Here is a 55,759-nt window from a genome sequence, read left to right on the forward strand (position 1 = left end):
AACTCTCAAGTAGATGTGTTCCAAGAAAAGCGTGGTGGACCACGCGTTCGGCGTCGTGGAGTCCCAGGCCCAGAGCGCGACCGGCCGTGAAGACGACGTGGACCGCCAGGATGCAGGCGTCCTGGAGGACGTACCCGTCGACCTGTTCGCGGATGCCGGCGGGCAGCAGCTCCCACCACTCGGACGTGTTCATGCCGCTGAAGGTACGGGCACGCGCGACGGCCCCCGGCGACCGAGGTCACCGGGGGCCGATCAGGCACGAACGCGGTCTACGGCACGCGCGGCCTACTTGAACTTGTTGCTGGTGGCCAAGTAGACCCCCTTGGCGTTCTTGCCGAGGCGCGGGCCGGTGATGAAGGTGGAACGGTCGCTGAGCGAGTTGTTCGACACCAGGTACGTACGGCCCTTGTAGCTCATGAACCAGGGGCCGCCGGAGGCGCCGCCGTTCATGGTGCAGCCGACCATGTACTGGGCCGGGTACTTGCTCGGGTAGCTGTAGCCGAGGACGAAGCGCTTGGTCGCGCCCTGGCAGTGGTACATCTTCGAGCCGTCGTACTGGGCCTCGGCCGGGTAGCCGCGGACCTTCATGTTCTTGACCTTGTTGGCGGCGGGGGCGTTGAACCACACCGGTAGAGCCGAACCGGTGCGCTCCTCGAGGGACTTGGCGCCCTTCTCCGGCTTCACGTGCAGGACGGCGTAGTCGTACGCGGCGGCCACGGTGCCCTGGCTGGCGGCGCCGCCCTTGATCCAGGTGCCGGAGGTGGTGGCCCAGTCGGCCCAGGCGATGCCGTACGGGGAGACGTTGCCGGCGCGGTAGTTCTTCGACGCCTGGCTGATGTTCAGCTTGCCGCCGTTGTTGAAGGACGGGACGAAGGCGATGTTGCGGTACCAGCCGCCGCCCTTGCCCGCGTGCACGCAGTGCCCGGCGGTCCACACGAGGTTGGACTTGCCCGGGTGCGCCGGGTCCTTCACGACCGCCGCCGAGCAGACGCTCGACCCCTGGGGCGTGGTGAAGAAGAGCTTGCCGACCGAGGCGGCGTACTTGTGGTAGGTCGCCTTGACCTTGGTGGCCTTCTGCTTCTTGACCTTGCCGTCGGGCAGCCAGACCTGGGTGGTCCTACTGGAACCCGAGGAGGTGTTGCCCGCCTCGGCGATCGTCGGCAGCTCCGCCATGTTCTCCTTGGCCTCGGCTATGCGCTCCGGCGTCCAGAAGTCCTCGATGTACGGGTTGGCGAAGTCCTCCGCCTTGGAGGCCCAGTCGCTGCTGAAGTCCTGCCAGCCACCGTCCTTCCACTTCTGCAGCGCGTCGCCGGTGAGGTCGGTGGGGACGCCCTCGGGGAGCTTGAAGCCGCCGATGGTCGTGTCACCGCCGCTCTCGTTCTCGCCGGTGTCGATGCTGTCGCCCGCGCCCGCCTGGGCGGTCGTCGACGCCGAGGCCTTCGCCCCGCTCTCGTCGGTCTTGGAGCAACCAGTGGTCGTGACCAGCACGGCGGCGATCACGGCGGCCGCGGCCGTGAGGCCGCGGCGACGTATGGATGGCATGGATGGCATGGAGCGCGTCTCCCCGTGACTGAAACTTGTCATGCCCCGGCTTGGCCGGGGCGGAGACAACTATGCACGCGGGCAGGCGCGCGAATGATCGCCGGGCCGGTCCTTACGGCGACTTCACACACAACAACTACGTGGCGGAGATCGATCCGTGATGTGACACGACACGACGCCACGCCTCATGTCCCTGCGCGCCTCACGTCCCTGCGCGCCTCACGTCCCTGCGCGCCTCACGTCCCTGCGCGCCTCACGTCCCCTGCGCGCCTCACGTCCCCTGCGCGCCTCACGTCCCTGCGCGCCTCACGGGTCCTCGCAACTCACAGCCCATCCACATTGATTGATTCTTCATCACTCCGACACCTCCCGACACTTGTGCACCACCCGCGAGTAAGGCGAACCTGACCTGCGCATGCCATCCCCGCTTCGGCACATCGGCATGCCCCCACCCGGCTCCCGGCCGTCACCCCCGCGCCGCGGTCCATCAGGAGGTCGCAGTGAAGACAAGCTCACGTTCACGCACTTCGCGTCGTCTGCGCAGATCCGCAGTCACCCTCGGCGCCACCGTCGCGCTGGTCGTCGGCATCGCCGGCAGCGCGTACGCGGCTCCGCCCGCCGCGCTCCCCGCCAACGCGGAGACCCTGGAGACGACCTGGCAGCCGGCGTACGACTACGACACGGACGGCTGTTACTCCACCCCGGCCATCGGCCCCACCGGCACGGTCAACGGCGGCCTCAACCCGACCGGTTCGCTCAGCGGCGACTGCCACGACCAGTCGGACCTCGACAACACCAACGGCTACTCGCGCTACAAGTGCAACAACGGCTGGTGCGCGATCATGTACGACCTCTACTTCGAGAAGGACCAGGCGCTCGCCAACAGCAGCATCGGCGGCCACCGGCACGACTGGGAGCACGTCGTCGTCTGGGTCCAGAACGGCACCGCCCAGTACGTCTCGACCTCCAACCACGGCGACTTCACCGTGCACGCCGCGTCCTCGGTCCTCTGGACCGGCACGCACCCGAAGATCGTCTACCACAAGGACGGCGTCAGCACCCACTGCTTCCGCGTCGCGGGCTCGGGCGACGAGCCGCCGGAGAACGCCGAGCACACCTGGCAGTACCCGCCGCTCGTCGGCTGGAACGGCTACCCGTCCGGCATCCGCGACATCCTGGTCTCGTACAACTTCGGCAGCGCCAACTTCGGCCTGAAGGACGGCAGTTTCGCCTCCAACCTGGCACTGGCCAAGCCGTCGGGGATCTCCTTCGACCCGAACGCCTGAGGGTCGCGACGCGATTGAGGCCACCCCGGGGACGGTTCACCGCCCCGGGGTCGGCTCACGGCTGTCGTGGGGTCCGGCCCCCGTTCGTACGGCCGCCCTCCCGGCTCGCGCCCGACCGGCTCGCGCCCGACCGGCTCGCGCCCGACCGGCTCGCGCCCGACCGGCTCGCGCCCTCCGGCCAGACGACGTCCACCGGGAGGCCCGCCCGGCGGGCGTCGGCCACGGCTGTGGCGGTGCCGCCCCGTGCGGTGGAGGGCTGGCCGTCCCACACCGCGATCAGGCGGTCCGCGCGGCCCAGCAGTACGCGGTTCGCGTCCTCGTACGCCCGCCCGCCCGCGCTCGCGTGATCGAGGACGACCACCTCGTCCGCCGCCTCGACCAGCCGGTCGAACGTTTCGGCATGCTCGGCGCTCACCTGGCGCTCCCGGTAGTCCCGCGACGGAATCACCGCGACCAGCCGCCCACCGAGCGCGAGCACCGCCTCGGCGAAGAGCGAGTCCGCGCCGGCGGCGAGGCAGGAGATCCCGGTGATCCCGGTGATCCCGGTGATCCCGGTGATCCCAACTGTCCCGTCTCGTCCGTACGACTCGAGGGCCTCCCGCAGGGCCCGCCGTACGAGGGGGACGCTCGCCTCGGTCAGGTCCACGTGCCCGGTCACAGCGATGGCGATCGCGATCAAGCCGGTCTCACCCGCCCCACCCACTCGGCTCGAAGAGGTTCGCGGATCTTATGCCGCCGCCTCCGCGACTACAACGCCGGCGCGAGGCCTCAGCGCAGCGCGCTGCGGCCGGCGCGGCCGACCCGGGTGTCGATCGCTGTGCGCCATCGCCGTACGGCGTCGGCGTCGACCGGGGTGGTCCAGCCGTCGGGGCGGGCGGCGCCGCCGATGTGGAAGGCGTCGACGCCGGCGGCGCGGAGGGTGGGTACGTGGTCGAGGCGGAGGCCGCCGCCGACCATGAGGCGCTGGGTGTAGCCCGGCTCGCCCCGGCGCGCGGCCTCGGCGAACAGGGCGGACATCCCGTCGTCGACGCCGTCCGCCGAGCCGGCCGTGAGGTAGGTGTCCAGGCCCGGCAGGTCGGCGAGCTGCTTGCGCAGGGCGTCGCGGTCGGCGGCGCGGTCGACGGCCCGGTGGAACGTCCACCGGCAGCCGTCCAGCTCCGCGATCACTCTCTCCAGGGCGCCCAGGTCGGGCGAGCCGCCCTCGTCCAGGAATCCGAGCACGAACTCCTCCGCCCCGGCCGCCCGCATGTCGCACGCCGCCCGTACGAGCGAGTCGGCGTCCCCCACGGCGAAGCCGTCGGCCAGCCGCAGCATGACCCGTGCGGGGATGTCCACGGCGCCGTGCACCTCGACGAACGTCCCCACCGACGGGGTCAGCCCGTCCGCCGCCATGTCGGCGACCAGCTCCAGCCGGTCCGCTCCTCCGGCCTGGGCGGCGACGGCGTCCTCGACACCGAGGGCGATCACCTCCAGGAGCACGCGCGTGGCCATGGGGCCCCTTTTCTCTGGTGTCTGCCGCCGTACGCCAACAGGTCTAAACCAATTTACAACAACCCCGTCCGTCTGACCCATGCCTCACGATTCGCATCCACGCGACCACTCTCCGCACCTACCCTCAAATCGGCGCGGTCCAACAAGCCCGGCTGTACGAGCGCCAGTTGCCCGATGCGGCTGGGGGCGGCGCTCCCGCTCCCGCCGGCCCCTCAGCCGTAGAGGCTGAGCTCGGTCTCCGTCGCCCCCGCCAGCTCGTACTTCGTTCCGGCGAGCGGGCGGGCCGCGTAGAGGCGTACGAGGGTCGTGGCGTCGCCCAGGTATCGGGCGGGTGGGCGTTCGCCCGTGGGGGCGCCGAGGAGCAGGGGCTCGTCGGTGTCGTCGAGGTCGGCGTGGACGGCGACGTGTCGGCGAGTGCGCGTCAGGTGGGCCAGCAGCTCCAGGGCGAGGCCGAGCCGGGCACCGCCGTAGGCGTCACTCTCGCCCCAGGCTTCCCGTACGTCTCCGGCGTGGACCCATTCCCCGAGGGCGAGGCCGTCCAGCGAGCCGCCCGCCTCGGCGATCACCGGTCCGGCCTCGGTCATCCCGCGCTCCAGCTCGTCGATGACCTTCCCGAGGGACCACGCGTCCCGTTCGGCGATGTCCCGGTCGTTCGACTCCGGGCTGAACACCCCCTCCTCGAACCGGCCCTCCACGGCCCGTGACAACGCGGCCCCGCAGTGCGCGAGCACATGCCGCACGGTCCAGCCGGGGCAACAGGTCCTGATCCCGAAGTCCGCCTCCGGCCGCTCCCGCAGCAGCGGCACCAGTTCGTCACGCTCGGCGGCCAACAGCCGGCCGGGCAGCTCGGGGTCCCGTACATCGTGCGTATCGGCAACTGTCATGAGGTCCACGCTAGGAGGAGAGGCCCTTTCCTGTCAGCCACGACACAATGACCCCATGGCCGACGCCCACGACGCCCACGACCTCCACGACCTCCACGACGCCCTGCGCGACCGCTGGCTGCCCGCCCTGCTCTCCGCCCGCGAGGGCGCCCCCGGCCCCGCGCCGGCCCCGTACGCCGAGAACCTGATCGCGCGCTGGTCGGAGCCGCAGCGGAAGTACCACACGCTCGACCACCTGACCGCCGTCCTGGACCGTGTCGACGTGCTGGCGGAGTACGCCGCCGACCCGGACCTCGTACGGCTCGCCGCCTGGTTCCATGACGCCGTGTACCACCCGGAGCGGTCGGAGAACGAGGAGCGGTCGGCGCGGCTGGCCGAGCGGGCGCTGGTCGAGGCCGGGCTGGGGCAGGAGAAGGTGGCGGAGGTCGCCCGCCTGGTCCGGCTGACCGTGACGCATGACCCGGCCGGTGGCGATCCGAACGGGCAGGTGCTGTGCGACGCGGATCTGGCCGTTCTGGCGTCACCGCCCGACGCGTACGCCGCCTATGCCGCCGCCGTGCGTACGGAGTACGGATTCGTGCCGGACGACGCCTTCCGGGCGGGCCGGGCGGCGGTACTGCGGCAGCTGCTGGAGCTGCCGCGGCTGTTCAGGACGCCGTACGGGGAGCGGGAGTGGGAGCGTCGGGCGAGGGAGAACCTCCGGGCGGAGCTGACGGAGCTGGCCGGCCTGGCCGACCCGACCAGCCCGACCAGCCCGACGGACCTGGCGGCGCGGTGAAGCGGCGTGGCCCGGCCGACGCGCGGGAATGCGGTCCTCAGACCGTCGGTTGCCCATGAACATGCCCTCACCCGCCCCCGCCGCCGCCGCCGCCCAGGAGCATGCCCGCTTCCGGATACCTCTCTCCGTCTACGTCCTCGGCCTCGCCGTCTTCGCGCTCGGGACGAGTGAGTTCATGCTCTCGGGGCTGCTGCCGCCCATCGCGGAGGACATGGACGTGTCGATTCCGCGGGCGGGGCTGCTGATCTCGGCGTTCGCCATCGGAATGGTCGTCGGGGCGCCGCTGCTGGCTGTCGCGACGCTGCGGCTGCCGCGCCGGACGACCCTCGTCACGCTGATCACGGTCTTCGGGTTCGGGCAGATCGCGGGGGCGCTCGCGCCGAGCTACGGCGTGCTCTTCGCGTCGCGGATCGTGAGCGCGCTGGCGTGCGCCGGGTTCTGGGCGGTCGGGGCGGCCGTGGCCGTCGCGATGGTGCCGGTGAACGCGCGGGCCAGGGCGCTGGCCATCATGATCGGCGGGCTGTCGATCGCCAATGTGCTGGGCGTGCCGGCGGGGGCGTTCCTCGGCGAGCACTTCGGGTGGCGGTCGGCGTTCTGGGCCGTGGCGGGCGCCTCGGCGGTCGCGCTGGCCGGGGTCGTCGCGCTGGTGCCCGCGATCCCGCTGCCCGAGCGGCGGCCCCGGCTCGGCGACGAGGCGCGGATCTACCGCGAGCCGCAGGTCTGGCTCACCATCACCGTCGTGGCACTGTCGGCCGGCGGGGTGTTCTGCGCGTTCAGTTATCTCGCGCCGCTGCTCACGGACGTGGCCGGGCTGGACGACGGCTGGGTGCCGCCCGTGCTCGCCCTGTTCGGGGTGGGGGCGCTGATCGGCACCGCGGTCGGCGGGCGGATCGCGGACGCGCACCTCTTCGGGGTGCTGCTCAGCGGGCTCGCCGCCTCGACCGTGCTGCTCGTGGCGCTCGCGCTCCTCGCCGAGTACGCCGTCGCCGCCGTGCTCCTCTCCTTCCTCCTCGGGGTGTCCTGCTTCTACACCGCCCCGGCCCTCAACGCCCGTCTGTTCAACGTCGCCGGCGCCGCCCCCACCCTCGCCGGCGCCACCACCACGGCCGCGTTCAACCTCGGCAACAGCGGCGGCCCCTGGATCGGCGGGACGGTCATCGACGCGGGCTTCGGCTTCACCTCCACGGCCTGGGCGGGCGGCGCCATCACCGCCGCCGCCATCGGCACCACCGCCGTATCGCTGCGCCTGCACCGGCGCACACGGGAAAACGGCGGTTCCCGGGTCGTCACCGGTGCCACCGCCGAGACCGGCACGACCGTCGAGAGCGGCCCCACCGTCGAGACCGGCGCCGCCGTCGATACGGCCGCCGACCCCTCCCCGGCCGTAAATCCAGTACGTAGGGACCTCTGACGCCACCTATCCTCGCCGCCATGCGACCAATGGGTGGGGACCAGGTACTGGCAGCCGTCGAGCACAGCGTCGCGGTGCTGCGGACCGTGGCGGACCGGGACTGGGAAGGCGTCAAGGCGGGGCGGCTGGAGTGGAGTTGCCGTAGGACGGCGGAGCACATCGCGTCGGATCTGATCGCGTACGCGGGGCAGTTGGCGGGGCGGCCGACGCGGCGGTACGTGCCGTTCGAGATCGACATGGCGGAGTGCGAGGACAACGCCGACGTGCTGGAGGTGATCGACGCGACGGGGGCGCTGCTCGCGGCCGCCGTCCGTACGACTCCGCCCGAGGTGCGCGCGTTCCATCCGTATCCGTTCCGCGCGGCCGACCGTGAGGGGTTCGCGGCGATGGGCGTCGCGGAGGTGCTGCTGCACACGTACGACATCGCGGAGGGACTGGGGACGACGACGGGGGCGGGGCCGGAGACGGGGCCGGAGGTGGGGACGGAGACGGGGCCGGGGCTCGCGGGGGCCACGGGTGCCGCGTACGCGCCGCCGCCCGTCGGGCTGTGCGAGTCCGTCCTCGCGCGCCTCTTCCCGCACGTCAGGCCCGGTGACGACCCCTGGGCGACGCTGCTGTGGGCCACCGGCCGGGGCGAGCTGCCGGGCCGGGCCCCGGTCACCGAGTGGCGGTGGAGCAACCCGCTGCACATCGACGGCGAGCGCCTCGTCCTCCAGGGCATCCACCCGGCGGCGGCCGCCGACCTCGCCGAGGGCGGCACCGGCGGCTTCGACTGGATCGTGGGCGGCCCGATCGAGGGCACCCGGATCGGGGCCGGGCTGGTCTTCCAGGCGTACGAGGCGGGGGTGCACCGGCCGGAGTGGGGCATGTTCGTCCTGGTCCGCAAGGAGGACGGGCTCGCCGTCGGCGCGCTCGGCTACCACGGCGCCCCGGACGAGGAGGGCCGCGTCGAGATCGGCTACGACCTCGTCGAGGGGGCGCGCGGCCGGGGTTACGCCACCGAGGCGCTGCGCACGCTGGCCGGCTGGGCTCGGCGACGGGCCGAGGAGCAGGGGGACGTACGGTCGCTGTTCGCGGTGGTCGACAAGGTCAACACCCCTTCGCAGGGCGTCGTTTCGCGGGCCGGATTCGACAAGGTGAGCGACGACTGGGGCGACGGGGAGCACGGCGAGCAGTTCGCGTACGAACTCCGTCTGCGCGACTGACGTACGCCGGGTCCGACCCGGCGTACGTCAGTCGCCCGCGCGTACGGTCACGCCGTCGGCCCCCGCCGCTTCGGCCTCCTCAGCCCCGCCTCCGTGAGCCTGCGCAGCAGTTCCTTCGGGCCCACCTCCACGGCCCCCGCCCGCACGACGTCCGCGTAGCGGTGGGACGGGATGTCGTAGTGGTCGCGCTCGAAGGCGCGCTCGGGCACGCCCAACCGGCCGGCGAAGGCGTGCAGTTCCTCGAAGGAGACGTCGCTCACGAGGTGGGACCAGAGCCGCCCGTGCCCCGGCCAGGTGGGCGGGTCGATGTAGACGGTCACGGGGACGGCGTCCCGCCCGTGGCGCCCGCGAGCGCCCCCACCGCCGCGACCCGCACGCCCGCCTTGTGGCACACCCACTGCGGATCGGGCCCGAGCTCCGGCTCGACATCGAGGGCGTGCGGGTCGCCGGCCTCGCAGACCGGACAGAGGGGCCAGCGGCCGTAGCGCTCCAGCAGGGCGTCCTGCACGTCCTGGGCGACGAGCCCCGCGACGTACGCCGCCCCGTCCGGCCACTGCTCGACCCACCAGCGGCGCTGTACGACAGACTCCTCGACCATCGACACGACGTCCGCCTCGGCGACCCTGCCCGCCACCAGATCGGCGAGGACGAGGGCGCGGGCCGCGTGCAGCGCCTGCTCAAGGGGGCTCACGGGGTCACTGCTGGGGCTCATGCCTCCATTGTGCGCACCCTTGACCTCACCACCGAACAGAAAATATCTTTCATGATGTGAGTGATGACGTGAAGGAAATTTTCGCACCGCCGGAGGGACGGCCGGTCGAGAGACGACCGATCGAGGGCCGGAACGCGAAGGACGCAAAGGACGCGAAGGACGCAAAGAACGCGAGGGCCGGGAAGGCCGCGAAACCGGCCCCACTCGCGCCCCCCGCCCCCGCCGCCCTCGCCGCGAAGGTGCGGACGCTGGCCCCGTCGATGACCCGCTCCATGCAGCGGGTCGCGGAGGCTGTCGCGGGCGACCCGGCGGGCTGCGCGGCGCTCACGGTCACCGGCCTCGCCGAGCTCACCGGCACCAGCGAGGCGACGGTGGTCCGTACCGCCCGCATCCTCGGCTACCCCGGCTACCGCGACCTGCGCCTCGCCCTGGCCGGCCTCGCCGCCCACCAGCAGTCGGGCCGCGCGCCCTCGGTGACGGCCGACATCGCGGTCGACGACCCGCTCCCGGACGTCGTCGCCAAGCTCGCCCACGACGAGCAGCAGACCCTCGCGGACACGGCGGCCGGACTGGACATGGCCCAGCTCGGCTCGGCGGTCGGCGCGCTCGCCGGGGCCCGCCGCATAGACGTCTACGGCGTCGGGGCGTCCGGCCTGGTCGCCCAGGACCTCACGCAGAAGCTGCTCCGCATAGGGCTGATAGCCCAGGCGCACAGCGACCCGCACCTCGCAGTCACCAACGCGGTGCAGCTCCGCGCGAAGGACGTGGCGATCGCGATCACCCACTCCGGTTCGACGGGCGACGTCATCGAGCCACTGCGGGTCGCCTTCGATCACGGTGCCACGACCATCGCGATCACCGGGCGCCCGGACGGGCCGGTGTCCCAGTACGCCGATCACGTCCTGACGACGTCCACGGCCCGGGAGAGCGAGCTGCGGCCGGCGGCGATGTCGTCCCGGACGAGTCAGCTGCTGGTGGTGGACTGCCTGTTCGTCGGGGTCGCGCAACGGACGTACGAGTCGGCGGCGCCGGCGCTGTCCGCGTCGTACGAGGCGTTGGCGCACCGGCACCGCAGCGGCGGGCCCTCGCGGTAGACAGGTCTGGGGACGAACCGCCGTGAACCGCCGTAGTCGTCCGCGGGTTCGTCGTGGCTTGTCGCGCGGTTCCCCGCGCCCCTGAAAGCCAAAGCAGGGCGCTGATCGCACCACCGCACGGAAATTGAACGGAAATGAGTCGCCCCATGCCCTCCCTCCCCTCCCTCCCCTCCTCCGCCAACCACCTCGCCGTACGGGCCGAGTTGGAGTCGCTGACCACGGAGGCGTTCCGTCCGGAGCTGGCGGACATCGATCAGTTGCCGACCCTCGACATCGCGAAGCTGATGAACACCGAGGACGCGGCGGTGCCCACGGCGGTCTCCGCGCAGCTGCCCCTCATCGCGGCGGCGATCGACGCGATCGCCGAGCGGATGGCCCGGGGCGGCCGGCTGATCTACGCGGGCGCGGGCACGGCGGGCCGGCTGGGCGTGCTCGACGCGTCGGAGTGCCCGCCGACCTTCAACACGGCCCCTTCCCAGGTCGTGGGCCTGATCGCGGGCGGCCGGGAGGCCATGGTCACGTCGATCGAGGGCGCGGAGGACTCGGCGGGGCTGGCCAGGACCGACCTCGACGCGCTCGCCCTGACGCCCGACGACACGGTGGTCGGCGTCTCCGCGTCCGGCCGCACCCCGTACGCGGTCGGCGCGGTGGAGCACGCGCGCGCGGCCGGCGCCCTGACGGTCGGCCTGTCCTGCAACGCGGCCAGCGCGCTCGCGACCGCGGCGGACCACGGCATCGAGATCGTCGTGGGCCCCGAGCTGGTCACCGGCTCGACCCGTCTCAAGGCCGGCACCGCCCAGAAACTCGTCCTCAACATGCTCTCGACGATCACCATGATCCGCCTCGGCAAGACCTACGGAAACCTCATGGTCGACGTCCGCGCCACCAACGACAAACTCCGCGCCCGCTCCCACCGCATCGTCGCCCTCGCCACGGGCGCGACGGACGAGGAGATCGAAACGGCCCTCACCGAATCCAACGGCCAGGTCAAGAACGCCATCCTGACCCTCCTGAGCGGCACGGACGCCCCCACGGCGACCCGCCTGCTGACGGAGAACGAGGGCCACCTGCGCGCCGCGCTGGCAGCGGCGGGGGCGGCGCCACGGGCATAGGGTCTCGGCATGTCCTTACGTGTTCGAATGCGGGTAGCCCTGCCGGAAGCGATGCGCGCCCGCGACAAGGCCGCGGTGAGCGCCCTGCGCACGACGCTCGCCGCGCTGGACAACGCCGAGGCGGTGCCCGTGGACGAGGCCGACTCGCGTGGCCCGGCCCTCGAACTGTCACCGGTCGGCGCCGGGGCCACCGAGGCGGCCCGACGTGAGCTGAGCGAGGGCGGGGTGGTGGACATCGTGCGCGCCGAGGCCGGCGAACGACTGGAAGCCGCAGCGCGGTTGACCGCGCCCGCGCACGCCGACCGAGCCGCGCGGCTCCGCGCGGAGGCCGCCGTGCTGCTCCGGTTCCTCGACGGTCACGGGACCCCGTAGGAAACGGCGGAGCCGTCTACCGGGCAGGGCTTCGGCGTAGTCGTGTGACGCCCTGGCCGCGCCGGAGCCCGATCAGCATCCTGGCCATCGCCGTTCTGGCCGTCACCCGCGCCCGCACCGCGACTGCCACCATGGCCGTCGGCCTCATCCCGATCAGCGCACGCGAGCCGCTGGCCATCCTGCGGGCAACCGCCCCGCCCCCGCTCCGCCACGACATCGGCCATGTCCCGCACCGGTCCGTCCGGCGACGCCGTCACCAAGCCATCGCGCAAGCCTGTCACCGGCGCTGGAACGACATCACCGCCACCGCGACCACCTGACACCACCATGACGATCAGGAACTACAGCTGCCGGGACAGAGGCGTCATCGCTTGCCGGGAAAACGTTCGTTACGTACCCCAGACCACAGCTTGACGGCCGCGAGCAATTGCCACATGATCAAATCGAGACTGGAATGCCCACGGTCGTTGCCCGTGACCTGAGTTGAACTCGGAAAAGGTCGCGTCAACGAGGAAGGGCGCCAGCACTTTCAAAGGTACTGAAGAGATCGCGTGAAGAAAGGAAGCACATGTTTCGCATGCGTTATAAGGCCGCGGGTGTAGCGCTCGCCGCAGCACTCATCGGCGGCATCGCCCTCGCTACCCCCGCCTCCGCCGCTGAGCTCGGAGAAGTGGGGGTCAGCGCGACAACAGAAGAAGCGAGCGCATCTTGGGGGGCCGGCTGGGACAAGTGCCGGGCCACGTACCCCTCAACAAAGTCGATCAGGCGGGGCCCGAGTAACGTAGGAGCGGACGAGAGCGGCGCAAACGTAAAGTGGCTTACCTATTGGACGTGCTACGACACCACGAATGCCACCTGATTCCGCGAGGCCGCCGACCCACTGTCGAGGTCTCTTGGTCACGTGACGTTGGAAGATCCAGCAGCGCTTCGGCGTAGTCGTGGCCTGAGTGGGTCTTCCCGATGTGTGTCGGCGGTGGCCGGACGCGGGACAGGCACGAGCTGCCGAGATCATGTGGGTGTCGGGTCCAGTGACCCCTACGGAAGCCCGTGCCTGTCGGCGTATCCTCTCCGATGCCGCCCGTCCGGAAGCGATGCGCGCCCGCGACAAGGCCGCGGTGAGCGCCCTGCGCACGACGCTCGCCGCGCTGGACAACGCCGAGGCGGTGCCCGTGGACGAGGCCGACTCGCGTGGCCCGGCCCTCGAACTGTCACCGGTCGGCGCCGGGGCCACCGAGGCGGCCCGACGTGAGCTGAGCGAGGGCGGGGTGGTGGACATCGTGCGCGCCGAGGCCGGCGAACGACTGGAAGCCGCAGCGCGGTTGACCGCGCCCGCGCACGCCGACCGAGCCGCGCGGCTCCGCGCGGAGGCCGCCGTGCTGCTCCGGTTCCTCGACGGTCACGGGACCCCGTAGGAAACGGCGGAGCCGTCTACCGGGCAGGGCTTCGGCGTAGTCGTGTGACGCCCTGGCCGCGCCGGAGCCCGATCAGCATCCTGGCCATCGCCGTTCTGGCCGTCACCCGCGCCCGCACCGCGACTGCCACCATGGCCGTCGGCCTCATCCCGATCAGCGCACGCGAGCCGCTGGCCATCCTGCGGGCAACCGCCCCGCCCCCGCTCCGCCACGACATCGGCCATGTCCCGCACCGGTCCGTCCGGCGACGCCGTCACCAAGCCATCGCGCAAGCCTGTCACCGGCGCTGGAACGACATCACCGCCACCGCGACCACCTGACACCACCATGACGATCAGGAACTACAGCTGCCGGGACAGAGGCGTCATCGCTTGCCGGGAAAACGTTCGTTACGTACCCCAGTCCACAGCTTGACGGCCGCGAGCAATTGCCACATGATCAAATCGAGACTGGAATGCCCACGGTCGTTGCCCGTGACCTGAGTTGAACTCGGAAAAGGTCGCGTCAACGAGGAAGGGCGCCAGCACTTTCAAAGGTACTGAAGAGATCGCGTGAAGAAAGGAAGCACATGTTTCGCATGCGTTATAAGGCCGCGGGTGTAGCGCTCGCCGCAGCACTCATCGGCGGCATCGCCCTCGCTACCCCCGCCTCCGCCGCTGAGCTCGGAGAGGTGAGGGTCAGCGCGACAACAGAAGAAGCGAGCGCATCTTGGGGGGCCGGCTGGGACAAGTGCCGGGCCACGTACCCCTCAACAAAGTCGATCAGGCGGGGCCCGAATTACGGAGTAGGGCAGACCGGCGCAGCCGCACAGTGGAATACCTATTGGACGTGCTACAACACCACGAACGCCACCTGATTCCGCGAGGCCGCCGACCCACTGTCGAGGTCTCTTGGTCACGTGACGTTGGAAGATCCAGCAGCGCTTCGGCGTAGTCGTGGCCTGAGTGGGTCTTCCCGATGTGTGTCGGCGGTGGCCCGGACGCGGGACAGGCACGAGCTGCCGAGATCATGTGGGTGTCGGGTCCAATGACCCCTACGGAAGCCCGTGCCTGTCGGCGTATCCTCTCCGATGCCGCCCGTCCTTGACCAACTCCGTGACCAGCCTGATGCCGCACCGCACCGGCCACGCGATCCCCCTCGGCCCTCTCACCGGTCACCACGGCTCAGCAACTCTCTGCCGTCGCCGGGCACGATCTCACGCCCCCACAACCCCACATCAAGATCGAGAAGTTGTTTCTCGACAGACCCCTGCTCTACCGGGCCCGGATCACCAGCGCCATATCCATCTCGGGCGGCGGCCCGCCCGCCCTTCCCAGACGCGGCAGGCGGCCTCCCACTCCTTGCGGGCCTTCGCCCGGTCCGGGATCAGGGACACGGCCAGCTGGTCGCGCTCACGTTCTTTCTCCGCCTTCCGCTCGGCCGTCTCCGCCTGGAGTTCGCGGAGCCGGACCTTGATGTCCGCTGCCCGCTGCTCGCGGTCCTTTCGGTATTCGGCATCGCGCAGCACCGCGGCGTTGATCTGCTTGACGAAACCCGTGACGTCTCTCTTGTCGGGCCGCGGATACTCGACGCTGTCCCTGCCTTTTGGCCAGGTCACAGTTATGGAACCGCGATCGCTGTTCAAAACGGCCTTGGCCTTGAGCCCTTGCAGGGGAAGTTCCCGGCGGACCCGCTCAGGCAGCGACTGCTTCCCCTCCGGCGGCCTGATCACGAGACGCAGGGCGTGCTCGTACAACACCAGGTCGCCGAGCCTGCAACGCTCGTCGCCCGGGACATCGCGGAGCAGCTTCTTTCGTTCCTCCTCCAGCGCCTCGGCCTCCTTCCGTCCTTCCCGTCCGACGGCCGTGACACCGTTGTTGGCCTGTCTGATCTTTCGACGGCGCTGCCCCTCCACCGCACGCCTGCGCAGCCGCGTCTTGTGCAACTCCCGCCGCGTGTCGGCGTGTTCCGGATCGAAGGCGTAGCGCCAGCGGCCCCACCGGAACGGGTAGAGCAGTACCTGCCTGCCCACCAGGGCGGCCACGACCGCGACCGGCAACAACGACAAGACAACGATCTCCACTGTCCGGCCTTCCCCCACGCGCCACTGGTGTGCCGCCAGCAGTGTCCCGCCGGGAGGCGGTTCACGGAACAGGGCGTCGGGTCACGGTTCGGCCGGAGACCCTCTCCGTACGGGACCCTGAATACCGCCCTGGCAAGCCGGAACACGGTCGATGCGGTATAGGCCGATCGGCCCGTTCGCCCCGGTGTTCTTGAGGGCGTCCACATCCGGCACCGCCGTTGTCAGTGGGGTGTGGCACCGTGGGGGCGGTCGATGTCCCAGTCGATGTCTCTCAGCCGCTGTCTCAGCCTTTGTGCCAGTCGTTGTGTCAGTCGTTGTGTCAGTCGTTGTGTCAGTCGAAGTCTTCGGGGAAGGACCGAGCCCGTGAATCACGCCCAGCTCACCGCACTCGGCCGCGCCCTGCGCGTGCTCGGGGAGCACGGTGACGCGCTGAGTGCCGATATGCCGGACGCCCGCCTGCACGAGGTGAAGGCGGACATCAAGCGGGCCCTGGAGCTGCTGGACGAGACGGTGACGACGGCCGCGCCGACGACACGGTGCGCGGAGCATCCGAACGGGCCGGTCGACAAGGAGGCACCGGACCTCTGTCTGCTCTGTGAGACCCGTCGCCGCGCGGCCCGCCGCACCCGGCTGAACGAGAGCTACGGCCCTCCCCGCCCCACCGGCCCCGCCACCCCCACCCCCTCGCGCTACGGCGTACGGGACGACCGCCCCCAGCCGCAGCAGCGCTGGCTCCCGGAGGCGTGGAACGGCCAGGTCTGGCAGCTCTGCGGCACCCCGCGCCGCGACCGCCGCGAGGCCGAGCTCTTCCTCGCCGCCCAGCGCCGCGGCCCCCGCCCCGCCATCGCCTACCGCCTGGTCTACGAGTTCACCGACTACGAGGTCCTGCGGATCTGGGGCGAGCCGCTCCGGGTCGACATCGAACCGCTGGGGAACCTGTAGGAGAGCCCGAATGCCGGGCCGACTACCTTGGGCGCATGGTGAGTCTCAAGCATCCGCGGCTGTCCGGGCTGGGGCGGAACCCGGCGGCTCCTGAGGACGTACTCGTGCGGCTGGCCGCGCACAAGGCCGGGCGGGACGGGCTCGCGATGCGGCAGGGGCAGCTGCCGGACGCCGTCGTCGAGGCGCTGCTGACCCACGGCGACGGCATCGACGCGACGGTGCGCCTTCGCACGGACCGGCTCTCCCCGGCCATGCGCCGCCGGATAGCCGAGCATCCCGACCCGGCCGTCCGCGACGCGCGCGCCGACTTCGTCCGCCACAGCGTGGACACTGGTGTGCCGGTCGGCGTCGACGCCCTGGAGGAGACCTACGGCCGGTTCCGGACCGCACTCGCCGAAGACCCGGACCCGAAGCTGCGCGCCGCGGTCGCCCGGGACTGGCACGACCGGCCCGCCTCGGTGCAGGCGGCACTGCTCGCCGACCCCGATCCGCTGGTCCGCGGCGCCGCCACCAACCACGAGCGACCGGGTGTCCCGCCAAAGTGGCGGGACCGCTGCCTCGCCGACCCGGCCACGCGGGCCAACGTCGCGAGCTACGTCCCGCTCACGGCCGACCAGTTCGAGCGGCTCGTACAACTCATGCGGGCCGATGACGAGGAGGCCGAGGACCTCCAGTACTGCGTCGCCAGGAACCCGCACCTGACGGCCGACATGGTCGCCCGGCTCCTCGACTTCGACGACCCGGCGGTCCGCGCCGCGGTGGCGCAGAGCCGCCACGTAGACGCCGAGACCCGCGACCGGCTCTACGCCCTCCTCGAAGCCGAGAGCGCCAACGGAAACACCGGCGCCAGGCTGGCCCTGACCTGGAACTTCACCGAACCGAGCTGGCTCCGCGAAGCCCCCCTCGACGAGCGGCTGACCTACCTGGACTGCCCGTACCCCGTCTTCCGGCGCGTACTGGCCACCTGCCGCGACCTCCCCGAGGAGGCATGGCAGCGGCTGGACGACGACCCGGATCTCCTGGTCCGCCGCGCCGCCGCCCGCCGGCCGGACACACCACCGCACGTCCTGGAACGGCTGATACGCGGCCACGGCGACGTCTTCCACGTCCGCCCGCTGCTCGTCGAACACCCCAACTTCCCCCGCCACACCCTGCGCACACTCGTCGACGAACCCGACCCGCACGTCCACTACGTCGCCCTCCAGGACCCCGAGCTACCCGTCCCGGCCCTTCAGCGCCTCGCCGCCGCCACGTCGGAACCCTTCGTACGCCGCGGCGTCGCCCGCCACCCCAACATCACGGACCCGCTCCTCGACCAGCTCCTGTCCGACCCGGACCCCAACGTCGCCGACGACGCCGCCGCGAACGCCGCGCTGCGGCCCGCCCGGATGTACGGCATCCTCAGCGACGCCGCCCTCTGACGCCTCGCGCAGCACGGCGGCGAGGCGCGCGGCGACGAGGAGGTTGCAGCGGCCCAGATCCACGAGGGGGTAGGGCAGTTCGCTGGCCCCGGTCAGCGGGTCGACCCGCAGCGACGGCAGGATGACGCCGACCGCGCGCAGCGCCGAGTCCAGTTGCTCCACGGCGTGCTCCGTCGACAGGCTTGCGTTTTTCACGGGCACGACCTCCACGCTGAGTTGGATGTTCAGCACACAGCGTGGCGGAGAGGCGTCTAGCCTGGCCAGACAGGACGCTTCACACCAGCGGATGTCAAACAGGGAGCAATGGCCATGCCAGGACCGAGGGACCTCGACCCGTCGTCGTCACCACGTGCGCTCCTGGGCGCCGAGTTGCGGCACGCCCGCGAGAAGGCCGGGCTGAGCCAGGACGAGTTGGGCCAGCAGTTGTTCGTCAGCCCCTCGTTCGTGAGCCAGTTGGAGGCGGGGATGAGGCGTATGCAACCGGACCACGCCCGGCTGCTCGACATGGCACTCGGTACCGAGGACTTCTTCTCGCGCAACTGCACGGCAGCGGCCAAGTCCCGCTATCCCGAACACTTCGCGGAGGCGGCGGAGGCCGAGGCGGAGGCCACGGAGATCAGGGAGTACGCGCCGCTTCTGATCCCAGGCCTGCTCCAGACAGCGGAGTACGCACGGGCCGTGTGCCGCGCGTACCAGCCGACGGCGCCGAGCAAGGTGATCGACGACCTCGTGGCAGCCCGTGTGGAACGGGCCGGCATCCTCGACGACCTGACAAACCTCTTGCTGTGGGTGGTGCTTGACGAGGCCGCCCTGCGTCGAACGACAGGCGGCCCGGCCGTGATGGCGGCGGCCCTGCGCCACATCGCCGGGTTGGTCCGCGGGAGCCGGGTGATCGCTCAGGTGCTGCCCTTCAGAGCGGGAGCGCACGCGGCGATGCAGGGCGCCATCAAGCTGATGGAGTTCGTGGAAGCGCCGCCGCTGGTCTACTACGAGGGTGTCGGCACCGGACGTCTGGAGGACGCCCCCGCCACCGTCCGACACCAGCGCCGCACCTACGAGTTCCTCGCCGCCGCCGCGCTCTCGCCTGAGAACTCCCTGGTCATGCTCGAATCAATGGCCCAGGATTACGAAGATGAGGAGCATCCCTGAGTACGACTTGAGCACGGCCGCATGGCAGAAGTCGAGCTATAGCGGCGGCGACGGCGGCAACTGCCTTGAAGTCGCCCGCTGGCGCAAGTCGACGTACAGCGAAGGCAGCGGCGGCAACTGCCTCGAAGTCGCCGAAGGCACCCCCTCCCTCGTCCCCGTCCGCGACTCAAAGAACCCGCTCGGCCCGAAGCTCGTGTTCCGGGCGGAGGCGTGGGCGGCGTTCGTCGAAGACCTGCGGCAAGCGGACAGGATCTGACCTAATTGACTCCTAGCGTGGTCTCGACCGACGGAACAGACATCCACGGAGGCCGAGACCATGAGCGACACCACTTACGACACCGTGACCGGCGAGCGTGCCGACCTGCTGGCGGCACTGGCCAAACAGCGGCACTTCCTGCGGTTCACCACCCGTGATCTCACCGACGAGGAGGCCGGGCGGCGGACCACCGCCAGCGAACTGTGCCTGGGCGGCCTGATCAAGCACGTCACGTCGGTGGAACGGCACTGGGTGGAGTTCATCCTGAACGGCCCCTCCGCGATGCCCGACTTCACCGCCATGACCGAGGCCGACTTCACCCGGCGGACCGACGAGTTCCGGATGCAGCCCGGCGAGACGCTGGCCGGTGCGCTGGCGGAGTACGCCGAGGTGGCCCGCCGGACCGACGAACTGGTCGCCACCCTGCCCGACCTGGACATCACACATCCGCTGCCCAAGGCCCCCTGGACCGAGCCGGGGGCGCGGTGGTCGGCCCGTAGCGTGCTGGTGCATATCGTCGCCGAGACCGCGCAGCACGCCGGCCACGCGGACATCATCCGCGAGTCCCTCGACGGCGCCAAGAGCATGGGCTGACCCACCGCCTCGTCACCCCCGAAGCTCAAGCCCCCAGCTCCGAGCCTTCTTTTCAAGGATTGGGTGGTGGGTCTCAACCCACCCTCCCACCCGGCGAGTTGACTTGACGCGTTCGGCTTGCCACGCACGGTGACGATGCTGATAACGTGCCCGCAGACGAAACAGCCCCCGCCAGGTGTTACCAGCACCTGCGGGGGCTTGACCCACAAGATCGAAAGCAGTCGATCCCATGGCTGATGCCAAGCTTAGTGGCGCTCCCCTGCGCGCGCACGTGCCCTCGCCCACCTCCCCGCCCCCGATGGCCAATCCGGGCTACGGCAAACGCAGCGCCCCGGGCCAACTCCCCCGCGCAGCTCACGACTTCGCCCATCTCCCGCCCCGCGAAGCCGCCATCGCCGCGTTCATCGACCGCCTCCCCGACGGCGCCGACATCAGCGTGAAGACGCTGGCCAAGACGACGCCGTACGGCCAGTGCGCGCTGCGTACGGCGCTGAACCGCCTCCAGCGGGAAGGGCATCTGCGGCGGGGGCGGGAGAGTGTGCCGGGGGAGTCGGGGAGTTCGCAGTGGATCACCCGAACGTGGTTCACCCGTACCGCGCGGGACGACGAGTGGTGGGCGGGGTTCATCCGGGGTGACGTGCCGCAGGGGCCGCCGAAGGCGCCGCCCACCCGCTCCCGCGCCCTCATCCTCCTCGCCGCCCTCGGCCGTACGGCGCCCGCGCTGTCGCTCTCCGAGGCGGACTGCGCGGCGCTGGCACCGCTGCTGACGCCGTGGTTCGAGCGGGGAGCCACCGACGAGTCCGTGCTCCAGGCCCTGACGACCGGCCTGCCCGTCCCCGTCCACAGCCCGGCCGCCCTGATCCGCACCCGCCTGCGCGACAAGCTCCCACCGGAACCCGCCCCCGCACCCCCTCCCCACCGCATGCTGGAGTGCTCGAACTGCCGCGTCGCGGGCCGCCCGGAAGCCCTACCGGGCGGCCTCTGCAGCGCCTGCCGAGGGGAACACGCCCCTGCCCGCCCCAACGCGCCCCTCTCCGCTTCCACGGTCCACACCCGCGCGGCCGAGATCCGTGCGGCGATGTCCCTACAGCAACAAGAAAGGGCACCCGTATGACCGCTCCTACGGTCCGACGACATCATCCCGGGGCACGATGGAGGGGAGGAGGCGACGCCATGACCCCCAGCACCGCTGAACGCCCGCAGATGCCCATCGAGGACTTCGAGGATCTGGTCGGCGCGGCCCCGGAGCACGTGCGGCTCGAAATGGTCGACGGGCGGGTCCGCACCCGGGGCCCGCTCAGCGTCGAGGACTTCGAGGAACTGGAGCGGCGGGCGCCGGAGACCGTCCGCCTTGAGTACATCAACGGAAAACTAGAGGTCAAGGCAGTGCCGGACGGCAACCACCGGGAGATCTTCGTCTGGCTGCAGGAACAGTGCATGACGCACCGCTCCGACCTGCGCGTCTACGGCGAGTCCGGCGTCAAGACCGAGGCGTATCGCAAGGGTCGGGCCCGCACCGATGGAGCCATCGCACGCAAGGGGCATTTCAAAGGCCACGGCGAGTGGTCCGCATCCAACGGCATCCTGTTGGTCGTCGAGATCACTTCGCGCGACCGTGACACCCATCAGCGAGACCGCGTCGACAAGCCACTCGGCTATGCGGCGGTCGACATCCCCATCTACCTGCTCATCGACCGCGACAACAGCACTGTCGTTGTGTACAGCGAACCCGATGAAGGCCGCTACCAGCAGATCGAGTCCTTCCCCTGGGGCTCCCCCGTCGCACTCCCCGACCCCCTCGGCTTCACGCTGGACACCGAGGAACTCAAGGACTACGCCGACTGATCCGACCCACGCCCGGCCCCGGCGTACCCCGTCACCAGACCGATCCACGTGACGAAGACACCGGGGTCCAGATCCGCACCGTGCCCCGCGTCCCAGTAGTACGCCGTGTCGACGTCGTCCCCCAGCTGCGCCAGCCGCGCGTGCAGGTTGCCCGCGACCGTGTGCGACGTGTCCGTGTCCTTCGTGCCGAGGCGGATCCACCAGTGCTTGGAGCGCTTGGCGTTGACCTGGTCGACGAGGTGGTGCATGGGGTTCATGAGGGCGAGCTTCGCGGGGATGTCCTCGTCGAGGCGGGCGCTGTCGCCGTACTGCTTACGCAGGCTCCAGAGGGTGAAGTGGCGGGTCCTCGTCGTCCCCGTACCGAAGAGGTTGTTCTCGGGGCTGGCCATGTCGAGGGTGTCGAAGGAGGGGACGTTCTTGCGCCGCGCGCCGACGTGGGTGAGGAAGCCGGCCCAGGTGAAGGCGGCCCGGCCGCCGGACCAGGTGATGAAGGGGTTGGCCGCCAGGTAGGCCGCGCGGGCCGAGTCCGACAGGCCCGCCAGGTGCTTGGTCGCCGACGGCTCGATGAAGGTCTTCAGCAGATAGTCGTCGAGGTTGCGGGCGGTGAGTCTGCCGTAGCCCTTGGCGCGCAGCCCGAGGGACGCCACGTGCTCGCCGTACGCCGTCCTCAGCTCGCCGGAGAGCGTCTGGTCGGCCTGCGCGCCGGAGGCGACCGCGGTCACCGCCGGTATCGCGGCGGCGGCTGCGGTGAGTCCCTTGACCACTAACCTGCGCTTCACTGCTGTCTCCTGATCGTGTGTCTTGATGGCTCTTCGGACGGGTCACCAGTTAACTGATTGCCTACAAAATTGTCAGCAATTTTGAGGGGAATCTCATTGAGCTAGTTTTGTCGGCCATGGACTTACCGGACGCGCAGGACACGGCCAAGAGACTGCGGGCGATCGGCGACGAGTTGTCGGACCGCTTCTACGAGCGGGCCGACGTCGTACGGACGCTGATCGTGACGCTGCCGGCAGGGCGGCACTCGCTCGTGCTCGGCCCGCCCGGAACCGCGAAGTCCGAGATGGCGCGGGAGCTCACGGGCAGGTTCGAGGGGCCGACGCCATCGAGGAGTACTCGCCCAGGCCGGCGCGCTGCGCGGGCTGCTGGAGCGTTCCCGGGCCGCCCGGGAACAGGCCGGGCAGGCGGGGCGGGCCCAGCGGGACGCCGAGGTCGCGGCGGCGGCGGTGGGTGAGGCGGTGCGAGGGGCCGTGGACGAGGCCGTGGACGAGGCCGACGGGGAGGCCGGAGCGGCGGGGGCCGTAGAGCGGGCTCCCCGCGTCGCCGAGGCCGGCTCGGTCCTGGAGGCCCTCTGCGACAACCTCCGCTCCATCGAAGACCTCACCGACGTCCACGCCGCCGCCGACCTCTTCCGCACCCTCTGACCCGGCCCCCGCTGACTACTCCCCGGGGGCCGAGCCCGCCGAGCGCAGCGGTAGCGCCGCGAACTGGTACCCCTCCCACATTCGCCGCGAAGCCTCGTCCGGATACGGCCTGACCTCCGGCTCCACGTCCAGCACCTGCGTCAGCCGGCCCCCGCCCGCCCCGTCGCCCTGCCCGTCGTACGCCGGCCACCCCGGCTCCCCGGTCCGCGCGAACGCCGTCCACGCCGTCTGGAAGTGGTCGGTCAGCACCTTCGCCTCCGGCGGCACCCCGCTGCCCGCGAACAGCAGATTGCCGAGGTCGGCCTCGTACGTGCCGAAGAGGAGCGGGATGTCCAGGCCGTGGCAGGCGCCGAGGACGCCGCCGTAGCCGGGCGCGGGCCAGGTCAGTTCGTAGAGGTGGGCCCGGCCGCCGCCCGCGACCTGGGCCTCGGCCAGGTGGAGGGTGGGCATGTTGAACAGCCAGTCCGTGTGGACGCGTTCGTACAGCTCGCCGGGCGTGGCGTCAGGGAAGGCCGCGCGGTAGGCCCGCTCGCCGTCCGGGCCGCCCGGCGCGAAGGTGCGCAGCGCCCGCGCCGCCTGCTCCTCGCCGAGCTGGCCGAGCTGACCGCCCAGGGCGAGGAACAGCCGGAACTCGTCGCGGTTGTGGCCGGTCAGCAGCTCCACGTCGCGGGCCGCGCCCGCCGCGAGCGCCTCCCAGGGCGTGCACGGCAGCACCTCGCCGTCGACGACCGGTGAGAAGGGCGTGACGGTGGGCGCCGCCTGGCCCCACCGGTCCTCGTACCGCCGCATCTTCGCGCCCAACGCCTCGCCCGCCGCAGTGAGTTCGCGGGGATCGACGGCGGACAGCGCGGCGGCCGTCGGGGGCAGACCCGCCTCCTTGGCTATCTCGGCCGCGATGTCCCGGGCGAGCGCGTCGGAGAAGAACGTGCCGGGCACGCTCTGCGCGATGGCCCGCCGGAAAAGGCCGCGCGCACTCGGCATGGCCAGCAGCGAGGCGACGCTCCCCGCACCCGCCGACTCCCCGAAGACGGTGACCTGCCCGGGGTCCCCGCCGAACGCCGTGATGTTGTCCCGTACCCACTCCAGCGCGGCGACCTGGTCCAGCAGCCCCCGGTTCGCGGGCGTTCCGTCGATGCTCGCGAAGCCCTCGATGCCGACGCGGTAGTTGAGGGTGACGACGACCAGATCACCGGCGCGTGCGAGGTGCCGCGCGTCGTAGCCGGGGCTGCCGGAGTGGCCGAGCTTGTAGGCACCGCCGTAGATCCACACCATCACCGGCCGGCGGGCCGCCGGGTCCGCCTCGGGCGTCCAGACGTTGACCGTCAGCCAGTCGTCCCCCGTGGGCGCGTCAAGAGTGCCCGTACGGCCCTGAATGCCCGACTCCTGCGGGGGCGGCGGGCCGAATTCGTACGCCTCCCGGGTCCCCTCCCAGGCACGCACGGGCCGCGGCGCCCCGAACCGCGCCTCTCCCACCGGCGGTTCGGCGAACGGGATGCCCCGGAAGACCGTGAGCCCGTCCTCCCCTCGCCCGTGCACGGCACCGGCCGCTGTGCGCACGACAAGACCATCGGCTGTTGTCATCGTCGACTCCTCAGGGATGGGGAACGGGGTCCGCCGGCTCACTCAAACCCGCGAGCTTGCCTAAGTCAACCAACTGAATCAGACGCCGCGGGGTTCCCCGTGAGGCCGCTCCTTCTCCACCAGCTCCCGTATCCGCTCCACGCCCAGCTCGTACACCGTCTCGTGGGCGCGCGGATCGCGGGCGTGGAACGTGTGGAACATGGGACTCGCCGGCTCGCCCAGCTCCACCAGCGAGGCCGACGCCCCACGCACCGCACGCTCCGTGCCGGGCGGGGTCGTGAGGTCGATACGGTTGACGACGCCGGGCGTGACCCATACTGGTACCGACTCCAGCAGCCCGAAGAGCTGGGCGTGGTAGTGGCCGGTGAGGACGACCCGTACGTCACTGCCCCGGATCGCCGCCGCCAGCTCGCCCGGGTCGCTCAGCCCGAAGGCCCGCTGGGTCGCCGAGATGCCGAGGGCGATCGGCGGGTGGTGAAAGGCGAGGACGGTGCCGTGTTCGGCGGGGGTGCCCAACACCTCACGCAACCAGTGCAGTTGAGCCACGCTCAGCCGCCCGTAGACGCGCCCCGGCACCAGGGAGTCCAGCGTCACGAACCGCCAACCGCCGACCGTGCTCACCGCCACCCGCTCCGACGCGGCGGTCTCCAGCACGGCCTCCGGCCGCGAGTGCCCGCTGCCCAGCACCTCGCCGAAGGCCTCGCGCTCGTCATGGTTGCCGGTGGTGTAGAAGACGGGGGCGCCCATCGAGCGCGCGAAGCCCCCGATGAGCTCCCGCACCCTCACGTAGGCCTCCACCGTCCCGTCGTCGGCGAGGTCACCGGTGACGACGACGGCGTCGACGTCCCGCTGGTGCGCGAGCTCGGCGAGCATGAGGCGCAGGCAGTCGGTGGCGTTGACGCCGTTCCGGTTCGGGGCATCGGCACGGTCCAGATGAGTGTCCGAGAGATGCAGTATCCGCATCTCCCGGATACTAGGCCGCGTCGTCCTGGGCCGCCGGGAGTTGAGGGTCAGCTCAGCGAGCCCAGCGCCGTCGGCTCGAACGCCTTCAGCTCGTCGACGCGGCCGCCGAGGACCTTCGCGGCCCACTCCGGGTCCTGGAGCAGCGCGCGGCCGATGGCGACCATGTCGAACTCCTCGGCCTCCAGGCTGTCGAGCAGGTCGTCGATGCCCTTGGTCGACGAACCCTCACCGGCGAACGCGGCGATGAACTCGCCGTCCAGACCGACCGAGCCGACGGTGATGGTGGGCTTGCCGGTGAGCTTCTTCGTCCAGCCCGCGAGGTTGAGGTCGGAGCCCTCGAACTCCGGCTGCCAGTAGCGGCGCGTGGAGGCGTGGAACGCGTCGACACCGGCCGCCACGAGCGGGCTCAGCAGCGCCTGAAGCTCCTCGGGCGTCTCGGCCAGCTTCCCGTCGTAGGCCTCCTGCTTCCACTGCGAGTACCGGAAGATGACCGGGAAGGTGGCGGACACGGAGTCCCGCACCGCCGCGACGATCTCCGCCGCGAACTTCGTACGGGCGACGAGGTCACCGCCGTAGGCGTCCGTACGGCGGTTGGTGCGCTCCCACAGGAACTGGTCGACGAGGTAGCCGTGGGCGCCGTGGATCTCGACGCCGTCCATGCCGATGCGCTCCGCGTCGGCGGCGGCCCTGGCGAAGGCCTCGATCACCTCGTCGATGTCGGTCTGCGTCATGGCCCGGCCGCCCGGCGCCTCCGTGCCGTCGACCCGCAGGCCGGACGGACCGAACACCGGGGCCTCGGGGAACAGCTTGCCCTGCTCGCGGACCGTGCCGATGTGCCACAGCTGCGGCACGATCGTGCCGCCGCCCGCGTGCACCGCCTCGACGACCTTCGCCCACCCCGCGAGCTGCTCCTCCCCGTGGAACCTCGGCACACCGTCCAGGTCCCCGGCCGTCTCATGCCCGACGTACGTCCCCTCGGTCACGATCAGACCCACACCCGCCGCCGCCCGCCGCCCGTAGTACGAGGCCACGTCCGCGCCGGGCACACCACCGGGCGAGAACACGCGCGTCATGGGCGCCATGGCGATCCGGTTGGGGACGGTCAGACCGTTGATCGTGACGGGGCGGGACAGCAGCTCGGCGGCGCGGGAGGTGGCGGTGGTGGTGGTGGCGGCGGTGGTGGTGGTGGTGGTGGCGGTGGTCACGTGGGGGCTCCTCGGAGAGATCGGAGGTCGTTCGGTGTCGTTCGGTGTCGTTCGGAGGTCGTTCGGAGGTCGTTCGGAGATCGCTCGTTCATCGAGTGGGCGATGCGATGCACTACATGCGCACGCATGTAGTGCGGCTCTCCGCTCAACGGCCCCTCGCGTCACGGCATTCCGCCGCGGCCTCCTCGCCGCTGTGACCCCGGACACGCCCGAGGGCGGCACCCCCTGTTTCCAGGGAGTGCCGCCCTCGGTACTGACGGACGGTGATCGACCAGGGTCGATCAGAAGTCCATGTCACCGCCGGGCATACCGCCACCGGCAGGCGCGGCGGACTTCTCCGGCTTGTCGGCGATGACGGCCTCGGTGGTGAGGAAGAGCGCGGCGATGGAGGCGGCGTTCTGCAGGGCGGAGCGCGTGACCTTCGCCGGGTCGATGATGCCTTCGGCGATCATGTCGACGTACTCACCGGTCGCGGCGTTCAGGCCGTGGCCGACGGGCAGGTTGCGCACCTTCTCGACGATGACGCCACCCTCGAGACCACCGTTGACGGCGATCTGCTTGAGCGGGGCCTCCAGGGCGAGCCGCACGGCGTTGGCGCCGGTCGCCTCGTCACCCTCGAGGTCCAGCTTCTCGAAGACGGAGGACGCCTGGATGAGCGCCACGCCACCACCGGCGACGATGCCCTCTTCGACGGCCGCCTTCGCGTTGCGGACGGCGTCCTCGATGCGGTGCTTGCGCTCCTTGAGCTCGACCTCGGTCGCGGCACCGGCCTTGATGACGGCCACGCCGCCCGCGAGCTTCGCCAGGCGCTCCTGGAGCTTCTCGCGGTCGTAGTCCGAGTCGCTGTTCTCGATCTCGGCGCGGATCTGGTTGACCCGACCCGCGACCTGGTCCGAGGAACCGGCACCGTCGACGACGGTGGTCTCGTCCTTGGTGATGACGACCTTGCGGGCACGGCCCAGGAGGTCCAGGGAGGTGTTCTCGAGCTTGAGACCGACCTCCTCGGAGATGACCTCGCCACCGGTGAGGATGGCGATGTCGTTCAGCATCGCCTTGCGGCGGTCGCCGAAGCCCGGGGCCTTGACCGCGACGGATTTGAAGGTCCCGCGGATCTTGTTGACGACCAGGGTCGACAGGGCCTCGCCCTCGACGTCCTCGGCGATGATCAGCAGCGGCTTGCCCGACTGCATGACCTTCTCCAGGAGCGGGAGCAGGTCCTTCACGTTCGCGATCTTGGAGTTCGCGATCAGGATGTACGGGTCGTCGAGGACGGCCTCCATACGCTCCATGTCGGTGGCGAAGTACGCCGAGATGTAGCCCTTGTCGAAGCGCATACCCTCGGTGAGCTCAAGCTCCAGACCGAAGGTCTGGGACTCCTCGACGGTGATGACGCCTTCCTTGCCGACCTTGTCCATCGCCTCGGCGATGAGCTCGCCGATCTGGGTGTCGGCGGCGGAGATGGAGGCCGTCGAAGCGATCTGCTCCTTGGTCTCGACATCCTTCGCCTGCTCCAGCAGGGCACCGGAGACGGCCTCGACGGCCTTCTCGATACCGCGCTTCAGAGCCATCGGGTTGGCGCCGGCGGCGACGTTGCGCAGGCCCTCGCGGACCAGCGCCTGGGCGAGGACAGTCGCGGTCGTCGTGCCGTCACCGGCTACGTCGTCCGTCTTCTTGGCGACTTCCTTGACCAGCTCGGCGCCGATCTTCTCGTACGGGTCCTCGAGCTCGATCTCCTTGGCGATGGAAACACCATCGTTGGTGATCGTGGGGGCGCCCCACTTCTTCTCGAGGACGACGTTGCGGCCCTTGGGGCCGAGCGTCACCTTGACGGCGTCCGCGAGCTGGTTCATGCCGCGCTCGAGGCCGCGCCGTGCCTCCTCGTCGAACGCGATGATCTTGGCCATGTGAAGTGGTCCTCCCGGACAGGGGGTGGATTTCTCCGGACCGTGCTGGCGCCCGCGACGGACGGCTCGCCGACCTCGTGGTTCCTTGCCCCACATGGCCTGCGGGCCTCACCGACCCGATCCTCGTTGTCACTCTCACCTTCAGAGTGCTAACGCCAATGATTAGCACTCGGCATGGTCGAGTGCAAGCGCCTCTCGATGATCCGCAGGTGAACGCGCCCCCGAGCGCCCCGTCGGCCCGCCCCGCCCGAGCCGTCCGCACACACCAGAGGGCTCGCACCCCTGTACGGGATGCGAGCCCTCCGATGAAGAACGAAGAACGTCGCTGCGATAAACCCGGCGCGTTACTTCAGACCGCCAAACGGACCATGTCCGCCTGCGGCCCCTTCTGACCCTGCGAGATCTCGAACTCGACCCGCTGGCCCTCTTCCAGGGTGCGGTAGCCGTCCATCTGAATCGCGCTGTAGTGGACGAATACATCCGCACCACCGTCGACCGCGATGAAGCCGTACCCCTTCTCCGCGTTGAACCACTTGACGGTGCCCTGAGCCATGCCTAACTCCCCTATTACTGGCCCTTGCACAGATCCACACTTCGCGGATCCGGGTCAGACCTCACCCCCCAACGGTTGGGGGTGTGCGCCGGAACGCGTCGACCGCGGCCGAATGTATCTGTCCAACTGCCCTCTGCAACAGGTCAATTGGACGAGAATTCTGGACACGACCGGTCGGGAATGTACGAACAATTCGTCTGAATTCAGGGCAAGTCGGGCCCCGCAAAAGGAATAAAAGACACAAATGCCCTGCGCACTTTGGCTACTTCGTATAGGGCGTGCGGCGCGATCAAATATGCGCCCGGCATGAAATCGCTACGGCGATCGGACCGGCTTCCCCAACTGTACCGTGCTCAACCATAGAGAATTGCCCCCTCCGCTTCTCTCACGGAGGGGGCAATTCGATGAACAGCGCGTAACCGAAGTTACCGACGGTTACTGCCGACCGGTACTGAACCCGGGTCAGCCACCGGCGACGGCCGGGATGATCGAGACGCCCGCGCCGTCCGGCGTCGCCGTCTCCAGCCCCTGCTCGAACCGGACATCGTCGTCATTCACATACACATTGACGAACCGACGGAGCTTTCCCTGATCATCCAGCACACGCGCCGCGATACCGGCGTGGTTCTTCTCCAGATCGGCGATGACCTCGGCGAGAGTCCCGCCTTCGGCCTCCACCTCGGCCTTGCCGCCGGTGTAGGTGCGAAGGATGGTGGGGATACGGACGCTGACGGACATGACGTGAAACCTCCGGGTAAGTGCGGCTTGCCCTAGGGGCGCGGGGCTGTATCGATGTGCGGCTCCGCCGCGTGGGCGCGACCAGCCCCCACCGGCCCCGCGGACGAACAACAGCTATACGAGGCCGGCCTCGCGGAACGACTCCAGGTTGGGACGAATGGTCGCGGTGAGCCCGGTCCCGGCCACCGCGTCCAACGTCTTCAGACCGTCCCCCGTGTTGAGGACGACAGTCGTCAGCGTCGGGTCCAGCAGACCGCCCTCGATCAGCTTCTTGGCGACCCCGACGGTCACCCCGCCCGCGGTCTCCGCGAAGATCCCCTCGGTCTGCGCCAGCAACTTGATCGCGTCGACGATCTGCTCGTCCGTCACGTCCTCGACGGCCCCACCGGTCCGCCGCGCGATGTCGAGCACGTACGGCCCGTCCGCCGGGTTCCCGATCGCCAGCGACTTCGCGATCGTGTTCGGCTTCTGCGGCCGTACGACGTCGTGGCCCGCCTTGTAGGCGACGGACACCGGCGAGCAGCCCTCGGCCTGCGCACCGAAGATCCTGTACGGCCTGTCCTCGACGAGCCCGAGCTTGATCAGCTCCTGGAGCCCCTTGTCGATCTTCGTGAGCTGCGACCCGGAGGCGATGGGCACGACGAGCTGGTCGGGCAGCCGCCAGCCGAGCTGCTCACAGATCTCGTACGCGAGGGTCTTGGAGCCCTCCGCGTAGTACGGCCGCAGGTTGACGTTGACGAAGCCCCAGCCCTCGCCGGCCGGGTCGCCGATCAGCTCGGAGCAGAAGCGGTTCACGTCGTCGTAGTTGCCCTCGATGCCGACGAGCTCGCCGCCGTAGACCGCGGCCATGACGACCTTGCCCTGCTCCAGGTCGTGCGGAATGAACACGCAGGACCGGAAGCCGGCGCGGGCGGCGGCGGCGCCCACGGCGCCGGCGAGGTTGCCGGTGGAGGAGCAGGAGAGGGTGGTGAAGCCGAAGGCACGGGCGGCTTCCAGCGCCTGGGCGACGACGCGGTCCTTGAAGGAGTGCGTCGGGTTGCCGGAGTCGTCCTTGATGAACAGCTTGCCCGCGTCGACACCCAGCTCACGGGCGAGGTTGTCGGCCTTGACGAGGTGGGTCCAGCCGGGGTTGATGTTCGGCTTGTCGGCCACGTCGGCCGGAACGGGCAGCAGGGGGGCGTAGCGCCAGATGTTCGCGGGCCCGGACTCGATCTTCTTCCGCAGCTCCTCCGTGTCGTACGCGGAGTAGTCGTAGGCGATCTCCAGCGGGCCGAAACACTCCTCGCAGGCGAAGACCGGGCCGAGGGGGACGCGGTGGCCGCATTCGCGGCAGCTGAGCGCCGCGGCGGGGCCGAGGTCTACGGTGGAGGTGGAGTCGGTGGTGCTTGCAACAGTCTGCGCAGCCATGGAGGCGAGGCCCTTTCTCCTCATCTTCCTCACGACGCACTTCGCCGTGAGACGGATTTGGCACCTTCCCGAGCCGGGAGCCTCGCCACATCAACGTGACAAGAACCAGCTGGAGGGTTGCCGGGGCTTCAACGGGCCGTATCCCTCTGCCCCTCTGGATGAGCGGTATTTGGTTGTATACGCGAACAACCCGCGACATGCGATGGTCATCAGCGTTGTTCAAGACTGTAACCGAAGGCCAGCACAGTTGAGGGAGCCGTCCGAACCGCGAGATGGATCAGACCACCTCTGATCCCGTCCCTCGCCGAGTGAACGCAGAGGAGCCGCGCACTGTGCTGAAGGAAGTCGAGCGCTGGCTGAGCACCCGCTCCTGGTCCCTGGCCGACCGCCCGCTCCACAAGATCATGGCCGCCAAACGCGCCTCGGGCCGGACGGTCAGCGTCGTCCTGCCCGCCCTCAACGAGGAGAAGACGGTGGGCGACATCGTCGCCGTCATCCGTCACGACCTCATGCGGCAGGTCCCGCTCGTCGACGAGATCGTCGTCGTCGACTCCGGCTCCACCGACCGTACGTCCGAGGTCGCCGCGGCGGCCGGGGCGAAGGTCGTCCACCGCGACGACATCCTGCCCCGCCTGCCGGCCGTCCCCGGCAAGGGCGAGGTCCTGTGGCGGTCGCTGCTGGTGACGACGGGTGACATCGTCTGCTTCATCGACGCGGACCTCAAGGAGTTCTCCTCCGACTTCGTCACCGGGATCGTGGGCCCGCTGCTCACCGACCCCGGCGTCGACCTCGTCAAGGCGATGTACGACCGCCCCCTCGGCTCCGCCGCCGGCCAGGGCGGCCGGGTGACGGAACTGATGGCCCGCCCCCTGCTCAACATGCACTGGCCCCAGCTGGCCGGTTTCGTCCAGCCGCTGGGCGGCGAGTACGCGGCCCGCCGCTCCCTCCTGGAACAGCTCCCCTTCCCGGTGGGCTACGGCGTGGAGCTGGGCATGCTCGTCGACTCCCTCCACCTCGTCGGCCTCGACGCCCTCGCCCAGGTCGACGTCGGCGTCCGCAAACACCGCCACCAGGACGGCCAGGCGCTCGGCCGCATGTCCGCGGCGATCTACCGCACGGCCCAGCTCCGCCTGGCCCGCGGCCACCTGATCCGTCCCGTCCTGACCCAGTTCGAACGAGGGTCGGACGGCTTCGAGCCGCGCACGTACTCGGTGGACCTGGAGGAGAGGCCGCCGATGGTGGAGATCGCGGAGTACGCGGAGCGAAAGGCCGCGTGAGGGGGTGGGGGATGCGGTTTCGTCGGCGGGTGCGGGTTGTGGTGGGTTGCTCGCGCAGTTCCCCGCGCCCCTTAAAAGCATGGGGGCACCCCGCGTTTTCAGGGGCGCGGGGAACTGCGCGACCAGCCCCCACTCACCCGCACCCGCCAACCCCACCCGCACCCCCCACCCCCTCAGGCGCCCCCGTATACGGCCCAACCGCACGTTTGACCGGTTCACCCCCGGGCTAGGTTGAGCCGTATGGCATCAACGCACGGTGCGGCCCGGATCCTCGTCGCCTCCAACCGCGGCCCGGTCACGTACACGCAGGACGAGACCGGCGACCTCAGGTCCAAGCGCGGCGGCGGCGGCCTCGTCTCGGGCCTGTCCTCGATCGACAAGGACGCGGGCGCCGTCTGGGTGTGCTCAGCCCTCGGCGACGGCGACCGCGAGGCCGTCCGCCGCGGCGTCGCCGAGCCCGGCGTACGCATGCTGGACATCCCCGCGGACGTGCACGCGGACGCGTACAACGGCGTGGCCAACTCCACGCTGTGGTTCGTGCACCACATGCTGTACCAGACTCCCCTGGAGCCCGTCTTCGACGCGGAGTTCCGGCGCCGGTGGGCGTCGTACGAGACGTACAACCGGGCCTTCGCCCAGGCGCTCGCGGACGAGGCGGCGGACGGCGCGGCGGTGCTCGTCCAGGACTACCACCTGGCGCTGGTGCCGCGGATGCTGCGCGAACTCCGCCCTGACCTGCGGATCGGGCACTTCTCGCACACCCCGTGGGCGCCGGTCGACTACTTCCGGCTGCTCCCCGACGACATCGCCGCGCAGGTCCTGGGCGGCATCCTCGGCGCCGACCGGGCCGCGTTCCTCACCCAGCGGTGGGCGGACGCGTTCACCGACTGCTGTCATGCCGTGCTGGGCCCCGGCATCCCGTCCGGCACCCGGATCGGTGTGCACGGACTGGGCGCCGACGCGGACTTCCTGCGGCGGCGCGCCCACGAGGCGGACGTCGACGAGCGCATGGCCGCGCTGCGGGAGCAGGTCGGGACCGCCCCCGACGGCACCCCGCGCCGCACGATCGTCCGCGTCGACCGCACGGAACTCTCCAAGAACATCGTGCGCGGCCTCCTCGCCTACCGGCAGCTCCTCGACGACCGGCCGTCCTGGCGCGAGCGCGTCGTGCACGTCGCCTTCGCCTACCCGTCCCGGCAGGACCTCGCCGTCTACCGGGACTACACGGCCGAGGTCCAGCGGGTCGCCGACGAGATCAACTCCGCGTACGGGACGCCGGGCTGGACCCCGGTCGTCCTGCACGTGAAGGACGACTTCGCACGATCCCTCGCCGCGTACCGGCTGGCCGACGTGGCCCTCGTGAACCCCATCCGCGACGGCATGAACCTCGTCGCCAAGGAGGTACCGGTCGTCTCCGACGAGGGGTGCGTGCTGGTGCTGTCGCGGGAGGCGGGGGCGTACGAGGAACTGGGCGAGGACGCGCTCGTGGTGAACCCGTACGACATCGGCGGCACCGCCGCCGCACTCCACCAGGCGCTGTCGCTGCCCGCGGACGAGCGGGCGGAGCGCACGAAGCGGCTGGCCGCCGCGGGGACCGCGCTGCCGCCGACGCAGTGGTTCCTGGATCAGTTGCACGCGTTGGACTGATCGGCCGACAGCGGCTTCACCGCCGTACGACGCGGGCCCGTCCCTGCGTTCTGAAGCGGAGGGCGTGCCGGTAGATCTCGGGCAGCCGGTAGCGGCCGTCCGCGTCCTTCGCCAGTGCGCCCGCTTCCTGCAGCACGGTGATGCCGTTGGCGTCGAGTCCGACGTCCTCGGCCTCGAAGGGCATGAGCACGTCGTGCGCGTACCGCCCGAGGTCATTCAGCAGATCACCGAGTTGTCTGTTCTCCTGGCTGATCTCCTTGACCTTCTCCGCACTGCACCGGGCCAGGGCGTTACGCATCGCCGACGGGACGAGCAACCGGTCGGTGCGTTCATCCCCCTCGGACAGTTCCGAGGCCTGTCGGAGGAAGCGCACGACGTCACGGGCCTGCACCTGGTCATTGAAGTCGGCCAGGGCCGCGGGAACCCAGCGGTCGGACCATGCCTCTCGCGAGCTGTCCGATCCGAGCTTCGCCCCCCAGACCGGATGCAGCGCGTGAGCGATCTCGTCGTACGGAAGTTCCGTGAGATCCCGCTCCGGCTCGGGAACGACCCCGGCGGTGACCGCTACCCAGAGGGCGAGCCGCAGCGCTTCCTGAGCGTCCCAGCGCAGGGCGTAGGGCTCGTAGCGGTCGAGGAACTGGCCGAGATTCTGCCGGATCGCCCATGCCGCCAGGTCACGGCGTACGAACACCACGAGACCGAGGGGGCGTCCGCGCACCGATCGCAGCCACTCGGGGACGTCCACGAGCAGGGCGCGCAGCGCCACCCGTTTGGCCTCGCCGTCGAGTTCCTGGAGAAAGTCCTCCAGCCCGTCGAAGACGAAGAGCAGCCGCTTTCGCCGGCCGAGTGCGAGCAACTCGGACTCGGCGTCACAATCATCGTTGCGGGCGACCTCGCTGCCCCCGGCGATCGCCATGCACCGCAGCCAGATGTATGACCAGAACTCCGGGTCCGTGCTGTTCTCACGAGACCTCAGGGACTCGTTGAGCAGCCGAAGGATCTCGGCGCGTGTCGCCCCCCGGCCGCCGGCGGCCCGGTCGCGGAGGTCCTGCGGGCCGGTGCCCCCTTCGGCTGCGGGGCTCTGGTCGAGATTGGCGGGATCGAGGACCGGTACGACGAGCGCGTCGGCCAGCACCTCCATACCCGCCTTCGCGGCGAAGGCCGGCCAACTCCCTGCGGCACACATCCGGGCGTAGGTGAAGGTCTTCCCGGCGCCCTTCGCCCCGACCACCACGGTCACGGGCAAGGAGCCGCGGTGGTCGCCGATCAGCCGACGCAGCGGCTCGGTGGACAGGAATCCCAGTGCCCCGTCCAGGCCGGTTCGCTCCGCGAAGACGAGTGCTGCCGCGCGCTCCCACAGTGCGGCTCTGCGCTCCTCGACGCCTGCGGGGCCGTTCGCTCCGACCGCGTCGATGAAGTCTCCCGGCGAGAGCTGCCGCGCCAGTTCGGCGACCCGTTCGCCCAGTCCGCAGCGGCGTACGACGTCGACGACGTCGTCCCAACTGCCCGGTAGTGCGAGCAACTCGTCACGGAACGGACTGACCAGTGTGGCTGTCATCGCCTGAGTGTCGACGACGACGTCCCGTTCCCCTTCCTCTCCCTCCCTGACGCTCAAGGCCCCGTCAAGTGCCTTGGACAGGGCCCGTCGAGCGGCCTCGGATTCGGCGTCGTGGACATCCAGGCGGTACTGCGTGACCACGGCGGTGGGGGCGGGATCCTGGCCGAGCAGCGCGGGTGCCTTGGCTCCCAGCTGCCGGATCATCCGTACCGTGCCGTCCAGGGACTGGCTGCTGAGCGTGGTGACGAACACGCGCTGCACCCGGGGGTCGAGAAGCACGGGTGCGGACAGCTCGGACGCGCCTGCCCTCAGGTCGATGATCACGGTGTCGAGTCCGGCGGCCGACGCCAGCTCTGCCAGGGACTCGGTGAGGAAGTAGCGCGATCGGTCATGCGTCAGCAGGTCGACGGGCTCGATCCGCGGCGGACCGAGCCGCGACCGGCGTGTGGCGGGAAGGATCGCCAGCCTTCCCGGGCCGGTGCCGACCACGAACTGGCCCACCAGGGAGCCGCGAACGATTTCGGCGACGGACGCCGTGTCCCCGTCGCTCGTGCCGTGCAGGAGGGCAAGCACATCTTCGTAGCTGATGTCGCTGGTACCGCCCTGCGCTTGGTGCATCCAGGTAATGCCAGGTGCCTCAAGGTCCGCGTCGATGAGCAGCACCCTGTGCCCCGACCGGGCGAGATCGTCGGCGAGCGCGACCGCGTGCACCGTGCGGCCCACGCCGCCCTTGAAGGAGTGGAAGGCGATGATCTGCACGTCCCCCGCGAGACGATCGGATTGCGGGCGGGGCAGCGTACGGGCGAGCTCGACCGTCGTCCTGCGCTCCGCGAGACGGGGCACGCGTCGGCCTGTCGACAGGTCATCGGTCTCTTCGAGCACGACGGGAATGCCCTCGGCTCCGAACCCTCTCGGCCGGTCCAGGCCGAGCACCAACTGCTCCGTGGAAGAAGTGATCGAGCCGAGGCCGAAGGCCCGGTCCAGCCACCGGCTTACGGACTCCTCGGTCGTGCCCGGGCTGACCGCGAGCACCAGTTGGTCCCACCAGGCATCGGCTTCCAGAAGCCACTCGGGCCACTGGCCGGCTGCGGCCAGCTGGGCGAGGCGCTCGTCGACGTCGACCCAGGTGAAAAGAGGGCCGGGTACGACACCGCCGCGTTCACCGCTGTCCACGTGTGCTCCCGTTTTCCCGCTCATGACATCACTCCCGGGATTCCGAGATCAGCGTCCGCAACGCTGCCAGCGACTGCTTCTCGTCCTCCGGTTCCAGGTCCGCACCGTACCTCCATGCCTCGTGCAGCGCCGGGGGCTCGACCTTCGGCAACGCACGGCCGTTGTTCCGAGGTCTCGCACAGCCTTTCAGCGCTCGCTGCGTCTGCGGCGACCAGTTCAGTTCCTTCGCCAGTACGCGCAAGTCGTGGGTACGGAATTCCTCGGGCAGCTGCGAAGTGTCACGCAGTCTCCTTCGCCGCATCACTTCCGCCTTCAGGCCGCACTCGGCGCTGTAGAAGAGCAGCAGCCCGGCAGTGGCCTCGTCCTCGCCGGCAGCCGACGCCTCCCCGCTTCGCTCCAGTCGATCCCTGCTGCGCTGCAGCTGCCTCACCCCTACATCGACCATGCGGGTGATGCTACTGCGACACATCAGCACTCTGCGTGACGGTTGAGGCCAGGATCAGGCAGGCATCCGGTCCGCCAAGCATTCCAGCAGCCGCATCAGCCCGTCCGGGCCGTCCACCACCAGGTCCGCCCGTTCCGAGAGTTCTGTGACCTCCGTGCTGCCGCTGCAGACCAGGAGGCCGGGGGTGCCTTCGGTGCGGAGTTTCTCCAGGGTGGCGAAGGCGGGGAGGTCGCCCAGGTCGTCACCGGCGTAGAGGACGGATTCGGCGTCGGTTTCGAGTAGGTAGTCGCGGAGGGCTACGCCCTTGTCCATGCCCGGGGGGCGGAGTTCCAGGACCAGGCGGCCGGGTTCGACGATGAGGCCGTGGCGGGTGGCCAGGTCGGTGAGGGGGGCGCGGAGGGCTTCGAAGGCGGTTTGGGGGTCGGCGGCCCGCCGGGTGTGGACGGCCACCGCGCGGCCCTTCTCCTCGATCCAGGTGCCCTGCCATGCTCCGATCCGGTCCAGGAAGCCGGGGAGTTCGGCGCGGGCGGCCGCGACGCCGGGGTGCGGGGCGGGGGCGTTGACCGTGCCGGTGACGGCGTCCCAGCGTTCGGCGCCGTAGTGGCCGAGGACGACGAGGCGTTCCAGGCCGGGGACCCCGGCGAAGCCGCCGTAGCGGACGGCGACACCGGCCGGGCGGCCGGTCACCACGGCCACGGAGGCGACCTTGGGGGCGAGGGCGGCGAGCGCGGCCACCGCGTCGGGGTGGGCGCGGGCCTGCTCGGGGTCGGGCACGATCGGGGCGAGGGTCCCGTCGAAGTCGAGCGCGATCACCGTACGGCCGGGGCGGGCGAGGATCGCGTCCAGCGCCTCCCGCCCGGCCTGGGTCACGGGTGTCGGCAAGGTGGCCCTGGGGTTCTCGGAATCCTGGTGGCTGCCCATACGCCGACCCTATCCACGACCGCCCGCGCGTGAAGCCCGGGCGCGTCATCTCTCCGAGCGGCGGTTCTCCCGCACCCTCCGCAGCCGGTTGACCGTGACCGGGTCGTGGGCCAGCGCGCGCTCGTCGTCCAGGAGGGCGTTGAGCAGCTGGTAGTAGCGCACCGGGGCCAGTCCGAGGCGCTCCCGTACGGCGCGCTCCTTGGCGCCGGGGCCCGGCCAGCCCTGGCGCTCCAGCGCGAGGATGGCCTGTTCGCGCGCATCGAGCTCATCCATGCGGAAACGGTAACGGACGGGTATGACAGCGAGGCGAAAGGCACGGGGCGCAGCCCGCCTACTCCGCGCGGTCCGCCACCATCGCCGTCTGCTGCAACTGCTCCAGCACAACCCGCGGCTTCGCGCCGGGGCGCACCGCGCGGCCGATCTGTTCCTTGACCGCGCTGACGTCCGCCCAGGACGTCTTGCCGACGGGGGGCAGCTCGGCGGTGGGAAGCTCGTCGAGGAACGGCGTGAGGTCGGTGTCGTCCTGGTCGGCGGTCATGGCGTCGGACGCGGAGGAGGTCACCGGCAGGAGGTCGTACTCGCGGGAGAAGGAGAGGACGTTCTCGTCGCTGTAGACGAAGTCGAGGAAGTCGCCGATCTCGTCGCGGTGGCCGTTCTGCTTGAAGGCCATCATCCAGTCGGCGACACCCATGGTGGCGTGGTCCCGGCCGTCGATGCCCGGCATGGCGGCCGTCCCGTACTCGACGCCCGGGTCGGCGGCCATGCGCATCAGGCTGGGGTGGCCGTTGAGCATGCCGACGTCGCCGCGCGCGAAGGCGGTGAAGGCGTCGGCGCGGTTGAGGTCGGCGGGGGCGGTGGGGCCGGTGAGGCCCTTGTCGACGAGTTCGTTCTTGAGCCAGGTGAAGGTCCTGACGTTGTCGTCGGAGTCGATCCGGTAGGTGCCGACGTCGTCCGCGTAGCCGGACCCGCCGCTGAGCAGCCACTGCATGGTCTCGGCCTGCGCCTCCTCGGGCCCGAGCGGCAGCGCGTACGGGGTCTCGACACCGGCCTTGTCCAGGGCCCCGGCGGCGTCGGCCAGCTCGTTCCAGGTGCGCGGCGCGCTGTCGACGCCCGCCTCGGCGAAGAGCTTCTTGTTGGAGAAGAGGACACGTGTGGACGCGGCGAACGGCATCCCGTACGCGGTCCGGCGGACCTTTCCGGCGCCGGCGAGCGGGGAGAGGAAGTTGGCCTGGACGGGTATGGAGAGCAGGTCGTCGACCTCGTAGAGCCTGTCGGCCGAGGCGTAGTCGGCGTACGTGCCGATCTGCGCCAGGTCGGGCGCCTCACCGGCGGCGACCATTTCCTTGACCTCGCGGTCGACGTCGTTCCAGGTCCTGACGCTGACGTCGACGTCGACGCCCGGGGTCTTCTTCTCGTACGCCTTGACGAGCGCGTCCCAGTTATTTCTTCGAGTGTTCTTCTTCGAGTCGCCGTAGTCCGCGGCGACCAGCTTGAGGGTGACGCCCGGCCCCTTTGTCTCCGAGGCGCCGCAACCCGCTAGCGTCGCCATCAGTCCCAGCACGGTCGCCACCGCGATCCGGTTGTTCCTGACGCCGGTCTTCGTCCGCTGCTGCCGCTGTCGCACTCGTACTGTCCCAAACCTGTCGCACGGGCCCCGCCCGCAACAGCCTGGTTCACCCGCTCGGCGTCAGGCCCGTCAATCTTGAACTTCTCGAATATCTCCATAAGGTCTACACCACCCGCCCCATAAGGTCTATACCACGTAAGTGGACTAGACCTCTCATGGGTCGACGGGTCACACTGTCACCCGTGAGACATGTCATCGCCCTCGATGTGGGCGGCACCGGGATGAAGGCCGCGCTGGTCGGGGCGGACGGCGCGCTGCTGCACCAGGCCCGCCTGGCCACCGGGCGCGACCGCGGGCCGGACGCCGTGGTCGCGTCCGTCCTCGACTTCGCCGCCGAGCTGCGCGCCCACGGCGAGCGGCACTTCGGCGAGCCCGCGGCCGCCGCCGGGGTCGCCGTGCCCGGCATCGTCGACTCCGACCGGGGTATCGCCGTCTACGCGGCCAACCTCGGCTGGCGCGACGTCCCGCTGCGCGCGCTGCTCGCCGAACGCCTCGGCGGTGTCCCGGTCGCCCTCGGCCACGATGTGCGCACCGGCGGGCTCGCCGAGGGGCGCGTAGGCGCGGGCCGGGGCACGGACCGCTACTTCTTCGTGGCGCTCGGCACCGGGATCGCCGGCGCGATCGGCGTCGAGGGCCGGGTGGAGGCGGGCGCCCATGGCTTCGCGGGCGAGATCGGCCACATCGTCGTACGACCCGGGGGCATCCCGTGCCCCTGCGGCCAGCACGGCTGTCTGGAGCGGTTCGCCTCCGCGGCGGCCGTCAGCCAGGCCTGGGCGGAGGCCTCCGGCGACCCCGGGGCCGACGCGGCGGACTGCGCCAAGGCCGTCGACTCGGGCGACCCGCGCGCGGCCGCCGTCTGGCAGCACGCCGTCGACGCCCTCGCCGACGGCCTCGTCACCGCCCTCACCCTGCTGGACCCCCGCACCCTCATCATCGGCGGCGGCCTCGCCGAAGCCGGCGCAACCCTGTTCACCCCCCTGCGCACCGCCGTCCAGCGCCGCGTCACCTTCCAGAAAGTGCCGGCCATCGTCCCCGCCACGCTCGGCGACACCGCCGGCTGCCGCGGCGCCGGCCTCATGGCCTGGGATCTCCTCACCCCCACGGACCCCCCGGAGGTAACCCCCTGATGCCCCCCACCCTCCCCAACACGGGGTCCAACACCACACCATCCGGAACCGCGCCTCCAGCCGCCGGTCCCGGCAGCGCCCCGTCAGGGGCCGCGCTACCTGCCGCCGGTCCCGACAGCACCCCGTCAGGCGCCACGCCCCCTACCACCGGCTCAACCAGCACCCCCTCAAAGGCCGCGCCTCCTACCACCGGTTCCGACAGCGCCCCGTCAGGGGCGCGGGGAACTGCGCGACCAGCCCCCACGCACCCGCAGTCGCCACGCAAAGCACCCCCCTACGTCCTCTCGGGCGCCAACGTCGTCCTCCCCACCGGCATCATCAAAAACGGCCGAGTGATCATCGACGGCACCCGAATCGCCGGAAGCGCCCCGGAGAACGCCCAGCTCATCGACGTACGCGGCCTCTGGGCGGTCCCCGGATTCGTAGACCTCCACAACCACGGCGGAGGCGGAGCCTCCTTCACCTCGGGCACCGTCGACGACGTACTGAAGGGCATCCACACCCACCGCCTCCACGGCACCACCACCCTCGTCGCCTCCACGGTCACCGGCGACATGGACGGCCTCGTCCACCGCGCCGGCCTCCTCTCCGAACTCGCCGAGCAGGGCGATATCGCCGGCATCCACTTCGAGGGCCCGTTCATCTCCCCCTGCCGCAAGGGCGCGCACTCCGAGGAACTCCTCCGCGACCCCGATCCGGCGGATGTCCGCAAACTGATCGACGCGGCGCGCGGCCGGGCCGCGATGGTCACCCTCGCCACCGAACTCCCCGGCGGCCTGGACTCCGTACGGCTCCTCGCCGAGCACGGCGTCATCGCGGCGATCGGCCACACGGACGCGACGTACGAGCAGACCGTGCGGGCCATCGACGCGGGCGCGACCGTGGCGACCCACCTGTTCAACGCGATGCCCCCGCTCGGCCACCGCGAGCCCGGCCCGATCGCGGCGCTCCTGGAGGACGAGCGGATCACGGTCGAGCTGATCAACGACGGCACGCATCTGCACCCGGCCTCCCTCCAACTGGCGTTCCGGCACGCGGGCGCCGACCGGGTCGCGTTCATCACCGACGCCATGGACGCGGCCGGCTTCGGCGACGGGCTCTACACGCTCGGCCCGCTGGCGGTCGAGGTCGTGGACGGTGTGGCCCGCCTGGTGGAGGGCGGCTCCATCGCGGGCTCGACCCTCACCCAGGACCGCGCCCTCAAGCGCGCCGTCACCCTCGACCGCATCCCGGTCGAGGACGCCGTCGCCGCCCTCTGCGCCAACCCGGCGAAACTCCTGGGCCTCTACGACCGGGTGGGCTCCCTCGAACCGGGCAAGGACGCCGACCTCGTACTCCTCGACGCGGAGTTCGCCCTCAAGGGCGTGCTGCGAAAGGGCGAGTGGGTGGTGGACCCCTTCCGCGACTGATCCCCAACTGGGTTACCCCGCCGCCCATTTGGCATGATCGAGCCTCCGCGACCGCGTCCACACCGAGGGGGCAGGCCCAGGTGATCCTCACGGTCACGCTGAACACCGCTCTCGACATCACCTATCGCGTACGGAACCTGCGGCCGCACGGCACGCACCGGGTGACCGAGGTGACCGAACGGCCCGGCGGGAAGGGCCTGAACGTGGCCCGGGTGCTCGCGGCGCTCGGCCACGAGGTGACGGCCACCGGCTTCGTCGGCGGCGCGACCGGCCGGGCGGTCCAGGACCAGCTGACGCGCACCCCGGGTGTCGTGGACGCGCTGCTGCCGGTGGAGGGTGCGACCCGCCGGACGATCGCCGTGGCCGACACCGCGTCAGGTGACACGACTCAGCTCAACGAACCCGGCCCGCTCATCGCCTCCGCCGAGTGGTCCGCCTTCCAGGAGGCGTACGCCGATCTGCTGCGCTCCGCCTCGGCGGTGGCCCTGTGCGGCAGCCTGCCGCCGGGGCTGCCGGTGGGCGCGTACGCGGGCCTGATCCGTACGGCCCGCACGCTGGGCGTGCCCGTGCTGCTGGACACCAGCGGTGAACCGTTGCGTCGCGGGGTGGCGGCCCGACCGGACCTGGTGAAGCCGAACGCCGACGAACTGGCCGAGCTGACCGGCTCCCACGAGCCGTCCCGGGCCTCCCGTGACGCCCGCCGCCGCGGCGCCCAGGCGGTCGTCGCCTCCCTCGGCCCCGACGGCCTCCTCGCCCACACCCCCGAAGGCCACTGGCGCGCCACCCCGCCCCGCCGCTTCCGCGGCAACCCGACCGGCGCCGGCGACTCGGCGGTCGCGGGCCTCATCTCGGGCCTCATCGACCGCCTCCCCTGGCCGGACCGCCTGGCCCGCGCCGTCGCCCTGTCGGCGGCGACCGTACTGACGCCGGTGGCGGGGGAGTTCGACCGCGAGGTCTACGAGGACTTGGTGGGGCGGGTGGTGGTGACGGGGGAGGTCACGGCGGCCTGAGGGCCCGCCTCAGCTCTTCCAGCCCTTTTCCAGGTACAGCTGGTCGAAGTTGACGTCGCAGGAATTGCCCTGCTCGCAGGAGATCTTGATCTCGTTGGTGCCCTTGTTCAGCTGGATGGACGCGTAGGTGTTCGTCCAGCCCTTCTCATAGTCGCCCTCAGGGGCCTTCGCGAAGTTGGAGAGGTTGAGGGCGCGGCCCTGGGCCGTGCCGTTGACCGTGAGAGTGGCGTTGGCGTTCTTGCCCGGGACGCCGTAGAGGACGAACAGCGTGTACTTGCCGCTCGCCGGGACGTCCTCCGCCTTCCAGGTGATGGAGGAGCCGGCCGAGTTGAAGTTGGTGACGTAGAACCCGCCGTCGGACTTCGCGCCGGAGATGTCGGTGGCGAGGGCGGCGGTGCCGCCGAGGAGGAGGGTCTTGGCCTCGGCCTTCGGCAGCTCGGCGCTCTCCGCGTCGGCGGACTTGCTGGCCGACGGGCTGGGCTCGGTGCTCTCCTGGTTGCTCGGGGCGGCGGAGGTACCGGTGTCGGCGCCGGCGGTGTCATCGGAGTCGTCGCCGCCGAGCATGGCGATGCCGATGCCGATCACGACGGCCGCCACGACGGCGATCGCGCCGATGAGCAGGCCCTTGGTGTTGGGTCCGCGCCCACGCCCGCCGCCCCCGCCGTGGCTCTGCTGGCGGGTCGTCTGGGGGCCGCCGGGAAAGGACTCCGGGGCCTGGTAGTGCGTGTTCGGCTGACCGGGGCCGGCCGGCTGCTGGCCGTACGACTGCTGCGGCGGGACCTGCCCGTACTGCGCGGTGGGCGCCTGCGGAGCCTGCTGGGTCTGCTGTCCGTACTGGCGTTCGCCGACCGGTCGCGTCCGGTTGACCGCGTTCGGGTAGCCGTAGCTCGCCGTGGGCGGCTGCGCTCCTCGGGCCTGACCGTCGGCGTAGAGATAGCCGAACACGTCGTCGTCCTCGGGCGTGCTCGCGCCGTTGTTGCCGGGCGTCATCCCTAGGTCTCCTCAGGTGCGGTACGTGCGGGTACGGGCAGCGGGTGTCGCATGGGGGTTTGGAAGAACGAGCCTACCCGCTCGTGCTGGTCCAAACGGGTGACTCAGGCCTCATCGATCCGCCGATGCACCGCTCACCAGGATCTTTCCAGCCCCTGTACAGCCCTGTCCTGCGCTATCGCGGTTGTGGCCCGGATCTCATCCGGCCCGGCGGTGCTGTCTGGGACGAGATCGTTTCTCGACGTACATCCGCTCGTCAGCTGATTTCAATACCTCGTCCGCCGTCATTCCGCAGTGCGCCCATCCGATGCCGAAACTGGCACCGACGCGCATCGCGCGACCGTCCAGCCGGATCGGCTGGATGATCTCGTTGCGCAGGCGAACGGCGAGGTCCTGGGCGTCCGCGCGGCCGAGCCCGTCGGCGAGGACGACGAACTCGTCACCGCCGAGCCGCGCGACGGTGTCGCCGTCGCGCACGGCCCCGCCGAGCCGCCGGGCCACCTCGATGAGGACGGCGTCCCCCGCGTTGTGCCCGAACCGGTCGTTGATCGACTTGAACCCGTCGAGGTCGCAGAAGAGCACCGCGAGCCCCTTGGTGCCGTCGTCCCGCTCGTCCTCGGGCGCGACGGCGTGCACATGGTGGTCGAAGGCGTCGTACGGTCCGCCGGCCGCGTGGAAGTCGAAGGCGTGGCCGCCGGCCTCGTACTCGTCGAAGGACGGATGCGGCGGCCCCTGGCGCTCCGGGAGCGCCGCGTGCTGGGCGGCGCCGAACTCCCTGAAGTCCCCCTGCTCCCCGAAGGCCGCGTTCATCGAGTCGGGGGCCGCGCCGGCCAGGAGGGCCTGGGGGCGCTGGCAGATGCGGGCGGAGAGGCGCGAGCGCAGCTCGGCGGAGTTCGGCAGGCCGGTGAGGGCGTCGTGCGAGGCGCGGTGCGCGAGCTGGAGCTCGCGGCGCTTGCGATCCTCGATGTCCTCGACGTGGGTGAGCAGGAAGCGGGGCCCGTCGGCGGCGTCGGCCACCACGGAGTTCCGCAGACTGACCCAGAGGTACGTCCCGTCGCGGCGCCCGAGCCGCAGCTCGGCGCGCCCGCCCTCGGCGGAGGTCCGCAGGAGGGTGCCTATGTCCTCGGGGTGGACGAGGTCGGAGAACGAGTAGCGCCGCATGGCGGAGGCGGGCCGTCCGAGCAGCCGGCACAGCGCGTCGTTGGTCCGCAGGATCCGGCCGTGCTGATCGCCGCCCATCTCGGCGATGGCCATGCCGGAGGGGGCGTACTCGAAGGCCTGGCGGAAGGATTCCTCGCTGGCCCGCAGCGCCTGCTGCTCTCTTTCGAGCCTGACCAGTGCACGCTGCATGTTGGCGCGCAGGCGTGCGTTACTGATCGCGATGGCGGCCTGAAAGGCGTACATCTGGAGCGCTTCGCGTCCCCATGCGCCCGGTCGGCGACCGTTTCTGGGCCGGTCCACGGAGACGACCCCGAGCAGCTCACCGCAGGCGGCGCCGGCCGCCCCCGGGGTGTACATCGGCGCGAACAGCCGGTCGGAGGGGTGCCACTCGTCCTCGAAGCGGGGCTCGGGACCGTCGGTGTACCACTGCGGTACGTCGTCCTCGTCGAGGACCCAGCCCTCGGTGTGCGGTATGAACCGCAGGTCACCCCAGGACTCGCCCATGCTCAGCCGGCGGTCCCAGGAGGCGCGCGAGCCGACGCGGCCGGTGATCAGGGCTTCGGCGGCGGAGTTCCCGGCGAGGGCGGCGACGACCAGGTCGCCGTCGGGGCGGACGAGGTTGACGCAGGCCAGCTCGTACCCGAGGCCGTTGACCACACCGTCGGCGACGGTCTGCAGTGTGTCGGCCAGGCTGCGCGCGGTGTTCATGTCCGCCATCACCTGGTGCAGCTGCCGCAGCGTCGTCAGACGGACGTAAGGCTCCGACTCGGTTTCCATTCGCCCTCCCCCCGAGATCTCGTGGCAGCTCCAGGCTCCAGGTCGTCGGTAAGCTGCTTAACTCGCGGGCTTACTCCGCTTACAGTTCCCGCTTACAGCTTGCAGCGTCCCCGCCACTGAATCACAGCGTGAAGCCCACTCGGTACGCAGGGTCAACAAAATGTGGCTCCTGTGACTCAAGTCACAGCGGAAGATGAGCAATTGAGTGGAGTTTATGCGTTTCCCTCGTGCGCTTATTGAACGGAATTCAGAACTCTGTGTAGGCACTGTGAGCGGGGCTCCGGACGGTGTCCTAGGTCGCAGGTCGGGGTAGGGGTCCGGCCCCCGGACCGATGTGGCCGGCGGCCCCCGGGGACTAGCGTTCGACCGTGCCCAGGACTCCTCCCGCCCCTCTGGCCGTGGTCCCTCCGTCCGTGGTCCCGCTCGCAAATTCGTCGGCGTCGATACCTGCCGTCCCCGGAGCGTCCGACGGCAGGCATGCTGAGGGGGTGAGTGAAGACGAGTTCCGGGCCGCGATGTCCCGGCTGACGGCTGGTGTGGTTCTGGTCACCGCGCACGAGGCGGCGCTGGATCCCGACGGGCCGCGCGGCGAGGACGTGGGCATGACGGCGACCTCGTTCATGTCCGTGTCGCTGGACCCGCCCCTGGTGATGGTCGGCCTCCGCGAGGGCTCCCGGATGGACGACCTCCTCGCCGAACAGCCCCTGTGGGCCGTCTCCCTCCTCTCCGAACACCAGCGGATCATCGCCGGCCGCTTCGCCATGAAGGGCCGCGTCAGCGACCGGCTCCTGTTCGAGGACATCCGCTACGACCGCGGCGAGGTCACCGGCGCACCACTCATCGGCGGCGCCCTGGCCACCCTCGAATGCCGCACCGAGCAACGCGTGACCGCCGGGGACCACACCCTCGTCATCGGCCGCGTCCTGAACGCGACGGCGCCGGGCGTGGACGGCGGCCCGCTGGCCTACTTCCGGGGCCGGTACCGGCAGTTGGGCTGAGAAAGGTTCGTACGGGCGGCGCGGGCGGGCTGCTCAGGGGCCGGACCTCAGGGGCTGGAGCTCAAGGGCTGGAGCTCAGCCCCAGTCGCGCCCCGTCCGCCCCCGCTTGGTGTCGGACCGCTGCTTCTTCTCCCGCAGCCGCCGTTCGTTGATGCCCCTCGGGATACGGGTCGCCCGGCGCGGCTTGGGCGGCGGCGCGGTGGCCTCCGCGAGGAGCGCGGCGAGGCGTACGGCGGCGGTCTCGCGGTTGCGCCACTGGGAACGGTGCTCGGAGGACCGGACGCTGATGACGCCGTCGACGAGCCGTCCGGCGAGCCGCTCCAGCGCCCGCGCCTTCCATACCTCGGGCAGGGCCTCGGTCTTCGCGAGGTCGAACTTCAGCTCGACCTGCGAGTCACTGGTGTTGACGTGCTGTCCGCCGGGGCCGGAGGAACGCGAGAAACGCCAGATGAGCTCGGCCTCGGGAAGCGACACGGAGCCACGGATGACGTGAGGACCGGACATGCCCCCATGGTCGCGCGAATGTCCGGTCCACGTCACGTCCTTTTCACCGCGCCGGACCACGATCGGGGTCCGGCGGGTAAAGAAAGTAAAAACCGCTGGAACCTCTGGTGCCCCTCTCTACGTTCATAGGGGTGCAGGTAGCTTCGTCCCCGTCACGAAGCACGCAGGACACGCAGGACACGCAGGACAGACAGCACAACACAGGGCACGTACATAACGAGGGAAGGACTCCCAACCATGGCTGTAAGCCTGTCCAAGGGTGGCAACGTCTCGCTCACCAAGGAGGCTCCGGGCCTGACCGCCGTCACCGTGGGCCTCGGCTGGGACGTCCGCACCACCACGGGCACCGACTTCGACCTGGACGCCTCGGCCATCGCGGTCAACCCCCAGGGCAAGGTCTACTCGGACGGACACTTCGTCTTCTTCAACAACAAGGAGACCCCCGACAAGACCATCGTCCACACGGGCGACAACCGCACGGGTGAAGGCGCGGGCGACGACGAGGCCATCAAGGTCAACCTCGCGGCCCTCCCGGCCGACATCGACAAGATCGTCTTCCCGGTCTCGATCTACGACGCGGAGAACCGCTCGCAGAACTTCGGCCAGGTCCGCAACGCCTACATCCGCATCCTCAACGAGGCCGGCGGCGCCGAGATCGCCCGCTACGACCTCTCCGAGGACGCCGCCACCGAAACCGCCATGGTCTTCGGCGAGCTCTACCGCAACGGCGCCGAGTGGAAGTTCCGCGCCGTAGGCCAGGGCTACGCATCGGGCCTGGTCGGCATCGCCCAGGACTTCGGCGTCAGCGTCTGACGACACCTCGGCTTCGAGCGGGCCCCCGGCGTCTCTTCGCCGGGGGCCCGCTCGACTCCCGCCCCTGTCAGCGCACCCGCCAGGCCCCCGCGTACTGGATGTGCAGGTTGCCGGGTACGTTCCGCCGGTGCTGGGGGCGGGACCAGGGGCCCGGGGCCAGTTCGACGCAGAAGTGGGTGGCGTTCGGGTGGCGGTGCAGGTGGGACGGTGCCTCGTCGGTGAGGGCGCGTAGGGCGGTGCCCTGTTCGCGGAACGCGGTGGGGCTGCCGGTGACGAAGAGCGTGTGGGCCGCGATGGTGAAGCCGAGGTGGTCGCGGTACGTCGGGTGGTGCCACCGCTCGTAGTCGATCGCCGTCTCATCCGGGAAGTCGTCGTCCGGGGTGGCCGTCGTGTGCGGTCTGCCCACGCCGAGCCGGGCACGTACGTCTTTCCACGACGCGGTCGGGAACTGCGGGCTGTGGTGGACCAGTACGAGGTCCAGCGCGACCGGTTCGCCGTCGCTCGCGATGCCGTCGGGGGCCGGGTTGGCCCGCATCGGCAGGTAGACCAGCGACCGTGCGGACCGGGCGGCCAACGCCCACAGGGCGACGAGTTGCTCGGCGCCGGCCCGGTCGGCGTACATCGACAGCCAGCGGCGGTCATCACGCAACGCCAGCCGGGTAGGCGCCGCCGACCGGATCACCCTGACCTCCTCGCCGCCCAGCCGCACCTTGTGCACGCGCACGCGCTGTTCCACTACGACTCGGACCTGAGGTGATGTATCAGCGCGAGCAGGCCTTCGGGGACCGGGGTGAGTACGTCGGCGGGGGTGTCGCTCTCGCGTATGAGTATTCGGCCTTGGTGGTGGGCGAGTTCAATGCAGTTCGCACCCTCCACTCCGGAGAAGGACGACTTCTGCCACTGCTCGGACAATCCGTTGCCTCTCAGATCTCTCGCACGATCCGCTGGATGAGCTTCCGGGATTCCGCTTCGCTCAGGGATGCGCCCTCGGCGACATCGAGCAACTGCCGGTACCTGTTCAGCTCGGCCTCGGCTCCCACCACGTAGCTGCCCGCAGGGCTGTCCAAGTGGACCGTGTCGAGCTGCGGCACGACTCCCCCGGCGTACATCGGAGCGTTCGTCGCCTCGATGTAGTCCTCGCAGCTGAACGGGATGACCCGAACCGTGACCGATGGCCGCGCCGAGGTTTCCAGCAGGTGTTCGAGCTGTCCCTTCGCGACCTCGCGTCCTCCGAAGCGCATGCGCAGCGCCGCTTCATGAACGATGGCCCGGAGCGAGGGCGGCTCGGCCTGCTCAAGGAGGCTCTGGCGCCGCAGCCGGAATTCCACTCGCCTGTCGACCACATCGACGGGGAGTACGGGGCGGTAACTACCGTGGATCGCCCGAATGTAGTCCTCGGTCTGCAAGATGCCCGGCACATTCACCACCTGGACGCTGCGCAGGTAGGCGGCATGGTGCTCCAACTCCGCGATGTCCAGGAAATCCGGGCCGAGCACGCCTCGGTACTCGTCCCACCAGCCCTGCCCCCGCGACTCTCGGGCGATGGCACACAGTGCGTCAACCAGTGGCCCGTCATCGCACGCGTAAAAAACAGCCAGCCGACGGATTCGCTCCTCACTGACGCCGATGCGGCCCGACTCGATGTGGCTCATCTTCGCCTGGTCGGTGGAGAGCAGGCCGGCAGTCTCACGGGCCGTCTTACCTGCCCGTTCCCTCAACTTCCGGAGCTCAGCCCCCAGTCGGACCTGGCGCGCGGTCGGGTTGTCCCTCAGTGGCATCGTCACTTTTCCTTTCGGCGTCCGAGTCTGCCGCCCCGCCAAAGGGCCGTCCACTCACTTGGGTGAACCATCCGGGACAACCTTGCCCATGGGCAAGGTTGTCCCTAACTTCGACTCCAGGCATCACACCAGTAAGACCGCAGAGCAGCCAAACCAATTGGCTTGGCCGAGCCAGGGCGGTGTGTGCCCATCACCCACACCAACGAGGGAGGCCACCGCATGGACCCCGCCCCCACCCATCCCGTCAAACACCCCCCGCAGATCTACCGCCTCCGCACCCCCAACTCCCCCACCAGCCCCAAGATCTGCCGAGACGTCGTCGCCCTCCTCCTCCAGACCACCGGGCATGGTGAACTCGTCGACACCGCACGCCTGTTGGTGTCGGAGCTGGTGACCAACGTCGGCCTGCACACCACCTCCCTCGATGTGCGGCTCGAAGCGGTCGTGCGGCATGACCGCGTACGGGTGTCGGTGTACGACGACGAGCTCAGGGCGGCGCCTGCCGCCCGGCCGAGTCCCCTGGATGCCGAGGCGGAGCACGGTCGAGGCCTGCTGTTGCTCTCCGAACTCGCCCAGGAGTGGGGCGTCGGCCGGGGCAACGAGCCGCTGGCCCTCGGCAAGCAGGTCTGGTTCGAGTTGCGGTGAGTGGCACTTTGGTTCCAATACGCCAATCACCGCAACGCACCCGCCGCTCCACCCCGAAGCCCTCGATAGCGTGCGGACATGCTGCTGCTCGAAACCCTCCGCACGTCCGAGGACGGGACCATCCCCGGCCGCCTCCTCGCCGAGCTCACCGCCCTGCACGCCTCCAACCGCGACTTCTACTCCCTCAGCGGCGACTTCCCGGACGCGGACGACATCCGCCCCGAACAGGTCGGCGCGGCAATGGCCGTGGAGCTGGCCAACCCGGACGTGGAGGTCCTGCTCGCGCGCGAGGACAGCCGCAGCGGCGGTCCCCTCCTCGGGGTCGTCATCACCCTCGCGCGGCATCCCGATCCGGCCGACCCCGACCCCTGGATCGGGTTGCTGCTGGTGGCCGCGGGGGCGCACCGGCAGGGGTACGGGAGGGAGTTGGCGGGGCTGGTCGAAGAGCGGTTCCGTCGGGCGGGGCGCGGCGCCGTACGGCTGGCGGCGCTCGACAACAACCCCGGCGCCCTCGCCTTCTGGACGTCCCTCGGCTACGAGGTCATCGCGCGTCGCGGGGATCGCCAACTGGGCCGCCCCTGCGCCGTGATGCGGAAGCCGCTACGGACTCCACGCCGGGCCGCGCGGGTCGCCGTACTCGATCCGGAGGGTGCCGTCTTCCTCTTCCAGTACGACAACGACGAGGTGGGCCGGCACTGGGCCCTGCCGGGCGGAGGCCTGGAGGCGGGCGAGACCCCGCGCGAGGGCGCCCTGCGGGAGTTGCGCGAGGAGACGGGGTGGACGGACCTGGAGCCGGGCCCGTTGCTGTGCACCTGGGAACACGACTTCACGCGCTCGGACATTCCCATCCGCCAGCACGAGCACATCTACGTGGCCCGGGGCCCTCGCCGCGAACCGGTCGGCGGCCTCCTCGCCGCCGCGCGTGCCGAGGAGGGCATCCTGTCCTGGCGCTGGTGGACCCCCGCGGAACTGGCCGCTCCGGCGGAGCCCGTATGGCCACCGGAACTGTCGGGACTGCTGGCGGAATTCGAGTCGGCCGCCGAGGGCGAGAACCCTCGGACCCCTCCGCCCGACATCACCGAAACCCGGCGAGCCTGACGACCGCCTCCTGCAACCGTTCCTCCGGCGCGAGCAGGCTCACCCGTACGTAGCCCTCGCCGTGCTCCCCGAACCGACTCCACGTCCCGGCGGCGTTCGTAGGTCTTCGAGAGGGGGATGAACTCGACGCCCACCTCCTTCGCCCCGTCGGCCCGGAGGAAGGAGACCGGGGCCTCGCCGTCGAAACTCAGGGCTCCGCAGGCGAAGTCGGACGCCACGATCACCTCGCTTTGCCCAGGCCGTCGGCCCACTCGCCGGTGACCGAACGATCGCTGGTGAACCGCTTTTGCGCCACGCCGCCCAAATCAGGCCACAGACGGTTTCCCGTCCCCGTACAGCCAGTCCTCCCAGACCGGGGCCAGATCCGCATCCGGAGCCGCATCCAGATCCGCCTCCGGAGCCGTCTCCGGAGCCGTCTTCCCCCCACTCCCCTCCGCGTACTTCTCCACGTACGCGATGAAGTCGGCCGTGTCCGCGTTGCCGTGGCGGTGGGTGGTCGCCCAGCCCTGGAGGAGGCCGAAGAAGGCGTCGTCGCCGATCACTTCACGGATCTTGTGCAGGACCATGGCGCCCCGCTCGTACACCGGACTGTCGGAGATACGCGCGGCGCTCGGCGGCTTCGCGGGCGGGAAGGCCCAGACGGCCTCGTTCGCTGCGGCGTCGTCGAAGTAGTCGCCCTCGTACAACGCGTCGAAGATCTCCTGGGCGCTGTCACCGCCGTGATCCTCCTGCCACAGCCACTCGGCGTACGTGGCAAAGCCCTCGTTGAGCCACATGTCGCGCCAGGACTCGGGGGTGACGGAGTCGCCGTACCACTGGTGGGCGAGTTCGTGGACGAGCAGCGAGATGTCGGGGGCGCCGGGAAAGACGGGGCGGCTCTGGGTCTCCAGGGCGTACGCGGCGTCCTCCGGGTTCTCGACGATCGCGCCGGTGGAGGAGAAGGGGTACGGGCCGAAGTTCGCCTCCGCCCACTCCACGACCTCCGGGATACGGGCGAGGACCCGGCGACTGTCGTCGGCCTGCGCGGGATCGACGGCGACGTACACCGGCAGGTCACCCCGGCCCGCCCCTCCACTCACCGTGGAGCGCCGGATCTCGTACGTACCGATCGCGATCGTGGCCACATAGCCGGCCATCGGTTCGGCGGTCTGCCAGGAGTAGGCCGTACGGCCGTTCTTGGTGGCCTGGCCCGTCAACTCCCCGTTGGAGACCGCCTGCAGACCCTCGGGGACGGTGACCGTGATGTCGTACGTCGCCTTGTCGGAGGGGTGATGGTTGCCGGGGAACCAGGCCATCGAGCCCGTCGGTTCACCGAGCGCGAGCACGCCGTCGGCGGTGGGCAGCCAGCCCTCCTCGGAGCCGTCCGGGTCGGTGATCGTCTCCGGACCGCCCGAGTAGCGCACGGTCGTACGGAACGTCTCCCCCTCGCCGACCCCACGCTCAGGTGTGACGGTCAACTCCTGCCCCGACCGCTTCCACCGCGCCGCCACGCCCTCCACTGTGACCGCCTCGACGTCCATCCCCTTCAGATCGAGGTTGAACGCACTCAGATCCCGCGTCGCCCGCGCGGTCGCCACGGCGGTGCCACGCAGGCGGCGGCCGTCCTCCTCATTACCGGCCTCGTACGCGAGGCTCAGGGCGTAGTGCCCGACGTCGTAACCACCGTTGCCCATCTTCGGGAAGTACGGATCCTTGAGACCGGCGGCACCCGGTGCGCCGTGGACTCCCCGACCGTCACCCCCGGTGCAGGCGGTGAGGGTGAGGGGCAGGGCCAAGGCGAGCAGGGCGGCGGGGAAGGCAAGCCGTACGGCCCTGGAGGTAGGCCTGGTATGCCTGGAGACGAGCCTGGAGACGGGTCTGAAGATGACTCTGAACACAGCGAAGATCATCAACCCCCTTCCCGCCACGGCCAGAGTGCCCGGCACTGGGGCGTACGACACTCACGACACGCATGACACCATCGCCTACGTGCTCGACATCGGCTACGCCCTCTCCAACCGCTTCCCGGACCCGCCCCAGACCGACTACCGCCGTGCGGACGTCTACGCGCTGCGGCACGACCTGTTCTGCGGTGACGTCTACCTCGCCGACACCAAGGCGGACCGGGAACTGTCCACAGCGTGGGGATGGGTGCCGGTGCTGGACTTCGCGTGGGCGCTGTGCGACATCGTGGAGCAACTGGACCGGGACCCGGCGGGCTCCCGCGCCTCCCGTCCCCAGTACGCGGAACTCGACTTCACCGAGTCCACCGACCGCATGCTCTTCGAGCGCCGCTTCGGCTGGGTGGACGTCGAGGCCGACTGGATGCGAGCCGAAGAGCCCCCCTTGACCTTCTCCCACGCCGCCCTACGCCGCGAGGCCCGCGACTTCCTCCACGACGTCATCGCCGACCTCTGCGACCTACACGACGAACTAGAGGAAAACCCAGCGATCTGGACCCTCCAGGCCCGCTTTCCCCGGCTGCCGTAGCCGGGTGAGTGGGGGTTGCTCGCGCCCCTAAAGGCGAAAAGCACGGGGCGCAGCCCCTGCTTTTCAGGGGCGCGGGGAACTGCGCGACAAGCCCCCCACCGAACCCGCAGCCGAAAACGGGAGGGGGTCGAAGGGGCGCAGCCCCTGGGGGATGGGACGGGTGGGGGCGGCGGGGGCGAAAAAACCCACCACCCCCACAACCCACCTCACCCCTCCACCCGAATCCCCATCTCCCCCGCCAGCACCGGCGCCAACTCCATCAACTGAGCCGCACTGATCACAGCCCCCGACAACCGCCCCACCCCCCGAGCGATCTCCACAACCGCGGCCCCCCGCAAATCAACATCCACCAAACTCACCCCCCTCAAATCCACCCCCTTCAACACACACCCCGCAAACCCCACCCTCTCCAACCGCGCACCCCCAAAGTCCGGCTCAACAAGAACGCAGTCCTCAAAGACAACATCCTTGAGCCGAGCCTCCCGCAGGTTGAGGTAATCGATCTTCCCGCCCCGAACCACAACCCGCTCCAGCACACCCCCGTGCAACTGCACCCCACCCAGCCGAGCATCAACCACCTCGACGTCCCGCAACGTCGCCTCGGCCAGATCCGTCCCGACCCCCCGTATCCCGGTGAGCACACAGTCGAGAACCCGCGCCCGATGCAGCCGGGTCTCATCCAGCACACACCCGGTCAGCGCACAGTCCATGAACCGCGCACCCCCACCGTCCTGCCCCCCGAAGTCCTCCTCCCGGAACTCCAGCCCGTCGTAATCCCCGTCAGGCTCCAGCCCCTGCCCCGCATACGCCTCCAGCACCGGCAACCGCACCTCCGGCCGCCGAGCCGCCTTCACCACCGACCTCGCACGCACCATGCCCTCATCGTGCACCCCACCACTGACAATCCGCCCGACCTGCGAAAACGCACCACCGCACACCCACCCCCAGCCCCCATGTCACATTCCACCCGCCTCCCCCGGTCATCCACA

54 protein-coding genes, 4 pseudogenes and 1 riboswitch are annotated in these 55,759 nt (G+C 70.4%); of the genes and pseudogenes, 29 read left to right on the forward strand and 29 right to left on the reverse strand.

All coding sequences use genetic code 11. The features are described from left to right. Positions 1-193 (reverse strand): annotated as a pseudogene (locus tag I8N67_RS17255) (hypothetical protein); the annotation flags it as partial. Positions 194-285: 92 nt separating this feature from the next. Continuing rightward, on the reverse strand, positions 286-1,542 hold the full coding sequence (locus I8N67_RS17260) for a trypsin-like serine peptidase (RefSeq protein ID WP_200304005.1): 1,257 nt from the start codon (positions 1,540-1,542) through the stop codon (positions 286-288). A gap of 500 nt (positions 1,543-2,042) precedes the next feature. Between I8N67_RS17260 and I8N67_RS17265 the strand changes: the two genes are divergently transcribed. Then, positions 2,043-2,828 (forward strand): NPP1 family protein, encoded by a 786-nt coding sequence (locus tag I8N67_RS17265; RefSeq protein WP_200304006.1) that lies wholly within the window; start codon positions 2,043-2,045, stop codon positions 2,826-2,828. Between the two features lie 154 nt (positions 2,829-2,982). Here the strand turns inward: I8N67_RS17265 and I8N67_RS17270 are convergent. The 3 genes and pseudogenes from I8N67_RS17270 to I8N67_RS17280 all read right to left on the reverse strand — a co-directional run. Further along, a pseudogene (locus I8N67_RS17270) lies at positions 2,983-3,507 on the reverse strand (hypothetical protein); the annotation flags it as partial. An 89-nt stretch (positions 3,508-3,596) separates the two neighbouring features. Beyond that, a complete protein-coding gene (locus I8N67_RS17275) occupies positions 3,597-4,319 on the reverse strand; it encodes a copper homeostasis protein CutC (protein WP_200304007.1) in 723 nt (240 codons plus the stop codon). 212 nt (positions 4,320-4,531) lie between these two features. Next, entirely contained in the window at positions 4,532-5,203 is a 672-nt protein-coding gene (locus I8N67_RS17280; RefSeq protein ID WP_200304008.1) for a maleylpyruvate isomerase family mycothiol-dependent enzyme, read from the reverse strand. Between the two features lie 55 nt (positions 5,204-5,258). Here I8N67_RS17280 and I8N67_RS17285 point away from each other — a divergent pair, with 55 nt between their 5' ends. From I8N67_RS17285 to I8N67_RS17295, 3 genes are all read left to right on the forward strand, one after another. After that, positions 5,259-5,981 (forward strand): HD domain-containing protein, encoded by a 723-nt coding sequence (locus tag I8N67_RS17285; RefSeq protein WP_200304009.1) that lies wholly within the window; start codon positions 5,259-5,261, stop codon positions 5,979-5,981. A 115-nt stretch (positions 5,982-6,096) separates the two neighbouring features. Beyond that, positions 6,097-7,392, forward strand: a complete 1,296-nt coding sequence (locus I8N67_RS17290) for a Cmx/CmrA family chloramphenicol efflux MFS transporter (RefSeq protein WP_307835264.1) — start codon at positions 6,097-6,099, stop codon at positions 7,390-7,392. Between the two features lie 29 nt (positions 7,393-7,421). Further along, positions 7,422-8,597 (forward strand): GNAT family N-acetyltransferase, encoded by a 1,176-nt coding sequence (locus I8N67_RS17295; RefSeq protein WP_200304081.1) that lies wholly within the window; start codon positions 7,422-7,424, stop codon positions 8,595-8,597. Between the two features lie 47 nt (positions 8,598-8,644). Here the strand turns inward: I8N67_RS17295 and I8N67_RS17300 are convergent, their stop codons facing one another. After that, positions 8,645-8,917 carry a DUF4031 domain-containing protein gene (locus I8N67_RS17300; protein WP_200304010.1) on the reverse strand — a complete coding sequence of 91 codons (273 nt, stop codon included), beginning with the start codon at positions 8,915-8,917 and terminating at the stop codon, positions 8,645-8,647. Next, a complete protein-coding gene (locus tag I8N67_RS17305; protein WP_200304011.1) occupies positions 8,914-9,309 on the reverse strand; it encodes a DUF8819 family protein in 396 nt (131 codons plus the stop codon). The genes I8N67_RS17300 and I8N67_RS17305 overlap by 4 nt, the downstream gene beginning before the upstream one ends. A gap of 68 nt (positions 9,310-9,377) precedes the next feature. On the opposite strand from I8N67_RS17305, the gene I8N67_RS17310 reads away from it, so the two are divergent. The 6 genes from I8N67_RS17310 (at position 9,378) to I8N67_RS17335 (ending at position 13,619) form a co-directional block, all read left to right on the forward strand. Next, positions 9,378-10,403, forward strand: a complete 1,026-nt coding sequence (locus tag I8N67_RS17310; protein ID WP_372443731.1) for a MurR/RpiR family transcriptional regulator — start codon at positions 9,378-9,380, stop codon at positions 10,401-10,403. A gap of 146 nt (positions 10,404-10,549) precedes the next feature. Next, positions 10,550-11,515: an N-acetylmuramic acid 6-phosphate etherase gene (gene murQ / locus I8N67_RS17315; protein WP_200304013.1), complete on the forward strand. Its 966-nt coding sequence runs from the start codon at positions 10,550-10,552 to the stop codon at positions 11,513-11,515. Between the two features lie 51 nt (positions 11,516-11,566). Continuing rightward, on the forward strand, positions 11,567-11,887 hold the full coding sequence (locus I8N67_RS17320; RefSeq protein WP_200304015.1) for a GatB/YqeY domain-containing protein: 321 nt from the start codon (positions 11,567-11,569) through the stop codon (positions 11,885-11,887). Positions 11,888-11,931: 44 nt separating this feature from the next. Beyond that, positions 11,932-12,207 (forward strand): hypothetical protein, encoded by a 276-nt coding sequence (locus I8N67_RS17325; RefSeq protein ID WP_200304014.1) that lies wholly within the window; start codon positions 11,932-11,934, stop codon positions 12,205-12,207. 771 nt (positions 12,208-12,978) lie between these two features. Beyond that, positions 12,979-13,299 (forward strand): GatB/YqeY domain-containing protein, encoded by a 321-nt coding sequence (locus I8N67_RS17330; protein WP_200304015.1) that lies wholly within the window; start codon positions 12,979-12,981, stop codon positions 13,297-13,299. 44 nt (positions 13,300-13,343) lie between these two features. Next, positions 13,344-13,619: a hypothetical protein gene (locus I8N67_RS17335; protein ID WP_200304014.1), complete on the forward strand. Its 276-nt coding sequence runs from the start codon at positions 13,344-13,346 to the stop codon at positions 13,617-13,619. Positions 13,620-14,566: 947 nt separating this feature from the next. Here the strand turns inward: I8N67_RS17335 and I8N67_RS17340 are convergent. Beyond that, positions 14,567-15,361, reverse strand: a complete 795-nt coding sequence (locus I8N67_RS17340; protein ID WP_200304016.1) for a hypothetical protein — start codon at positions 15,359-15,361, stop codon at positions 14,567-14,569. Positions 15,362-15,724: 363 nt separating this feature from the next. On the opposite strand from I8N67_RS17340, the gene I8N67_RS17345 reads away from it, so the two are divergent. From I8N67_RS17345 to I8N67_RS17375, 7 genes are all read left to right on the forward strand, one after another. Further along, the gene (locus I8N67_RS17345) at positions 15,725-16,303 is read left to right on the forward strand and encodes a hypothetical protein (RefSeq protein WP_200304017.1); all 579 of its coding nucleotides are present in this window, start codon (positions 15,725-15,727) and stop codon (positions 16,301-16,303) included. A 35-nt stretch (positions 16,304-16,338) separates the two neighbouring features. Beyond that, entirely contained in the window at positions 16,339-17,724 is a 1,386-nt protein-coding gene (locus tag I8N67_RS17350; RefSeq protein WP_200304018.1) for a hypothetical protein, read from the forward strand. A gap of 309 nt (positions 17,725-18,033) precedes the next feature. Then, positions 18,034-18,873, forward strand: coding sequence for a helix-turn-helix domain-containing protein (locus I8N67_RS17355; RefSeq protein WP_200304019.1), 840 nt, complete (start codon positions 18,034-18,036; stop codon positions 18,871-18,873). After that, the gene (locus I8N67_RS17360; RefSeq protein WP_200304020.1) at positions 18,857-19,129 is read left to right on the forward strand and encodes a DUF397 domain-containing protein; all 273 of its coding nucleotides are present in this window, start codon (positions 18,857-18,859) and stop codon (positions 19,127-19,129) included. The genes I8N67_RS17355 and I8N67_RS17360 overlap by 17 nt, the downstream gene beginning before the upstream one ends. Before the next feature lie 60 nt (positions 19,130-19,189). Next, complete coding sequence (locus tag I8N67_RS17365) at positions 19,190-19,723, forward strand: DinB family protein (RefSeq protein ID WP_200304021.1); 534 nt, start codon at positions 19,190-19,192, stop codon at positions 19,721-19,723. 229 nt (positions 19,724-19,952) lie between these two features. Next, on the forward strand, positions 19,953-20,837 hold the full coding sequence (locus tag I8N67_RS17370) for a hypothetical protein (RefSeq protein WP_372443728.1): 885 nt from the start codon (positions 19,953-19,955) through the stop codon (positions 20,835-20,837). A gap of 59 nt (positions 20,838-20,896) precedes the next feature. Then, a complete protein-coding gene (locus I8N67_RS17375; protein ID WP_200304022.1) occupies positions 20,897-21,568 on the forward strand; it encodes a Uma2 family endonuclease in 672 nt (223 codons plus the stop codon). Here the strand turns inward: I8N67_RS17375 and I8N67_RS17380 are convergent. Next, a complete protein-coding gene (locus tag I8N67_RS17380) occupies positions 21,556-22,347 on the reverse strand; it encodes a hypothetical protein (RefSeq protein WP_307835262.1) in 792 nt (263 codons plus the stop codon). The genes I8N67_RS17375 and I8N67_RS17380 overlap by 13 nt on opposite strands. Before the next feature lie 116 nt (positions 22,348-22,463). Here I8N67_RS17380 and I8N67_RS42660 point away from each other — a divergent pair. After that, positions 22,464-22,724, forward strand: a pseudogene (locus I8N67_RS42660) (AAA family ATPase); the annotation flags it as partial. 82 nt (positions 22,725-22,806) lie between these two features. Next, positions 22,807-22,992 (forward strand): hypothetical protein, encoded by a 186-nt coding sequence (locus tag I8N67_RS43870; RefSeq protein WP_200304087.1) that lies wholly within the window; start codon positions 22,807-22,809, stop codon positions 22,990-22,992. A 15-nt stretch (positions 22,993-23,007) separates the two neighbouring features. Here I8N67_RS43870 and I8N67_RS17390 read toward each other — a convergent pair whose 3' ends face one another. The 7 genes from I8N67_RS17390 to thrC form a co-directional block, all read right to left on the reverse strand. After that, positions 23,008-24,573: a carboxylesterase/lipase family protein gene (locus tag I8N67_RS17390; RefSeq protein ID WP_200304023.1), complete on the reverse strand. Its 1,566-nt coding sequence runs from the start codon at positions 24,571-24,573 to the stop codon at positions 23,008-23,010. A gap of 78 nt (positions 24,574-24,651) precedes the next feature. Further along, positions 24,652-25,536, reverse strand: a complete 885-nt coding sequence (locus I8N67_RS17395) for a metallophosphoesterase family protein (protein ID WP_200304024.1) — start codon at positions 25,534-25,536, stop codon at positions 24,652-24,654. 47 nt (positions 25,537-25,583) lie between these two features. Continuing rightward, positions 25,584-26,741, reverse strand: coding sequence for an NADH:flavin oxidoreductase (locus I8N67_RS17400; protein ID WP_200304025.1), 1,158 nt, complete (start codon positions 26,739-26,741; stop codon positions 25,584-25,586). A gap of 281 nt (positions 26,742-27,022) precedes the next feature. After that, positions 27,023-28,645 (reverse strand): chaperonin GroEL, encoded by a 1,623-nt coding sequence (gene groL / locus I8N67_RS17405; protein WP_200304026.1) that lies wholly within the window; start codon positions 28,643-28,645, stop codon positions 27,023-27,025. Positions 28,646-28,994: 349 nt separating this feature from the next. After that, positions 28,995-29,198: a cold-shock protein gene (locus I8N67_RS17410; RefSeq protein WP_037910665.1), complete on the reverse strand. Its 204-nt coding sequence runs from the start codon at positions 29,196-29,198 to the stop codon at positions 28,995-28,997. Positions 29,199-29,660: 462 nt separating this feature from the next. Beyond that, positions 29,661-29,936, reverse strand: a complete 276-nt coding sequence (locus I8N67_RS17415) for a MoaD/ThiS family protein (protein ID WP_200304027.1) — start codon at positions 29,934-29,936, stop codon at positions 29,661-29,663. 114 nt (positions 29,937-30,050) lie between these two features. After that, on the reverse strand, positions 30,051-31,343 hold the full coding sequence (gene thrC / locus I8N67_RS17420; protein ID WP_200304028.1) for a threonine synthase: 1,293 nt from the start codon (positions 31,341-31,343) through the stop codon (positions 30,051-30,053). 17 nt (positions 31,344-31,360) lie between these two features. Then, a riboswitch (SAM riboswitch) is annotated at positions 31,361-31,508 on the reverse strand. Between the two features lie 167 nt (positions 31,509-31,675). Between thrC and I8N67_RS17425 the strand changes: the two genes are divergently transcribed. Further along, on the forward strand, positions 31,676-32,620 hold the full coding sequence (locus I8N67_RS17425; RefSeq protein ID WP_200304029.1) for a glucosyl-3-phosphoglycerate synthase: 945 nt from the start codon (positions 31,676-31,678) through the stop codon (positions 32,618-32,620). A 240-nt stretch (positions 32,621-32,860) separates the two neighbouring features. Next, positions 32,861-34,267: an alpha,alpha-trehalose-phosphate synthase (UDP-forming) gene (locus I8N67_RS17430; protein WP_200304030.1), complete on the forward strand. Its 1,407-nt coding sequence runs from the start codon at positions 32,861-32,863 to the stop codon at positions 34,265-34,267. Between the two features lie 16 nt (positions 34,268-34,283). Here the strand turns inward: I8N67_RS17430 and I8N67_RS17435 are convergent, their stop codons facing one another. Genes I8N67_RS17435 through I8N67_RS17455 form a run of 5 tightly spaced genes read right to left on the reverse strand, consistent with a single transcriptional unit; the run spans position 34,284 to position 39,913 of the window. Continuing rightward, positions 34,284-37,022 (reverse strand): KGGVGR-motif variant AAA ATPase, encoded by a 2,739-nt coding sequence (locus I8N67_RS17435; RefSeq protein ID WP_200304031.1) that lies wholly within the window; start codon positions 37,020-37,022, stop codon positions 34,284-34,286. A gap of 4 nt (positions 37,023-37,026) precedes the next feature. After that, positions 37,027-37,443 (reverse strand): hypothetical protein, encoded by a 417-nt coding sequence (locus I8N67_RS17440; RefSeq protein WP_200304032.1) that lies wholly within the window; start codon positions 37,441-37,443, stop codon positions 37,027-37,029. Between the two features lie 54 nt (positions 37,444-37,497). Beyond that, positions 37,498-38,364, reverse strand: a complete 867-nt coding sequence (gene otsB / locus I8N67_RS17445) for a trehalose-phosphatase (protein ID WP_200304033.1) — start codon at positions 38,362-38,364, stop codon at positions 37,498-37,500. Between the two features lie 45 nt (positions 38,365-38,409). Further along, positions 38,410-38,637, reverse strand: coding sequence for a DUF3263 domain-containing protein (locus tag I8N67_RS17450; RefSeq protein ID WP_200304034.1), 228 nt, complete (start codon positions 38,635-38,637; stop codon positions 38,410-38,412). 58 nt (positions 38,638-38,695) lie between these two features. Next, entirely contained in the window at positions 38,696-39,913 is a 1,218-nt protein-coding gene (locus I8N67_RS17455) for an ABC transporter substrate-binding protein (RefSeq protein WP_200304083.1), read from the reverse strand. A 233-nt stretch (positions 39,914-40,146) separates the two neighbouring features. Between I8N67_RS17455 and I8N67_RS17460 the strand changes: the two genes are divergently transcribed. From I8N67_RS17460 to I8N67_RS17470, 3 genes and pseudogenes are all read left to right on the forward strand, one after another. Then, a complete protein-coding gene (locus I8N67_RS17460) occupies positions 40,147-41,118 on the forward strand; it encodes an ROK family protein (protein ID WP_200304035.1) in 972 nt (323 codons plus the stop codon). Positions 41,119-41,396: 278 nt separating this feature from the next. Further along, positions 41,397-42,527, forward strand: a pseudogene (gene nagA, locus I8N67_RS17465) (N-acetylglucosamine-6-phosphate deacetylase); the annotation flags it as partial. A gap of 80 nt (positions 42,528-42,607) precedes the next feature. Beyond that, on the forward strand, positions 42,608-43,537 hold the full coding sequence (locus I8N67_RS17470; RefSeq protein ID WP_200304036.1) for a 1-phosphofructokinase family hexose kinase: 930 nt from the start codon (positions 42,608-42,610) through the stop codon (positions 43,535-43,537). Positions 43,538-43,546: 9 nt separating this feature from the next. Here the strand turns inward: I8N67_RS17470 and I8N67_RS17475 are convergent, their stop codons facing one another. Together I8N67_RS17475 and cdgB are read right to left on the reverse strand one after the other, a co-directional pair. Then, positions 43,547-44,527, reverse strand: a complete 981-nt coding sequence (locus I8N67_RS17475; protein ID WP_200304037.1) for a CBM35 domain-containing protein — start codon at positions 44,525-44,527, stop codon at positions 43,547-43,549. 198 nt (positions 44,528-44,725) lie between these two features. After that, complete coding sequence (gene cdgB / locus I8N67_RS17480; protein ID WP_200304038.1) at positions 44,726-46,465, reverse strand: diguanylate cyclase CdgB; 1,740 nt, start codon at positions 46,463-46,465, stop codon at positions 44,726-44,728. Positions 46,466-46,953: 488 nt separating this feature from the next. Here cdgB and I8N67_RS17485 point away from each other — a divergent pair, with 488 nt between their 5' ends. After that, the gene (locus I8N67_RS17485; RefSeq protein WP_200304039.1) at positions 46,954-47,463 is read left to right on the forward strand and encodes a flavin reductase family protein; all 510 of its coding nucleotides are present in this window, start codon (positions 46,954-46,956) and stop codon (positions 47,461-47,463) included. 75 nt (positions 47,464-47,538) lie between these two features. On the opposite strand, the gene arfB is transcribed toward I8N67_RS17485, so the two are convergent. Then, the gene (arfB, locus tag I8N67_RS17490; RefSeq protein WP_200304040.1) at positions 47,539-47,967 is read right to left on the reverse strand and encodes an alternative ribosome rescue aminoacyl-tRNA hydrolase ArfB; all 429 of its coding nucleotides are present in this window, start codon (positions 47,965-47,967) and stop codon (positions 47,539-47,541) included. Positions 47,968-48,204: 237 nt separating this feature from the next. Between arfB and I8N67_RS17495 the strand changes: the two genes are divergently transcribed. Beyond that, entirely contained in the window at positions 48,205-48,780 is a 576-nt protein-coding gene (locus I8N67_RS17495; RefSeq protein WP_200304041.1) for a TerD family protein, read from the forward strand. 67 nt (positions 48,781-48,847) lie between these two features. Here I8N67_RS17495 and I8N67_RS17500 read toward each other — a convergent pair whose 3' ends face one another. The 3 genes from I8N67_RS17500 to I8N67_RS17510 are packed head-to-tail and all read right to left on the reverse strand — an operon-like array spanning position 48,848 to position 50,558. After that, entirely contained in the window at positions 48,848-49,504 is a 657-nt protein-coding gene (locus I8N67_RS17500) for a hypothetical protein (protein ID WP_307835263.1), read from the reverse strand. Positions 49,505-49,515: 11 nt separating this feature from the next. Beyond that, positions 49,516-49,692 (reverse strand): DUF397 domain-containing protein, encoded by a 177-nt coding sequence (locus tag I8N67_RS17505; protein ID WP_200304043.1) that lies wholly within the window; start codon positions 49,690-49,692, stop codon positions 49,516-49,518. A gap of 11 nt (positions 49,693-49,703) precedes the next feature. Further along, positions 49,704-50,558, reverse strand: coding sequence for a helix-turn-helix domain-containing protein (locus I8N67_RS17510; protein WP_200304085.1), 855 nt, complete (start codon positions 50,556-50,558; stop codon positions 49,704-49,706). Positions 50,559-50,777: 219 nt separating this feature from the next. On the opposite strand from I8N67_RS17510, the gene I8N67_RS17515 reads away from it, so the two are divergent. After that, the gene (locus I8N67_RS17515) at positions 50,778-51,203 is read left to right on the forward strand and encodes an ATP-binding protein (protein ID WP_200304044.1); all 426 of its coding nucleotides are present in this window, start codon (positions 50,778-50,780) and stop codon (positions 51,201-51,203) included. 81 nt (positions 51,204-51,284) lie between these two features. Then, positions 51,285-52,301, forward strand: a complete 1,017-nt coding sequence (locus tag I8N67_RS17520) for a bifunctional GNAT family N-acetyltransferase/NUDIX hydrolase (RefSeq protein WP_372443732.1) — start codon at positions 51,285-51,287, stop codon at positions 52,299-52,301. Positions 52,302-52,606: 305 nt separating this feature from the next. Here the strand turns inward: I8N67_RS17520 and I8N67_RS17525 are convergent, their stop codons facing one another. Further along, a complete protein-coding gene (locus tag I8N67_RS17525) occupies positions 52,607-54,085 on the reverse strand; it encodes a M1 family metallopeptidase (RefSeq protein WP_234045859.1) in 1,479 nt (492 codons plus the stop codon). A 184-nt stretch (positions 54,086-54,269) separates the two neighbouring features. Between I8N67_RS17525 and I8N67_RS17530 the strand changes: the two genes are divergently transcribed. Then, a complete protein-coding gene (locus I8N67_RS17530) occupies positions 54,270-54,770 on the forward strand; it encodes a hypothetical protein (protein WP_200304086.1) in 501 nt (166 codons plus the stop codon). A 206-nt stretch (positions 54,771-54,976) separates the two neighbouring features. Here I8N67_RS17530 and I8N67_RS17535 read toward each other — a convergent pair whose 3' ends face one another. Then, entirely contained in the window at positions 54,977-55,645 is a 669-nt protein-coding gene (locus I8N67_RS17535; RefSeq protein WP_200304047.1) for a pentapeptide repeat-containing protein, read from the reverse strand. Positions 55,646-55,759 lie beyond the last annotated feature (114 nt).

Source organism: Streptomyces adelaidensis (genome assembly GCF_016598475.1).
GTDB lineage: Bacteria > Actinomycetota > Actinomycetes > Streptomycetales > Streptomycetaceae > Streptomyces > Streptomyces adelaidensis.

Excerpts from the sequence above, each read along its gene's own strand:
- I8N67_RS17260 (WP_200304005.1), bottom strand. The coding sequence starts at position 1,542 with ATGCCATCCATACGTCGCCGCGGCCTCACGGCCGCGGCCGCCGTGATC.
- I8N67_RS17275 (WP_200304007.1), bottom strand. The coding sequence starts at position 4,319 with ATGGCCACGCGCGTGCTCCTGGAGGTGATCGCCCTCGGTGTCGAGGAC.
- I8N67_RS17280 (WP_200304008.1), bottom strand. The coding sequence starts at position 5,203 with ATGACAGTTGCCGATACGCACGATGTACGGGACCCCGAGCTGCCCGGC.
- I8N67_RS17285 (WP_200304009.1), top strand. The coding sequence starts at position 5,259 with ATGGCCGACGCCCACGACGCCCACGACCTCCACGACCTCCACGACGCC.
- I8N67_RS17295 (WP_200304081.1), top strand. The coding sequence starts at position 7,422 with ATGGGTGGGGACCAGGTACTGGCAGCCGTCGAGCACAGCGTCGCGGTG.
- I8N67_RS17305 (WP_200304011.1), bottom strand. The coding sequence starts at position 9,309 with ATGAGCCCCAGCAGTGACCCCGTGAGCCCCCTTGAGCAGGCGCTGCAC.
- murQ (WP_200304013.1), top strand. The coding sequence starts at position 10,550 with ATGCCCTCCCTCCCCTCCCTCCCCTCCTCCGCCAACCACCTCGCCGTA.
- I8N67_RS17320 (WP_200304015.1), top strand. The coding sequence starts at position 11,567 with ATGCGCGCCCGCGACAAGGCCGCGGTGAGCGCCCTGCGCACGACGCTC.
- I8N67_RS17330 (WP_200304015.1), top strand. The coding sequence starts at position 12,979 with ATGCGCGCCCGCGACAAGGCCGCGGTGAGCGCCCTGCGCACGACGCTC.
- I8N67_RS17350 (WP_200304018.1), top strand. The coding sequence starts at position 16,339 with ATGGTGAGTCTCAAGCATCCGCGGCTGTCCGGGCTGGGGCGGAACCCG.
- I8N67_RS17355 (WP_200304019.1), top strand. The coding sequence starts at position 18,034 with ATGCCAGGACCGAGGGACCTCGACCCGTCGTCGTCACCACGTGCGCTC.
- I8N67_RS17360 (WP_200304020.1), top strand. The coding sequence starts at position 18,857 with ATGAGGAGCATCCCTGAGTACGACTTGAGCACGGCCGCATGGCAGAAG.
- I8N67_RS17365 (WP_200304021.1), top strand. The coding sequence starts at position 19,190 with ATGAGCGACACCACTTACGACACCGTGACCGGCGAGCGTGCCGACCTG.
- I8N67_RS17370 (WP_372443728.1), top strand. The coding sequence starts at position 19,953 with ATGGCTGATGCCAAGCTTAGTGGCGCTCCCCTGCGCGCGCACGTGCCC.
- I8N67_RS17375 (WP_200304022.1), top strand. The coding sequence starts at position 20,897 with ATGACCCCCAGCACCGCTGAACGCCCGCAGATGCCCATCGAGGACTTC.
- I8N67_RS17390 (WP_200304023.1), bottom strand. The coding sequence starts at position 24,573 with ATGACAACAGCCGATGGTCTTGTCGTGCGCACAGCGGCCGGTGCCGTG.
- I8N67_RS17395 (WP_200304024.1), bottom strand. The coding sequence starts at position 25,536 with ATGCGGATACTGCATCTCTCGGACACTCATCTGGACCGTGCCGATGCC.
- groL (WP_200304026.1), bottom strand. The coding sequence starts at position 28,645 with ATGGCCAAGATCATCGCGTTCGACGAGGAGGCACGGCGCGGCCTCGAG.
- I8N67_RS17410 (WP_037910665.1), bottom strand. The coding sequence starts at position 29,198 with ATGGCTCAGGGCACCGTCAAGTGGTTCAACGCGGAGAAGGGGTACGGC.
- I8N67_RS17415 (WP_200304027.1), bottom strand. The coding sequence starts at position 29,936 with ATGTCCGTCAGCGTCCGTATCCCCACCATCCTTCGCACCTACACCGGC.
- thrC (WP_200304028.1), bottom strand. The coding sequence starts at position 31,343 with ATGGCTGCGCAGACTGTTGCAAGCACCACCGACTCCACCTCCACCGTA.
- I8N67_RS17430 (WP_200304030.1), top strand. The coding sequence starts at position 32,861 with ATGGCATCAACGCACGGTGCGGCCCGGATCCTCGTCGCCTCCAACCGC.
- I8N67_RS17435 (WP_200304031.1), bottom strand. The coding sequence starts at position 37,022 with ATGAGCGGGAAAACGGGAGCACACGTGGACAGCGGTGAACGCGGCGGT.
- I8N67_RS17440 (WP_200304032.1), bottom strand. The coding sequence starts at position 37,443 with ATGGTCGATGTAGGGGTGAGGCAGCTGCAGCGCAGCAGGGATCGACTG.
- otsB (WP_200304033.1), bottom strand. The coding sequence starts at position 38,364 with ATGGGCAGCCACCAGGATTCCGAGAACCCCAGGGCCACCTTGCCGACA.
- I8N67_RS17450 (WP_200304034.1), bottom strand. The coding sequence starts at position 38,637 with ATGGATGAGCTCGATGCGCGCGAACAGGCCATCCTCGCGCTGGAGCGC.
- I8N67_RS17455 (WP_200304083.1), bottom strand. The coding sequence starts at position 39,913 with ATGGCGACGCTAGCGGGTTGCGGCGCCTCGGAGACAAAGGGGCCGGGC.
- I8N67_RS17460 (WP_200304035.1), top strand. The coding sequence starts at position 40,147 with ATGGGTCGACGGGTCACACTGTCACCCGTGAGACATGTCATCGCCCTC.
- I8N67_RS17475 (WP_200304037.1), bottom strand. The coding sequence starts at position 44,527 with ATGACGCCCGGCAACAACGGCGCGAGCACGCCCGAGGACGACGACGTG.
- cdgB (WP_200304038.1), bottom strand. The coding sequence starts at position 46,465 with ATGGAAACCGAGTCGGAGCCTTACGTCCGTCTGACGACGCTGCGGCAG.
- arfB (WP_200304040.1), bottom strand. The coding sequence starts at position 47,967 with ATGTCCGGTCCTCACGTCATCCGTGGCTCCGTGTCGCTTCCCGAGGCC.
- I8N67_RS17495 (WP_200304041.1), top strand. The coding sequence starts at position 48,205 with ATGGCTGTAAGCCTGTCCAAGGGTGGCAACGTCTCGCTCACCAAGGAG.
- I8N67_RS17510 (WP_200304085.1), bottom strand. The coding sequence starts at position 50,558 with ATGCCACTGAGGGACAACCCGACCGCGCGCCAGGTCCGACTGGGGGCT.
- I8N67_RS17515 (WP_200304044.1), top strand. The coding sequence starts at position 50,778 with ATGGACCCCGCCCCCACCCATCCCGTCAAACACCCCCCGCAGATCTAC.
- I8N67_RS17535 (WP_200304047.1), bottom strand. The coding sequence starts at position 55,645 with ATGGTGCGTGCGAGGTCGGTGGTGAAGGCGGCTCGGCGGCCGGAGGTG.